This window comes from Pantoea sp. 18069 (assembly GCF_902706035.1).
Classification (GTDB): Bacteria; Pseudomonadota; Gammaproteobacteria; order Burkholderiales; family Burkholderiaceae_C; genus Comamonas.
This window is the reverse complement of record NZ_CACSJA010000016.1, coordinates 1-57671: the sequence shown is the minus strand read 5'-3', so window position 1 is coordinate 57671 and position 57671 is coordinate 1. Positions and strand designations below refer to the sequence as shown.

Below are 57671 nucleotides of genomic sequence, written 5' to 3'. Positions count from 1 at the left end.
GCGACCATCCTGCAGCCGTGCCAGCAGGTCCTGCTGGTCGGTTTCGCAGGTGTCGAAACGCATGCTCCTGTGCTGCGCCATGAAGCGGCTGATGAGCTGGGGCAGGAGCGATGGCGCCAGCGTGATCAGGCACCCCAGGTAGATCTGGCCGCGCATGCCTCCATCCAGGTCGCTGGCGGCGGTCTGCAGCTCATCCGCGCTTTTCAGCAGATTGCGCGCCAGCGCCAGCATGTCCTTGCCGGACTGCGTCAGTGAAAGGCCGCTGGCATGGTGCCGGATGAACAGCTGAACCCCGAACGAGTCCTCCAGATCCGCCAGGGTCGACGAAATGGCAGGCTGCGAGATGTGCAGCTGCTTGGATGCCGCGGTGAAGGACAGCGCCTCGGCGGTGACAACGAAGTACCGCAGCTGGCGAAGGGAATAGCGGGGCGGCGGCGTGGAAGAGTGCATACCTGCAATCCATAGGCAACTTACATGCCAAACGGCGTGCCAATTTGTTTTTCTGCGGCCCAGGGGAGCACGGGCCGCCTCGGGTTCAACGGGTGTGTCGATGGAGTCCTCGCGCCCGGGCCGCGCAGGCCCTTGCAGTCTCACGCTTCAAGGACTTTCTCCATGGCCTGAACAAGGCCCCGCGCCGCGTTAAGCTGTGCCCTTGGCGCAGCCGTCTGCTGACGCCCCCCTTCCAAGGAAAAAGACGTTGGCATCGACATTGCAGCCCGGGCTCATTGCCCTGCACGGCAACCGCACCGAAACCCTGGCCGAGACCGTGTTCTCGTGGCTGCGCGCGCACCCGCTGGCGCCCCTGGAGCAGGAAGTGGTGCTGGTGCAGAGCAACGGCATGGCCGAGTGGTTCAAGATGGGCATGGCGCAATCGCTGGGCGTGTGCGCCGCGGCGCGCGTCGAGCTGCCCGCGCGTTTCCTGTGGCGCAGCTACCGCCAGGTGCTGGGCGCGGCGGCCGTGCCGCGCCAGTCGCCGCTGGACAAGACCGCGCTGACCTGGCGGCTGATGCGCCAGCTGCCCGAATGCGCTGCGCAGGGCGGTTATGAGGCGATTGCTGGCTTTCTTGCGCCCGGAGATGCGGAAAGACTTTTGCAACTCTCCGAACGGTTGGCCGACCTTTTTGACCAATACCAGATCTACCGCGCCGACTGGCTCGACGACTGGGCCGCGGGCCGCGATGTGCTGGCCACGCCCGGGCGGCCCACGCTGGCCGTGCCCGAAGACCAGCTGTGGCAACCGAAGCTGTGGCGCTGCGTCTTGGCCGAACTCGATGAAGGCGAACGCGCGAGCACGCGGCCCCAGTTGCACCGCCAGGTGATTGCGACGCTGGAGAGCGGCGCGCCGCTGGCCCGGCCGCTCGCGCGGCGCGTGGTGCTGTTCGGCATGAGCCATCTGCCGCTGTCCATGCTGCAGACGCTGGCCGCGATGTCGCGCCACAGCCAGATCCTGCTGGCCGTGCCCAACCCCTGCCGTTTTCACTGGGCCGATGCGATCGACGGGCGCGAGCTGCTGCGCATGCAGCGCCGACGCCAGCCGCTCAAGAACGGGCGCGACCTGGCCCAGCTGCCGCTGGAAATGATGCATGCCCACGCACACCCGCTGCTGTCGTCCTGGGGCCGGCAGGCGCGCGACTATGTGCGCCAGCTCGATGCGTTCGAGACCGTCTTGCCAGAAGGCGCTGCGGCCGAGCTGCCGCGCATCGACATCTTCGACGAGGACGTGGACCCCGAGGCGCCGCTGCTGGCCCAGGTGCAGCAGGCCATTCGCGACATGGTGCCGCTGACCGAGCACGCGCATGGCGCCGTGGCGCGCGCCGACCGCTCCATCGTCTTTCACAGCGCGCACAGCATGGTGCGCGAGCTGGAAGTGCTGCACGACCAACTGCTGGCGCTGCTCGCCGAACCCGCTGCGCCCGGCGGCCAGGCACTGCAGCCGCGCGATGTGGTGGTGATGGTGCCGGCCATCGAAGGCGTGGCGGCGTCGATTCGCGCGGTGTTCGGCCAGTACGGCCGGCATGACGCGCGGCATATTCCGTTCGACATTGCCGACCTGAGCGCCAGCGACAACAACCCGCTGGTCGCGGCGCTGCAGTGGCTGCTGCGCCTGCCCCAGCAGCGCTGCCGCCTGAGCGAACTGCGCGACCTGCTCGACGTGCCCGCAGTCGCCGAGCGCTTCGGCCTCAAGGCCGAAGACCTGCCCCAGCTCAGCGCCTGGATGGCGGGCGCGGGCATTCGCTGGGGGCTCAATGCCGAGCAGCGCGGCGCGCTCGGGCTTGCGGCCTGCGGCGAGCAGAACAGCGCCTGGTTCGGCCTGCACCGCATGCTGCTGGGCTTTGCCAGCGGCAGCGGTGCGTTCGACGCCGATGACGCCACGGGCCTGGCGCAGATCGAGCCCTATGCAGAAGTCGGCGGCCTGGGCGCCGAGCTCGCGGGACAGCTCGCGACGCTGCTCGAACGCCTGCTGGCCTGGTGGTCGCTGGCCGGTGAAGCCGCCGACCCCGCGGGCTGGGCGCAGCGCTTTCGCCAGCTGCTTGCCGATTTCTTCGCGCCGCAGACCGACAGCGACCGCGCTTTGCTGTCCGCGCTCGACAACGCGCTCTCATGCTGGCTCGAGGCCTGCGAGCTCGGCGGCTTCGATGACCCGGTCGAGCTGGTCGTCGCCCAGCAGGCCTGGCTGGACATCGTGCAGCAGCCCTCGGTCGACAGCCGTTTTCGCGCCGGCGGCGTGACGTTCTGCACGCTGATGCCCATGCGCGCGATTCCGTTCGAAGTCGTGTGCCTGCTGGGAATGAACGACGGCGACTACCCGCGCCGCGCAATGCGCAGCGATTTCGATCTGATGGCCTTGCCGGGCCAGTTGCGCCCCGGCGACCGCGCGCGCCGCGACGATGACCGCCAACTGATGCTCGAAGCGCTGCTGTCGGCGCGGCGCATGCTCTACATCAGCTGGGCCGGGCGCAGCGTGCGCGACAACAGCGAGCAGCCGCCTTCGGTGCTGGTCTCGCAACTGCGCGACTACCTGGCCGCGGGCTGGGTGGGGGAGGGCGGCGATCTGCTCGCGCAGCGCACCTTCCACCACCCGCTGCAGCCGTTCAGCCGCCGCTATTTCTCGCCCGATTCCACGCTGCGCACCTATGCGCGCGAGTGGCGCGCCGCGCATCTGCTGCGCGAGGACGACCCGGCCGCGGCCGTGCCTGCGCTCGCGCCGTTTGTTCCCGATATCGAGGTGCCGCTGACGCTCGCCCAGCTGCATGGCTTTGTGCGCCACCCGGCGCAGGCGTTTTTCCGCCACCGGCTCAATGTGCGCTTTGAAAAGGACGCGGAGCTGAGCTTTGACGAAGAGGCCTTTGGCCTGCAGGGCCTGGCCGGCTACAGCGTGATCGAGCAGCTGCAGACCCAGGTTGTGGCCGATATCGAAGCTGCGCCGGCCACGGGCATCGCGCTCGAGCAGCGCGTCGCCGGCCATCTGGCGCGCATAGAGCGCGCGGGCACCTTGCCGCTGGCCGGCTTGGGCACGCGCAAGCGCGCCGAACTGCAGGCGGCCGTGCTGCCGTCGCTGCAGTCGTGGCTGGCCCACCGCAATCGGTTCGACCGGCCGGTACAGCGCCAGCGTTTGCATTTCGCCCAGGACGGCCTGGTGTTCGAGGACTGGCTCGACGACCTGCGCGTGCCCGACCGCGATGGCGAAGCCGTGCCCGCCTGGATCGTGCTGCAGGCGCGCGCGCTGCTGGGCACGCGCGGCGAAGTGCGGCCGGCTTCGGTGCTGCTGCCCTATCTGCGCAGCCTGGTGGCCGCGGCCTGCGGCGTGCAGGTCCAGGGCATTGTCGTGGGGCGCGATGCCACGCTGGCGCTGCGGCCCATGCCGACGGGTGAAGCGATGGCGCAGTTGCAGACGCTGCTGCAGGTCTGGCAGGCGGGCCAGGACAGCCCCTTGCCGCTGCCGCTCAAGACCGCGCTGGCCGCCGCGGCTACTGCCGCCGCTGCGGGCGACGACCTCGCGCGCGCCGAGACCGCCTACGAAGGCGATGGCTTTGCCCAGGCTGGTGAGGCCGACGACGCCTGCTGGGCGCGGCTGTTTCCCGATTTCGACGCACTGGTCGACGACGGCCGTTTCGCGCCGCTGGCCGAAGCCGTGCACGCACCGCTGCTCGCCTGGCTCGCCGATCAGGTGCAGGTGCTGGAGCCGGGGACCCTGGCGCCGGTAATCTATCTGTTGCCGCAGGAGCTGGCATGAGCCATGTATTGAATGCACATGACTTCCCGCTGTGGGGAAGTCGCCTGATCGAAGCCAGCGCGGGCACGGGCAAGACCTGGACCATTGCCGCGCTCTACCTGCGGCTGGTGCTGGGCCATGGCGGCGAGAACGCCCACCCGCGCGCGCTGGTGCCCTCCGAAATCCTGGTCATGACCTTCACGCGCGCCGCGACGCGCGAGCTGTCGGACCGCATACGCGCGCGCCTGACCGAAGCCGTGCAATGCTTTCGCGGCGAACGCCAGCCCGCAGAGCACGATACGCTGCTCCAAGGCCTGCTGGCCGACTACCCTGACGGGACGGAGCGCACTGCAGCCGCCTGGCGGCTGGCCATGGCCGCCGAAGCCATGGACGACGCGGCGGTGTTCACCATAGACGCCTGGTGCCAGCGCATGCTGCGCGAGCATGCGTTCGACAGCGGCAATCTGTTCGACGAGGAGCTCGCGGCCGACGAGGAACAACTGCGCCGCGAAGCCGTGCAGGACTACTGGCGCCAGCAGTGCTACCCGCTGGGCGGCGAGCTGCTGGAAACCGTGCTGGGTGTCTGGAGCGGGCTCGATGCGCTGGCGCAGGACATGCGCGGCCTGCTCGACCAGGCCGTGGACTCCGCCGCGGGCGTTGGCAGCCTGGCCGACGCCGTGCAGGCCGCGCAGGCCGAACGCGCCACTGCGCTGACTGCACTCGCCCAGGGCTGGGGCGCGCAGGCGCAGGCGCTGCGCGACTGGCTTGACGCGCAAGTGGTCCAGTCGGGCGCGCAGTGGGACGGACGCAAGCTTGCGCCGCGCCATTACACGGGCTGGCTGCAAAGCGTGATCGACTGGGCCGACAAGCCGCTCGAAGTCGAGTTGACCTTGACCGATTCCGCGCGCCATCGCCTCAGCCCCAACGGGCTACTCGAAGCGCGTAAAAAGGGCGCGCCCGCGCTGGCCGTGCCGCCAGGCTTTGCGGCATTGCAGCAGTTGCTTGCCGACCTGGCGCGGCTGCCCGCATTGGGCAGCCGGCTGCGCCTGCATGCCGCGGCGCGCGTGCTCCAGCGCCTCGCCCAGCTCAAGCGCCAGCAGGGCACGTTCGGCTTTGCCGATCTGCTGCAGCGGCTGGACCGCGCGCTGGCGGGCGACAACGGCGCGGCGCTGTGCGCGCGCATCCAGGCGCAGTACCCGGTCGCGCTGATTGACGAATTCCAGGATACCTCGCCGCTGCAATACCGGCTGTTCGAGCGCATCTACCGCACGCCGGCCAATGACCCGCAGACGGCGTTGCTGCTGATCGGCGACCCCAAGCAGTCGATCTACGGCTTTCGCGGCGCCGACATCTACAGCTACCTGCAGGCGCGCGACGCCACGGCCGGGCGCCACTATGTGCTGGGCACGAACTACCGCTCGACCCAGGCGCTGGTCGATGCCGTCAACCACTGGTTCGGCCAGGCCGAGCAGCGCGACGGCGCGGGCGCTTTCATGTTCCGCACGCCAGGTGACGAAAGCAATCCCTTGCCCTTCGTGCCGGTCCAGGCCCAGGGCCGCAAGGAAGTGTTTCTCAGCGCCCAGGGCCCGGTGCCGGCGCTGCAGCTGCAGGTCGAGCTCGATCCGCTGCAGACCGCCAAGCGCGCGCAGCGCGGCTTCGCGGCGCGCTGCGCCGAGCAGATCGTGCAGTGGCTCAACGACCCCGCAGCCGGCTTTGCCGCGCCCGGACAGCCGCTGGCCCGGTTGCGCCCGGCCGATATCGCGGTGCTGGTGCGCACCGGCAACGAAGCGCGCGCCGTGCGCCGCGAGCTCGGCGCGCGCGGCGTGGCCTCGGTCTATCTGTCCGACAACGAATCGGTGTTTGCCGGCAGCGAAGCCCAGGACCTCGTGGTCTGGCTGCACGCGGTGGCCGCGCCGCGCGATGCGCGCGCCGTGCGCGCGGGGCTGGCCACGCGGCTTCTTGACCTGTCGCTGGATGAATTGGGCTGGCTCGCGGCCGACGATGAAGCCTTTGACGCGCGCTGCGAGCAGCTGCGCGCGCTGCAGGGCGTCTGGCAGGGCCAGGGCGTGCTGGCCATGCTGCGCCAGACGCTGCACCAGTTCGATCTGCCCGCGCGCTGGCTGGCCGAAACCGGCGGCGAGCGCCGGCTGACGAACTACCTGCACCTGGCCGAACTGCTGCAGAGCGCGAGTGCCCAGCTCGAAGGCGAGCATGCGCTGATCCGCTGGCTGGCAACGCAGTGCGCGGGCGAAGGCAGCCACAGCGACGAACAGATCGTGCGGCTGGAGAGCGACGCCGACCTGGTCAAGGTGGTCACGGTGCACAAGAGCAAGGGGCTTGAATACCCGGTGGTGTTCCTGCCGTTTGCCTGCAGCTTCCGCGAGATCAACCGGCGCATGGACCGCTTCGTGAGCCTGCCGCTGCCCGAAGGCGGGCGTGCGCTGCGCCTGGACTACGACGATGCCGAACTCGCCCAGGCCGACGATGAGCGGCTGCGCGAAGACCTGCGCCTGCTCTACGTGGCGCTGACGCGCGCGCGCCATGCGCTGTGGCTGGGCCTGCCCATGCTGCAGGCCGCGCGCAGCAAGGCCGCGACCACCCTCAATCACAGGAGCGCGACCGGCTATGCGCTGGCCGGCCCGCAGGAACGCACGCCCGACGACTGGCGCGCGCTGCTGGCCGCGTTCAGCGCGGGCCAGGCCAGCGTGCAGTGGCAGGCGGTGCAGGACGCGCCCGCACGCAGCGCGCTGCAGGCGCGCGAAGCGCTGCCGCAATTGCTCGATGCGCCGCCTTACGCCGCGCAGTTCGACCGGCGCTGGGGCATAGGCAGCTTTTCCTCGCTGGTGCGCGCGCTGGCCGCGCCTGCGCTGCCGGTCTCGCCCGTGCCGCTGCTGCAGCCCGCGGACGACGAACGGCCCATGGACGCCGAAACCGTTGTCCCGCCTGCGGCGCCAGCCCATGGCGCGGTCTGGCACCGCTTCATGAAAGGCCCGGTGGTCGGCAACTGGGTGCATGACGAACTCGAATGGCTGGCCGGCGAGGACTTTGCGCTCGAGGCCGACGGCCAGGGGCCGCTGGCCCAGCGCCTGCTGCAGCGCAGCGCGCGCGCGGGCCGAGGGGCCCAGGCGGCAGACCTGCTGCAGTGGCTGCAGGCCGTGGTCCACCACCCGCTCGTGCCGCTGGGCGTGCCGCTGTCGGGGCTGGACCAGGTGCTGCCCGAAATGGAATTCTGGCTGCCCGCGGCGCGCCTGCCCGCGCCCGAAATCGACGCGCTGTGCCAGCAGCATCTGCTGCCCGGCCAGCCCCGGCCGTCGTTGCCCGCGCGCCAGCTGCACGGCATGCTGATGGGATTTGCCGATCTGGTGTTCGAGCACGATGGCCGCTACTGGGTGCTCGACTACAAGACCAATTTCCTGGGGCGTGACGGCACGGCCTATGGCGCCCCCGCGCTTGCCGAAGCCATGGCCGCCCACCGCTACGACGTGCAGGCCGCGCTCTATCTGCTGGCCTTGCACCGGCTGCTGCAAAGCCGGCTGGGCGAGGCCTACGACCCCGCGCGCCAGCTGGGCGGCGCGCTCTACTTCTTCGTGCGCGGCATCGACGGCACGGCGCAGGGCATGCACGTCGTTGCGCCTTCGCTGGCGCTGCTCGATGCACTCGGCACGCTGCTCGACACGCCCCAGACGGAAACCCTCCTGCCATGAAACCCGTCGACAACCTGACCCTTGACCTGTTTGCCGATCAGGAAACCGCAGCGCCGCCCCCGGCCACGCCGGCGGACGTGCTCTCCACCTTGCGCGACTGGAGCGAGCAAGGCCTGCTGCGCCACCTCGACACCGCGCTGGCGCGCTTCATTGCCGCGCAGGACCCCGAGGCCGCGCCCGCGCTGCTCGTGGCCACGGCCATGCTGGTGCAGATGGAAGGCCGCGGCCACAGCTGTCTGCCGCTGGCCACGCTGGTCGCCGAGCCGAACGCGGTGCTGGCCTGGCCCGCGGACGCGCAGGACGGCCTCCACGCGCTCTGGGCGCAGTTGCCCACGCGGCTCGCGCCCTGGCAGCAGGCGCTGGCGCGCAGCCCGCTGGTGCGCGTCGCCGACAGCGCGCCCGACCAGGGCCAGCCGCTGGTGCTGGGCGGGCCCGCCGACGCGCCCTTGCTTTATCTGCGCCGCTACTGGGACTATGAGCGCCAGGTCGCGGCGCAGATCACCGCGCGCAGCACGGCCGTGCTGCCGGTCGATGCGGCCGAAGTGAAGAACTGGCTGGCCAGGATGTTCGCGCCGTCGCCCGAGGCTTTCGACTGGCAGCGCCTGGCCTGCGCGGTCGCGCTGCGCGGCCGCTTCTCGGTGATCACCGGCGGGCCGGGCACGGGCAAGACCTATACGGTGGCGCGCCTGCTGGCGCTGCTGTTCGCGACCGCGCCCGAACCCGAGCGGCTGCGCGTGGCGCTGGCCGCGCCCACGGGCAAGGCCGCGGCGCGGCTCAAGCAATCCATCGACGCCTCGCTCAAGGATTTGCACGCCAGCCTGGGCGGCGCGCTCGATCTCGAAGCGCTGGTGCAGCGCGTGGGCGCGGCGCGCACGCTGCACTCGCTGCTGGGCGCACGCCCCGATACCCGGGCGTTTGCGTTCCACCACGGCAAGCCGCTGGACGTGGACGTGCTGATCGTCGACGAAGCGTCGATGATCCACCTCGAAATGATGGCCGCGCTGCTCGACGCGCTGCCGGCCACGGCGCGCGTGGTGTTCCTCGGCGACAAGGACCAGCTCGCGTCGGTTGAAGCCGGCGCCGTGCTCGGCGACCTGTGCCGCAGCGCCGAAGCCGGCCATTACACGCCCGGGACCGCGCGCTATGCGCTGGCCGCGGCCGGCCAGCAGTTGCCGCACGCCTATCTCGCGGATGCCGATCAGGCATTGCCGCTGGCCCAGCAGACCGTGATGCTTAGGACCAGCCGGCGCTTTGGCGGCCCCATAGGCCAGCTCGCCCAGGCCGTGAACTGCGGCGACAGCGCACGCGCGCTGGCGCTGCTGCAGGCCGGCGAGGGCGGGGTGCTGCGCATGCGCGAAGGCACGCCCGCGACCAGCGTCTGGCAGATGGCCGTAGAGGATGCGCCAGGCCGTGTGAACTACCAGGCGTTTGCGCAGGCACTGGCCGCGCGCCCGGCGCTGCCCATGGCGGCCGAAACCCATGCCGAATGGGTGCGCAGCGTGCTTATCGCGTTCGAACGCTTTCGCCTGCTGTGCGCGGTGCGCGAAGGCGATTGGGGCGTGGCAGGGCTCAACCGCGCCGTCGAGAAAGCGCTCGCGGCCCAGAGCGCAATCACGCCGCGCGGCGAGTGGTATGCGGGCCGGCCGGTCATGGTCACGCGCAACGATGCGGCGCTGGGCGTGTTCAACGGCGACATCGGCGTGGCGCTGCCGGGCGCGGCACCCGGCGCCGGGCTGCGCGTGTATTTCATGGACGGGCCCGAGTTGCGCGCCGTAGGCGTGAGCCGGCTGGCGCATGTCGAGACCGCGTTTGCGATGACGGTGCACAAGAGCCAGGGTTCGGAATTCGAGCACACGGCGCTGGTGCTGTCGGCCCATGCGGGCAGCGTGCTCGGCCGCGAGCTGGTCTATACCGGCATCACGCGCGCCCGCAAGGCCTTCACCTTGATGGCCCAGGCGCCGGGCCTGCTGGCCACGGCCATCCACAGCCCCACGCAACGCGCCAGCGGGCTGCTGCGGTTTCTGCAGCAGGAGGCGCTTGCGGCGCGGGAGGCGCCTTCTTCGGCACCGCCGGACGAGTTGGCGCCTTGGGTTGATTGAGCTTCCAAGGCACCGTGCAGGTTTGGCGGAGATACGGTACGCCCTGAAACGCCCTTCGACGGGCTCAGGGCGAACGGCTGCTGGGAGTTTGAGGCCGGTGTTTGCGCCCCCGCTCGTCCTGAGCGGGGTAAGCGAGACGGGTCTCGCAATGCGTTGACAAGAAACAGCGTGCTCAAGTTAAAGCACGGCCTCAAAATCCCGTTCGTCCTGAGCGGGGTAAGCGAGACGAAGTCTCGCAATGCGTTAACAAGAAACAGCGTGGCATGAGGGCAGGCCGTTCATGGTGCGACGGGCGCGCCGAGCGAGGCTCACCACGAACGGTTTTTCCCGTTCACCCTGAGCTTGTCGAAGGGTCAGTCTTTTGAGCGTAGGCCACTCATCGCCGCTGTTTGCCCAAATCGGTCACTTTCTAAGTCATTGATTTATTTGGGGGGAAAAGCTGTTTCTTGAGAGCCTGTCGAAGGATGAACTGGCGCACTGGCCTAGGGTGGAGACACCCTTCGACGGACCCGCCTAGGCAAGCTCAGGGCGAACGGCCATTAGCTATTCGTTTTGGAAAAAATCATGACTTTGCGACCGCTGTTTGCACAAAACCGACCATTGCTAAGTCATTGATTTATTTGATCAAAAAAGCTGTTTCTTGAGAGCCTGGCGCAGGGCATCTTGTCGAAGGATGAGCGCCCCGCCCTCAAGCCAAGTTCACTTCGGCACCATGCGCGCCAGCAACTGCGCGGTATTGGACTTGCGGTCAGCCTGCATTTGCTGCACTGCCGGGCGCTCGCCCATGCGTGCCAGATAGTCGCGCACCGGCAGGTCGGCGAGCACGTCGCGGCCGCCGACGACCTTGCTCGCGGCGCTGACCAGCGGCAGGTGGGCGATCGCGCAGCAGTCGGCCAGCGTGAACTGTTCGCCCGCGATGAACGGGCTCCAGCGTGCGAGCTGGCCCAGCGCCCGGGCGTTCTTGTCGAGCTGGACCATGGTGCGATCGCGCACGCCGTCGCTGACCTTGCCGCCGAAGAAGGCCTGGGGGTAGAGGTTGCGCGCCACGAGTTCGAGGTGCAGGTCGAGGTACAGGCACAGCTCGCGCACCTTGGCCGCGGCGAACGGGTCGGCAGGCAGCAGCGGCTGCGCGGGATGGGCGGCCTCGATATATTCGAGTATCACCGCCGACTCGCTGAGCGCACCCTGCTGCGTGCGCAGGTAGGGCACCTTGCCCAGCGGCGAAGCCGCGGGGTCGGTTTCACCGAGCCAGGCGAGCTCTTCCTCGAACGCCACGCCTTTCTCTAGCAGCGCGAGCTTGACTTTGTTGTAGTAGTTGCTGGCAGAAAAACCACAGAGCTGGAGCATGGGAATCCTTGATGGTCGGGGAAGGAAGCGACGAGGACGCCCGTCGCGCTGGCTGCACGCCATGCTAGGCGATCGCGCAAGGGTCTTGCGTCCCGCAGATGACGGCCCCTGCCTACAATGCGAGGATGTCCTGGCTGCGCTCCTCCTCCCCTGCGTTGCTGCCCTCGCGGCAGACGGGGCTGGTGCGCGCCCTCCTGGCCGCCTGGCTGCTGGTGCTGGTTGCCGGGCTGTTCACGCCCTGGGTCCAGGCACGCAGCCTCGATGCCGTGTGTTCGGGCGCGGGCCACCGCAGCTATGTGCTGGGGCCCGACGTGGACGGCCTGGCGCATGCGCTGCATGGGCTCGACTGCCCGCAGTGCCTGCCGCAGCTGGCCGCGCCGCCGCCGACGCCGGGCGCGCAGCTGGCCGCGGCGCCGTATGCCGCGCAGCCGCAGCGCCCGCAGGCCATGGCCTGGACGCCAGTGCCAACGGCTTGCCCGCCGCCGGCGCGGGGGCCGCCTGTGTGATGACTGAAAGGGCTGGCCGCGCCTGCGCGGCGCAGACCCTTGTTTTTCCCGGGCCTGGCCCCGGACGCTTTCATCACACAAACTCCCCGCAGGGGACTAGAGCATTCGCATGACAAAGAACCAATGGATTTCCCCTTTCATCGTCGCCGCCGCCCTTGTGGCCGGTTTTGCCGGCAACGCGTTGGCCCACCCCGAAGCCGCGCATGTCGAGGTCGAAGGCGCCTGGGTCCGGGCCACGGTCCCCGGCCAGCAGGGCACGGGCGGCTTCATGCGCCTGAAGGCGCGCGAATCGATGACGCTGGTCGGCGTGCGCTCGCCCGCGGCCGGCGTGGCCGAAGTGCACGAAATGAAGATGGATGGCGACGTGATGCGCATGCGCGCCATCAGCGCACTGCCGCTGCCCGCGGGCAAGACGGTCGAGCTCAAGTCGGGCGGCCACCATCTGATGCTGCAGCAACTCAAGGCGCCGCTGCTCAAGGGCAGTGAAGTGCCGGTCACGCTGGAGTTCAAGGACGCCAAGGGCGAGCTGTCGCGCCTGCACCTGCGCCTGCCCGTGGCGACTGCGGCGCCCGCAGGCGCGACCGCTGCTGCGGACCATGGCCACGGTCACGGTCACGCGCATTAACAAGGCACGGCCCTTGCTGCCCCCATGCCGGGGCATGCCAATTTTTGTGGACAGCATGGTGGTGCGAACGCTGGATCGCCGCTACAGTAGTTATCGTGGTGCGGCCCCGGCCCGGCTGGGGTTGTTGCATGATGTCTCCATTTCCCCAGCGAGGTAGGCGATGAGCAATCCCAACGGTTCCGATCCTTTCGGCTTTGCCAAATTCATTCCCGGCTTTGAATTCCTGCAAAGCCTGTCGCAGGGCGCGGCCGGTGCTGCGGGCGCCGGTGCCGAGGCGCCACTGGCGGGAATGGCGCAGTGGGTCGCACCCACGGTCAGCGTCGAGGAAATCGACAAGCGCATCCAGGAGCTGCGTGCCGTGCAGTTCTGGCTCGAACAGAATGGCCGCGCGCTCACGGCGACGATCCAGGCCCTCGAAGTGCAGAAGATGACCCTGGCCGCGCTGCAGAGCATGCAGGGCGGCATCAACGATTGGGCCAAGGCCTCGCCGTTCAAGATGCCTGAGGCCGGCACGGCGGCCGCCGCTGCGCCAGTCAGCGCTGCGCCCCCGCCAGCGCCAGCGCCAGCGCCTGCCACGCCGCCCGCGGAGGCCCCTGCGGGGGCCGACCCGGCTGCGGCCGCAGGCGGTCCTGCCACCGGCGCCGTCGACCCGCTGCAGTGGTGGGGCGCGTTGACCCAGCAGTTCCAGCAGATCGCGACCCAGGCGCTGCAGGAGCCCGCAGGCCAGAAAGTCATGGAAGCCGGCACGCAGATGGCCGGCGAGTTCGCGCGCAGCGCGATGCAGTCCGCAGCAGACCTGGCCAAGGCCGTGCCTGCGGCGGCGGCCATGCCCTCAACTACCAGGCCCGCAGCCAAGGCCCCCGCGCCTGCGGCAAAGAAGGCCGCGCCGCGCAAGCCAGCCCCGGCCCCGGCAGCTGCCGCGCCCAAGGCTGCGCCGCGCAAGCCTGCGGCAACCAAGACCACGGCGGCCCGCAAGACCCCGCGCCGCGCGTCCTGAGCGCGGCACAATGCCGGCTGCTTACACCTGAAGGATTGCCGGCATGCATGACGATGGCGCGGACCGCCCCAACCAGTACGCGCTGCTGCGCCAGCGCCGCTTCGGCCCTTTTTTCTGGACCCAGTTCGCGGGCGCGGCGAACGACAACCTGTTCAAGTTCGCGTTCACCGTCCTGGTGACCTACCAGCTGAGCGTGTCCTGGCTGCCGCCTTCGCACGCCGGGCTGGTGATAGGCGCGCTGTTCATCCTGCCCTATCTGCTGTTCTCGGCAACGTCGGGCCAGCTCGCCGACAAATGGGACAAGCGGCGCATTTTCGTGCTGACCAAGAACCTCGAGATCGCGATCATGGCGCTGGTCGCCTGGGGCATGCTGGTGCAGAACGTGCCGCTGCTGCTGGCCTGCATTTTCCTGATGGGCACGCATTCGACGCTGTTCGGCCCGGCGAAGTTCGCCTACCTGCCCCAGGTGCTGTCCGAGCGCGAGCTCACGGGCGGCAATGGCATGGTGGAGATGGGCACTTTTGTCGCCATCCTGCTGGGCAATGTGGCCGGTGGCCTGCTGGTGGCCGTGCCCGAGGTGGGCCATCTGCAGGTCGCGGTGGCCGGCTTGGTGCTCGCGCTGCTGGGGCGGCTGTCGGCGCAGTTCATTCCCGCAGGGCCGGCGACCGACCCGGGTCTGCGCGTCAACTGGAACCTGTTCAGCGAGACCTGGCGCAACCTGCGGCTCGCGCATGCGCAGCCCGTGGTGTTCCGCTCGCTGCTGGGCATCAGCTGGATGTGGTTCTTCGGCGCGGTGTTCCTGGCCCAGTTTCCGGCGTTCGCGAAAGAGGTGCTGCACGGCAGCGAGCAGGTCGCGGCGCTGCTGCTGGTGGTGTTTTCCGTGGGTGTGGGCGTGGGCGCGCTGCTGTGCGAGCGCCTGAGCCGCGCGCAAGTCGAGATCGGCCTGGTGCCGCTGGGCGCGCTGGGCATGAGCCTGTTCGCTGCCGACCTGTACCTGGCCGTGCGCAGCCTGCCGCCAGCCAGTCTGATGGATGTGTCGGCCTTCCTGGCCCGGCCCGCGCACTGGCGCGTGGTCGCCGACCTGCTGCTGCTGTCGATGGCGGTAGGGATCTACAGCGTGCCGATGTACGCGCTGGTCCAGCTGCGCAGCCAGCCCACGCACCGCGCGCGCATCATTGCCGCGAACAATATTCTCAATGCGCTGTTCATGGTTGCGAGCAGCGTGATCGCGGGCGCGCTGCTGTCCGCGGGCTGCAGCATTCCGCAGCTGTTCCTGATCATCGCGGGCGCCAATCTGCTGGTGTCGATGGCGGTGTTCCTGCTGGTGCCCGAATACCTGTCGCGCTGCCTGGCCCTGGTGCGCCAGCGCGCGCCTGTTGAATCCTGAGTCCAAGGAGCATCCATGAGCAAAGCCTTGCGTCTGCCCGAGAAATGGTTTCGCCGCGGCCTGTGGCTGGTGGCCTTCGTGTTTGCCTGGTTCCTCGTGGGGCTGGGCAGCCTGGTGGTCGGCGACCTGCCGCAGGTCGAGAGCGTGCAAAGCATCGAAGACTTCATGCCGCCCGAGCGCGCGGCGCAGGTCAGGCTGCAGCAGCAGACCGCCGAGCAGCTGCGCGACCAAGCCGCGAGCGCGCTGGAGCAGGCCGAGCTCAAGTACCGCGCGGCGCGCAAGGCCTATGCCGCGGCGCGCGAAGCCTTCGACAACTGGGTCGCGACGCGCAGCGCCACGCAGCGCGCGGACCAGGACGCTGAACTGCTGGCGCGCACGCGCGCGCTCGACCAGCTCAAGGAAGCCGAGCGCCGCGCGGGCGTGGCCGTCGAGGCCCAGCAGCAGCAGCAACTCGATGCCCAGCAGGCGCTGTCGCGTGCCGCAAGCGAATGGCGCGCGCTCAACGACGGCGCGCGCACGCAATGGCAGGCGGCGCAGCGCGCGCAGGAGCTGCGCGTGTTCCTCTACCGGCTGGCATTGACCCTGCCGCTGCTGCTGGTTGCGGGCTGGCTGTTCGCGAAAAAGCGCCGCAGCAACTGGTGGCCGTTCGTCTGGGGCTTCATCTTCTTCGCGCTGTTTGCCTTTTTCGTCGAACTCGTGCCGTATCTTCCGGATTACGGTGGCTATGTGCGCTATATCGTCGGCATTGTGCTCACGGTGGTGCTGGGCCGCGCGGCCATCCAGGCGTTCAACCGCTACCTCGAGCGGCAAAAACGCCAGGAGGCCATGCCCGATGCCCAGCGGCGCGTGGAGCTGAGCTACGACACGGCGCTGTCGCGCCTGGCCAAGGGCGTCTGCCCAGGCTGCGAGCGCGTCGTCGACCTCAAGGACCCGGGCATCGATTTCTGCCCGCATTGCGGCATCGGCCTGTTCGACCGCTGCGGCAGCTGCGCGACGCGCAAGAGCACGTTCTCGCGCTTTTGCCATGCCTGCGGCACGCCCGCCGCGGCCGCCCCTGCGCCGCAGCCCTTGTCAGATAGCCAGGTTCTCGACTAGCGCGGCGCTTTCAGCACCGGTGGGGCTGAGCTTCCAGCCGTCGCGGCCGGCGGCCTTGGCCTGGTAGAGCGCGACATCGGCGCGCTGCAGCAACTGCGCCAGCGTTTGCGGCCTGCCATCGGTCAAGGCCACGCCTATGCTTACCGTGACCTGCAGCACCGGGCCCTGCGGCAGCGCCAGCCGCTGCGCGCGCACCGCGGCGCAGATGCGTGCGGCAATCTGCTGGGCCGCAGCCGCGCGCACGCCCGGCAGCAGCACGGCGAATTCTTCGCCCCCCACGCGCCCGAGCAGGTCCTGGGTGCGCAGCACCTGGCCCACGGTCCGGGCGAAGGCGTGGAGCAGGGCGTCGCCTGCCGCATGGCCATGGCGGTCGTTGACCTGCTTGAAGTGGTCGAGGTCCAGCATCAGCACGGCCGCGGGCTGGGCCGGGTACTGCAGGCGTTCGAGCAGGCGCTGGCCCTGGCTCAGAAAAGCGCCACGCGCGAGCACGTCGGTCAGCGAGTCGTGGCTCACCGCCCGGTCGAGCTGGCGCAGCAACTCGGTGCGCGCAATCTGCGAGCAGGCCACGGCCAGCGGCCCCATGGACAGCAGCGTCAGGCCCAGCCGCAGCGACACTGCGAGATCGAGCCCCTCGGGCGTGAAGTTCATGACGCCCACGGACATGGTGGCGATCTTCCAGGTGCAGACCAGCAGGCTCAGCAAGGTGGTGGTGAACAGGCTGTAGGCCAGCGCGCACCACAGCAGCGAGGGCACGGTGAAGGCCAGTGCGCCCGGGCCGCCGAGCGCGATGGCCGCGTACTCGGTCGCGATCACGGACAGCAAGGGCAGTGCCAGCGGCAGCGAAGCGCGCGACCTGATCCGCGCAAACCAGCGGCTCGGGCTGCAGGTCGGGGTGCTGAGGATCAGCGGCAGGATCAGCATGAAGTTCATCAGCTCGGTGCTGAACCACATCATCGCGGTCTGGGGCCAGCTTGCCTGGAACAGCACAGGGCCGGTACCGGCGCCGACCAGGGCCGATCCCGCGGCCGCGAGGGTGCAGCCCACAAGCAGATACAGCACCGAAGTCTGGCGCCGCAGGTACAGCCGAGGTGCGTCGAGACGGCGCAGGAACCACCAGCCGCAGGCCACGCCGCAGAGGTTCGCCGCCGAGAGCCAGACGGCGGCCAGCAGGCTGCTGCCGGTGAGCAGGTCGGCCAGCACGAGAGCCACCAGGGCCACCAGCCAGGAAGTCTTGCGCGCGAGCGAGGGCCAGCGCAGCAGCATGCCCAGCAACATGGCATTCGCCGGCCAGAACGAGGCCAGAAAACCGGTCGGCCGGCTCAGGATGCCGGCCAGGCAGGCGAGGAACAGGCTCAGTCCCAGGCCCATGATGCCCGCCATCGGGGCGAGCGCGAGAAGCGAGGCGTTGCGCGAGGCAGGGACGAAAGGGGGCAAGGGCATGTATGGGGCGAGGAACCGTGGGCCCAGGCAATATAGCGGGCACTGCCCTGTGCCTTTGTCAATTCTTGTCAGATGGCGGGCCGCGCGCGCCGGGCGCGGCCCGCTTCAGGGACTCAGACGCCGCGCGCGCGGTCGCTCTTGAACTGCGCGCGGAACGCGGCGAACGTGCCGCTGTCGAGCGCATTGCGCACTTCCTGCATCAGATTCAGGTAGTAGTGCAGGTTGTGGATGGTGGTCAGCATGGGGCCGAGCATTTCGCCGCAGCGGTCGAGGTGGTGCAGGTAGGCGCGCGAGAAGCCGTCGCGCCCGCCCGCGTCCCAGCTCACGCCCGCGCTGCCCGCGCAGGCATGGCAGGTGCAGGTGGTGTCGATAGGCTGGTGGTCGGTCTTGTGGCGCGCATTGCGCAGCTTCAGGTCGCCGAAGCGCGTGAAGATGGTGCCGTTGCGCGCATTGCGCGTGGGCATCACGCAGTCGAACATGTCGACGCCGTCGGCCACGCCCTGCACCAGGTCCTCGGGCGTACCCACGCCCATCAGGTAGCGCGGCTTGTGCGCCGGCAGGCGGTGCGGCGTGTGGGCCATGATCTGCAGCATCAGGTCCTTGGGCTCGCCCACGCTCACGCCACCGACCGCGTAGCCGGGGAAGTCCATCTCGACCAGCGCGTCGAGCGACTCCTGGCGCAGGTTCTCGAACATGCCGCCCTGGACGATGCCGAACAGCGCGTTCGGGTTTTCCAGGCGCGCGAACTCGTCCTTGGAGCGCTGGGCCCAGCGGCGGCTCATTTCCATCGACTTGCGCGCTTCGGCCTGCGTCGTCAGGTGGCCCTTGGTCTCATAGGGCGTGCACTCGTCGAGCTGCATCACGATGTCGGAGTTGAGCGTGGTCTGGATCTGCATGCTCACTTCGGGCGACATGAACAGCTTGTCGCCGTTCACGGGCGAAGCGAAGTGCACGCCTTCCTCGGTGATCTTGCGCATCGCGCCCAGGCTCCAGACCTGGAAACCGCCCGAATCGGTCAGGATGGGCTTGTTCCACTTCTCGAAGCCGTGCAGGCCGCCAAAGCTTTGCATGATGTCGAGGCCGGGGCGCATCCAGAGGTGGAAGGTGTTGCCCAGAATGATCTGCGCGCCCATCTCTTCGAGGCTGCGCGGCATCACGCCCTTGACGGTGCCATAGGTGCCCACGGGCATGAAGATCGGGGTCTGGATCACGCCGTGATTGAGCGTGAGCTGGCCACGGCGCGCGTGGCTGGAGGGGTCGTTTTGGAGGAGTTCGAACTGCAGCATGGGCGCCATTGTCCCAGACTGCCTGTGGGCCGTGCTTCCTGGGGGGAAGCCCGGGGTCTGGCACACTGGGGCATCGATAACTTGCGGAGGCCTAGATGCTCAGAATCATGATCGCAGTGGATGGATCGGAACCCTCTCTGGATGCCGTACGCCATGGAATACAGCTGGTGCGCCAGGGACTGCATGCGAGCCTGGTGCTCGCCCATGTGCAACAGGAAGCCTCGTTGTTCGAACTCGCGACCCAGGACCCCGACCTGATCGCCGGAGCAAGCGTGGACGCGGGCCGTCACCTCATGGAGCCGGCGGTGGCGCTGGTCGAGGCCGCGGGCGCGAGCTATGAAACCGAAGTCGGCCTGGGCGAGCCCGCGGCGACGCTGGTCGACATGGCCGAGCGCAACGGTTGCGACATGATCATCATCGGCGCGCTCGGCCAGGGCAACGTGCGCCGCACGCTGATGGGGTCGGTGTCGCGGGAAGTGGTGCACCTGAGCCCGGTGCCCGTGACCATCGTCAAGCACCCCGATCCCGAGGATGTGGCGGATGCGCAGGATGTGGTGGACGAGGAATAGGGCATCCTCGCGAGGCGCTTGCGCCTCGCCCTCAGGCCCGGCGAGACTGGCTTGAAGCCGTCTTGTTGGCCTGCCACTTGCCATGCGGCAGGCTTGCCAGCCGCTGGAACATGCGCCGGCAATAGCCGCGTATGCGCAGGCAGTTGTTGATTTCATCGACGGGCAGCGGGCCGGAGACGACCACGATGTCGTCGGCCGAGTCCCAGGCCCCGGCGGCGCGCAGGCGCCGGCGTGCGGTCAGCGCCCAGGAATGGATGCGCGTGGGCGTGCCGTGCTGGTGGACTTCGCCGGTGTGCAGGTCGAAGGCGATGGCCACGGTTTCCGTTCTGAGCCGAAAGCGGCGCTCACCCGTGACTGCGCTGGGCGTATCGCGCATGTCGTACAGGTAGTAGTGGCCGGCCTTGAGCTGGTATTGCTGTTCCATCGATCCTCCTTCAAGCCCCATTTTGCGCGGTCTTGCGGTCCAGGCAAAGTCGGGTAAGCGGTGCGAAAGTCGGGCTGTTCTCTGCGGGGAGCACTCCATGGTACTTGAGTCGTCCGCGGCCTCTGGCACTGGCATGCCCCAGCATGGGGGAAGCCGCGTAAGCGGCTCAGGGGGTGCTTTAAAAGTCAAGCAGGCTGAAGCCTACGCTGAATACCGTGCGTTTGTGGTTGTAGTCGATCAGGCTGTCACCATACCCCGAGAACAGCTGCGTGTGCAGGCGCAGATTGCTGCGTCCGCCGCCTATGCCGTCGCCCAGCGTGCGCAGCCATTCGAGCCGCACGGCGCCGCGCGGCGTCGCGCCCAGCGAGCTGCGCACCGTGGCGCTCAGCGTGTGGATGCGGTTCGGGTTCCAGGTGGCGGTGAGTTCGGCGCGGCCCAGGTAGTTGCTGATGTCGGGGTTGTCGTCGTTGAGCGCGCCTTCTTTCACGCGCTTCCAGATGCGGCTCGTGAGCGCGAAATCATTGCCTTTTTCCAGGCCGGTCATCAGGTACCAGCGGTTCCAGCTGCGCGACAGGGGCAGGCTCTGGCCATTGGACTGGTGCACCAGGCCCGCACCCGCATAGGCCCAGTTCCAGCCGGCGGGCAGCGCCAGCGACAGCGGGTAGACGTAGATCAGTTCGGGCTCATGGTCGGTGGTGCGAAACGGCCGCGACAGGTCCGGGCTGAACACCTGCCAGTACGACTGCTGGGTATAGCCGAACCACAGCGAATCCTTGCGTTCGGGCGTGTGCGCGAGCAGGCCCTTGGCGAGCTTGGTGCGTACCGAGATATTGAGCCGGGTTTCGGTGTGGCGGTAGTCGGTTGCCGTCGTGCTCTGGTGGTCGGGCGAGGGCGACGAGGGCAGGCGGTTGACATTGCTGCCCGAGACCACCGAGACCGACATCGGCCGGTAGCCGCGCACGGCGAAGGTGCCGCAGTCCGTGCCTTCGGTCAGCTCCCAGAAGCGGGTCATGGCGCTGTACCTGGCGTCGTTGCAGCCGCGCACCACGGGGTCGGCCGGCATGGGGTCGGCCGTCAGCGGCGCGGCCGACGTTGCGACGATGGGCGCGGGCACAGGCAGGGGGGGCTGTGCGGCCTCGGCCTGGGCGCTGGCTGCCGGCGCCTGCCAGGGCTGATTGTTGGCCCATTCATCGAAGCAGGCCAGGCGCTCGGCGCCATTGGCGGCCGCGGTGCACAGCCGCCAGGCGTCGGCCGGCGTGCTGCCGATAGGGGCGCTGGTGCCCGCGGCCAGGGCCGGCAGCGACAGCAGGCCGCACGCGGCAAGGGTGGCAAGCGTGCGCGCGTTCAGCACGGTCAACGCATTCATTCGCCGGGCTGCTTGCGCAGCACGAATGAAAGGGCGAGTGGAGGGTTTTCCTGAGTCCATGTTCCGCGAATTTCCTTGCCGCAACTGTCCGAGACGACCTGGCCAATCCAGGTCGCGCTGATATTCGTGCCGTTGACCGATTCCTCGAGCGTGAAATCGCCCTGGTCGACATCGCCGGCGAGCAGCGCTTCGCTGCCCGCGCGCTGGAGCCGGCCGCGCACGCTGGCCGCGAGTTCGGGGTGGGGCGTGAGCTCGAGACGGGCCGAGGTGAACGGTATCGGCGGCGCGCCAGCCGCCGGCGTGAATTCTGCGTTCCAGTGGCCCAGCAGGGTCTGGTGGCTGGCGTCGGTGGCGGCCATGCAGGGCGTTGTCTGGGCGAAGGCGCTGCCGGCAAGCCACAGCAGGGCGGCCGCCGCGCTGCAGCGCAGGAAAGGGGAGAGGGGCAGAGGCATGACAGTCTGAATCAGGGAGCAGGCGCCTGCGTGGCGGCCTTGCGGGCAAATTCGGCGCGCAGCTGGCGCAGTTTCTCGCGCGGGTCTTCGCGCGCCGTGGATTGGTCCAGGCCCATCTCCTTGATGAAGCGGCTGGGCATGGCGGCGACCATTTCGCGGCCTTTCTTGCGGCGCTTGGTCCAGCTCACGGCCAGGCTGCGCTGGGCGCGCGTGATGCCCACATACATCAGCCGGCGCTCTTCCTGCAGGCGCTGGGCGGTTTCCTCGCTGACCTTTTCCTGGCGGCCGTTGTCGTCGTCGAGCTTGAACGGCAGCATGCCTTCGGTCACGCCGACCAGCATCACATGCGGCCATTCGAGGCCCTTGGAGGCGTGCAGCGTCGACAGGATCACCATGTCCTGCTCCTTCTCGCGCTCGCTGATGGTCGAGAGCAGGGCGATGGTCTGCGAGACTTCGAGCAGGCTTTTCTTCTCGCTGGTGATGGCGCTGCCGCTGCTGTCGTCGACCTGGCCGCCCGCGCGCTGGGCCATCCAGTCGCAGAACTCGAGCACATTGCTCCAGCGCGCGGCGGCGACGGTCTCGCTGTCCTCGCTGTCGTAGATGTGCTTCTCGTAGTCGATTTCCTTGAGCCAGTCGGCCAGGAAGGCGCGCGAATCCTCGGCGCCCAGCGTATGGCGGGCGCGGTATTCGAGGTCGTTCACGTAGCGGCCGAACTCCATCACGCTGTCGTGGGCCTTGGGTTGCAGCACGGCGGGCAGCATGTGGCTGAACAGCGCGCCGAACATGCTGAGCTTGTGCTGGGTCGAGAACTCGCCGAGCTTGCCCAATGTGGTGTGGCCTATGCCGCGCTTGGGCGAGGTGATCGCGCGCAGGAACGCCGGGTCGTCGTCGTTGTTGATCCACAGCCGGAACCAGGCGCACAGGTCCTTGACTTCGGCGCGGTCGAAAAAGCTGGTGCCGCCCGAGACCTTGTAGGGAATGGCGGCCTTGCGCAGCGCTTTCTCGAACGGCTTGGCCTGGTGGTTGGCGCGGTAGAGGATGGCGAAGTCCTTCCAGGCCGGCGGCGGGTTGCTGGCCGCGCGCAGGGTCTGGATGCGGGCCACGGCGCGCTCGGCTTCGTGCTCTTCGGAGTCGGCATCGACCACGCGCACCGGATCTCCTTCGCCCAGCTCCGAAAACAGCGTCTTGGGATACAGCTTGGGATTGGGCTGGATCACATTGTTGGCGGCGCGCAGGATGGCGCTGGTCGAGCGGTAGTTCTGCTCGAGCTTGATGACCTTGAGCGCGGGATAGTCGAGCGGCAGCTTCTTGAGGTTGTCGAGCGTCGCGCCGCGCCAGCCGTAGATCGACTGGTCGTCATCGCCCACGGCGGTGATATGGCCGCGTTCGCCGATCAAGAGCTTGAGCAGCTCGTACTGGGTGGCGTTGGTGTCCTGGTATTCGTCGACCAGCACATGGCCCAGCAGCTTTTGCCATTTCTCGCGCACGGCGGGGTGGTCGCGCAGCAGGCGCAGCGGCATGCCGATCAGGTCGTCGAAGTCCACGCTCTGGTAGGCCGTGAGGCGTTCCTCGTAGCGCGCCATCAGCAGCGCGATGCTGCGCTCGCTGTCGTCCTGGGCCATGGCCAGCGCTTCGCGGCTGTCATAGCCCATGTTCTTCCACTTGCTGATGGTCCACTGCCATTGGCGCGCCGTGGCCACATCGGTCGTGCCGCCGGCCGCGTCCTTGAGGATGCCGACCACGTCGTCGGAGTCGAGAATGCTGAACTGGGGCTTGAGGCCCAGCGCCTGGCCGTCCTCGCGCACCATCTTCACGCCCAGCGCGTGGAAGGTGCAGATCAGCACGTCCTTGGCGGCGCGGCCGATCAGGCCCTTGGCGCGCTCGCGCATTTCGGCCGCGGCCTTGTTGGTGAAGGTGATGGCGGCAATGCGTTTGGGGTGCAGGCCGGTATCGATCAGCCGGCCGATCTTGTGCGTGATCACGCGCGTCTTGCCCGAGCCCGCGCCCGCAAGCACCAGGCACGGGCCTTCGGTGTAGTGGACCGCTTGGAGTTGGGCAAGATTGAGACCGGCGGACATAGGTAGGCAGAGGGGCAGGTGAAAGGGGACAGTGGGAATGGATGCGGCAGGCCGGCGCGTGCGCTACGCGAGGCTAGACGCATGATACTGGCCCGACGCCTGGATGGGTGTTGCACTGCAGCATGCCCGGGAGACGGATGGGTATGTCACAGGCGTAACACTTCGTGCCAAACTCTGTGCCTGGGCGCGTGCGCCGCAGCTTCCAGACCGCTTTCTTCCTTCCCTGCCCGCCGCCATGCTGTCCGTTCTGCTGGTTACTGCCCCGTTCTTCGCGCTTGTGCTCTGTGGCTTTGTTGCCACCCGGCGTGGCATCCTGCCGCTGTCGGCGATCGGCGGCCTCAACAGCTTCGTGCTGTATTTCGCGCTGCCCTGCATGCTTTACCGCTTCGGCGCGCGCACGCCGATCGCGCAACTGCTGGACCCGGCCGTGGCCGGCGTCTATCTGGCCAGCGGTCTGGTCATGGTCGGCGCGGTGGTCGCGCTCACGCGCCGGCGCCTGGGCTGGAACGACGCGGCTTTCGGTGCGCTGGTCGCGGCCTTTCCCAATACCGGCTTCATGGGCGTGCCGCTGCTCGTGGCCTTGCTCGGCGCACACAGCGCGGGCCCGGTGATACTGACCATGGCGCTCGACATGCTGGTCACCACCTCGCTGTGCATTGCGCTGTCGCGCCTGGGCATGGCCGGCGGCGCGGGCGTGGCGCTGCGCAATGCGTTCAAGGGCATGGCCGCCAACCCCATGCCCTGGGCGATCGCGCTGGGCGCGCTGGCCTCGTGGGCCCAATGGACGCTGCCCGCGCCCGTCGAGCAGACGCTGGCCATGCTCGGCGACGCCGCCCCGCCCGTGGCGCTGTTCACCATAGGCGCGGTGCTCGCGCGCTCGCAGATGAATGCCAGCGAGCGCGTGCCGCTGCGCGACTATGTGCCCGTGGCGCTGGCCAAGCTGATTGCACACCCGTTGCTGGTCTGGCTTGCCGGCCGCGCGGCCATCGCGCTGGGCGTGTCGCTGTCCGAGCAGGCGCTGGTCGTGCTGGTGTTGCTGTCGGCCCTGCCCAGCGCCAGCAATGTCGCGCTGCTGACCGAACGCTTCGGCGCCCACGGCGGGCGCGTGGCACGCATCATCCTGGTCAGCACGGCGCTGGCGTTTCTGACGTTTTCGGGCGCCGTGGCGCTGATGACGGGGGGGTAAGAGCGAACAATCTGTTCGGGCCCTCAAGCAAATAAATGCCGTTCGCCCTGAGCCCGCCTCGGCGGCCCCGTCGAAGGGCGTTTCAGGGCGTGCAGCAAAAACCATAGCTGTAGCATCAGTGCCCTGCGTTCATCCTTCGACAGGCTCTCAAGAAACGGCTTTTTTTGTCAAATAAATCAACGACTTAGAAAGCACTCGATTAAAATACCGACCCTTCGACAAGCTCAGGGCGAGCGGGGAAAACCGTTCGTGGTGAGCCTCGCTCGGCGCGCCCGTCGCACCATGAACGGCCTGCCCTCAAGCCCCGCTGTTTCTTGTCAACGCATTGCGAGGCTTGGCCTCGCTTACCTTGCTCAGGACGAACGGGGTACCAACGGTGGTTGAGGGAGGTTAATACTCCCAAAATATGCGCTGCAGTTCGCGCGTGTCCTTGGTCTGCGTCAGCGCCACCGCCGCCAGCAGCCTGGCCTTCTGCGGGTTCAGGTCATGCGCCACGACCCAGTCGTACTTGTCGTCGGGCTGCTCGGCGTTGCGCAGCACGAAGCCGCCGGGAATGCGCGAGCTGCGGATCACGACCACGCCCTTGCCGCGCAGGTCATTGAGCCGCGGCACGATGCGGTCGGGGACCGAGCCATTGCCCGTACCCGCGTGAATGACGGCCTGCACGCCGGCCGCGCCCAGCGCGTCGAGCGCGGTGCTGGGCACATTGCCGTAGCTGTAGACGATGTCCACGGCCGGCAGCGTGGTGATGCGCTCGATGCTGAACTCGCTGCTGAGCGTATGGCGCTTGACGGGCGCGCGGAACCAGTAGGTCTTGCCTTCGACCACCATGCCCAGCGGCCCCCAGGCGCTGGCGAAGGCGCTGGTCTTGATGTTGACGAGCTTGGCGACGTCGCGCGCGGTATGGATTTCGTCGTGCATGCTGACCAGCACGCCCTTGCCCGCGGAGTCAGGGCTCGCGGCAACGCTCACGGCACCCAGCAGGTTGAGCGCGCCGTCGGCCGACAGCGCCGTGCCCGGGCGCATGGAGCCGACCAGCACGATGGGCTTGTCGGTCTGCACCACGAGGTTGAGGAAGAAGCCGGTTTCTTCCAGCGTGTCCGTGCCGTGGGTGATGACGATGCCTTGCACGTCGGGCTGGCGCACCAGTTCCTGCACGCGCCGGGCCAGCGTCAGCAACTGCTGGTTGGTGAAGCTTTCCGAAGCGATCTGGAACACCTGCTCGCCCGACACGCGCGCGACCTGGCCCAGCTCGGGCAGGCCGATCAGCAACTGCTCGACCGGGACCTTGGCCGCCTGGTAAGTGGCGCTGCTTGCCGCCGAGGCGCCCGCGCCGGCAATGGTGCCGCCCGTGGCCAGCACCACGACATGGGGCAGGGCTGGCGTGGTCACGGCGGCGGCGGGCGCGCTTGCGACAGGAGCCGGGGCCGGCACCGCGGCCATGCTGTCCCGTGGTGGGGCTGTGGTGCACGCGGCAAGGGCCAACGCGCTGGCGCATACCGCCAGGCGCCAAAGGGAAGGGGTGGAAGCAGTCATGGTTATTGGCTCCAGCACAGGGTGGTTCACGCCGAGGAGGCCCCGCGACGCGCCAGCCAGAAGCTGACAATGCACTGCCGCCCCGGCGTTGGCAAGATGCAGACCCCAGTAACAAAATGCCCTTGACAGTTCCCTGTCAGATCGCCAGAGGGTCTACATCGACCAGCCAGCGCACCAGCGGCCGGTGCTGGGGCTGGGCGCGCAGTTGATGCAGCAGTGGCTGCCAGGCGTGCAGAAAGCGTTGCAGCGCCGTGCGGTCCAGGCTTTCTATCAGCATCTGCGCGCGCTCGACGTTGGCCACGCGCTGGATGGTCATGGGAATCGGCGGGAACAGGAACACATCGTCGAGCCCTGGCAGCCGGGCGTCGCGCGCGGCCTGGCTCGCGGCGTGCAGGAAGGCCTGGGCGTCTTCCTGGGTGCGGGCGTCGGCGCGCACCAGCGCCTGGTAGGCAAACGGCGGCATGCCCGCGTCCGCGCGCTCGCGCAGTTGCTGCGCGGCGAAGGCCGGGTAGTCATGGCTGCGCAGCGCGGTGAACACCGCGTGCTGCGGGTCGCGCGTCTGGATCCACATTTCGGCGCGGCTGCCGTTGGCCTGCAGATAGTCGGCGTCGCGCCCGGCGCGGCCCGCGGCCTGCATCAGCAGGCAGAACAGCCGCTCCGAAGCGCGGTAGTCATTGGAGAACAGCGCGTTGTCGGGCTGCACCGCCGCGACCAGCGTGATGCGGCGGAAATCATGGCCCTTGGCGACCATCTGTGTGCCCACGAGCACGTCGATGTCGCCCGCATGCATCTGCGCGAGCTGGGCTTCGAGCGCGCCCTTGGCCTTGGTGGTGTCGGCGTCGATGCGCGCCACGCGCGCCGGTTCATGGTCGGGCCGCTGCACGTTGCGCAGCAGGCGCGCGAGTTCTTCCTCGAGCTGCTCGGTGCCCTTGCCCAGCGGCAGGATGTCGGGGTTGCCGCAGGACGGGCAGGCGGGCGGCACGCGCTGGGTGAAGCCGCAGTGGTGGCAGCGCAGCGTGCGGTCGCCCTTGTGGAACACCTGGTGGGCGCTGCAATGCGGGCAGTCGCTTTTCCACTCGCAGTCGGCGCAGTAGAGCACGGGCGCGAAGCCGCGGCGGTTGAGCAGCACCAGGCTTTGCTCGCCGCGCTGCACGCGCTCGGTGATGGCGGCGAGCAGCGGCGGCGAAAAGACCGCACGCTTGGGCTGCTGTGTCATGTCGACCAGCCGCACCCTGGGCAGGGCCGCGGCGCCTATGCGGCTGGGCATGTGCAGCCGCAGGTAGCGCCCGCCAGCGTCCTGCTCGGTGGCCGGGCGGCTCGCATGCCAGCTCTCGAACGAGGGTGTGGCGCTGCCCAGGATCACCTGCGCGCCCTGGGCGCGCGCGCGCCAGATCGCGAGGTCGCGGGCCGAGTAGCGCGCGCCTTCCTGCTGCTTGTAGCTCGCGTCATGTTCCTCGTCGACGACGATGACCTTGAGGCCCGGCAGGCTCGCGAACACCGCCATGCGCGTGCCCAGCACGATGCGCGCGGCGCCGGTATGCGCGGCCAGCCAGCTCTTGAGGCGCTGCGGGCCGGTCATGCCGCTGTGCATGCTGACCACGGCGGCCGCGCCATATTGCGGCGCGAAACGCTCGACGAAGCGCGCTTCGAGCTGGGGCGTGAGATTGATCTCGGGCACCATCACCAGCGCCTGGGCCGTGGGATCGGCGTCCAGCGCGGCCTGGACGCAGCGCAGATAGACCTCGGTCTTGCCGCTGCCCGTGCTGCCGTAGAGCAGGAAGGGACGCCCGGCGCCGGCGCTGGCGGCCATCTGCTGCACCACCTGCTCCTGCTCGGCGCTCAGCGCGACCAGCGCGGGTGCCGCACCCGGGTCGGCTGCGGCGGGCTTGGTCTTGGCCGGCTTGAGGCGCCGCGCGAGCTGCTCGGCCGTGAGTTCGCGCAGCTGCGGCGGCAGCGCGGCCATGGCGATTTCGCCAATGCTGCGCTGGTAATAGCGCGCGGCAAACGCCACGAGACGGCGCCAGGCGTCGGGCAGGGGTGCAATGCCTTCGAGCACGCCGGTCACGGGCCGCAGCTGCAGGGCCGATTCAGGCGCAGGCGGGTCGTCGGCCGCGCCAGGATCGTCCCAGACCACGCCCAGCATCTCGCGCTTGCCCAGCGGCACGCGCACCAGCGTTCCGGGCGCCAGGCGCGTGCTGGCCGCATAGGTCAGCAGGTGGCCGACCGCGCTGTGGGCAGGCATCTGCAGGGCAATCTGGACGGGAAACAGGGCGGTCATGGCGGCGGGTAAAAGGGATGCAGAAGGCGCTCGGGTAGGAAATCGGGGGATTCCCGGCTTTTTGCCGATTTTCTGTGGATAACTTTGTGGGAATTGTCAGGGCTTGTGCCGGCACGAAGGCTTTTGGCGCGTGGGGCGCCGGTTTATCCGATTCGCGGCCCGTGAGGCTTCTCTTTATAAAACAAGAGCTTGCATGGGGGCTGCAACACCTGTGACGGTGCCATGACAGCCTCTTGGACCGCATTTTCGACCCCCCGCCGATGTGCATAAGTCGGAACGCGGGTCGGTGTCAAGCGCCAGGAACCCCCTACTTTTTTCAAGAAAATCCGCGCGTTTTGCAGAAAAAACGGAGAAACCAGCCGCAAGTCCTTGATTTCAGAGTTTATTTGCTAATTTCCGAAGTTTCTGTGGATAACTTTGTGCACAAGCGCCAGGGAGAAAGCTGCCATATTCAGGCACTTCTTGCCAGGCTCTGTAGGAGAGTTCTGAGTGCATGGAAAAATTCCCTTTCAAATCAACAGCTTGTGTTGTTTTTTCTGGAGGCTGCTCGCATTTTCTGGACCGGCATCGCACTGTAAGCGTGCATGCCAACTTGCCCCATCGCTGTGCATAACTGACAGGGGCCAGGGTGGGCGCTTGCTCACCCTGGCCTGCGCTGCGTGGCTGGAATGATTCGCAGGCCGCAGCCGCTGCGAACCGGCAATCGGTCAGCGCTGGCGCAGCGCGCGCGAGTGGCTGTGCACCGTTTCGACGAGCGCGGCCACATGTTCGGGCGGCGTGAACTGGCTGATGCCGTGGCCCAGGTTGAAGATATGCGTGGGGCCGGTGGTGCTGCGGTCGGTATGCGGCGCGCCGAAGCTGTCGAGCACGGCGCGTGCCTGGGCGGCGACCTGCTCGGGCGGGGCGAACAGCACGTTCGGGTCGATATTGCCCTGCAGCGCCTTGCCCGGGCCGCCGACGTCGCCGCCGACGATGGCGCGCGCCTTGCCCAGATGCGCCGTCCAGTCCAGGCCCAGGACCTCGCAGTCCAGGTCCTTCATTTCAGGCAGCCAGATGCCGCCGCCCTTGGTGAAGACGATGCGCGGCACGTCGGTGCCGTCCACGCCGGTGCGCTTGAGCTGGGCCAGCACGCGGTGCGTATAGGCCAGGCTGAATTCCTGGAAGCAGCCATCGGCGAGCACGCCGCCCCAGCTGTCGAAAATCATCACCGCCTGCGCGCCGGCGTCGATCTGCGCATTGAGGTAGGCGGCGACGCTGTCGGCATTGACGCTCAGGATGCGGTGCATCAGGTCGGGGCGTGCATACATCAGGCTCTTGACCAGCCGGTAGTCGCTGCTCCCCTGGCCTTCGACCATATAGCAGGCCAGCGTCCAGGGGCTGCCCGAGAAGCCGATCAGCGGCACGCGGCCGTTGAGCGCACGGCGGATCGAGGTCACGGCGTTGAACACGTAGCTGAGCTTGTCCATGTCGGGCACGGCCAGTTCGGCCACGGCGGCCTCGTCGCGCACCACCTTGGCAAAGCGCGGGCCTTCACCGGCCTCGAAGCTCAGGCCCAGGCCCATGGCGTCGGGAATGGTCAGGATGTCGCTGAACAGGATCGCGGCATCGAGCGGGAAGCGCTCGAGCGGCTGCAGCGTGACTTCGGTCGCGTAGTCCACATTCGTCGCCAGGCCCATGAAGCTGCCGGCCTGCGTGCGCGTGGCCTTGTATTCGGGCAGGTAGCGGCCCGCCTGGCGCATCAGCCACAACGGGGTGTAATCGGTGGCCTGGCGGCGGCAGGCGCGCAGGAAAGTGTCGTTTTGGAGGGGGGCAAAAGACATGGGGACTCACTCACAAAGGGGGCTTGGCCGCAGCGGATGGCGCGCCGCAAAGGCGCATCCGGCGGCAATGGACGGCGCCTGCATCAGGCCAGGATACCTACCCGGTCAGGCGGTCGACAGGGAATCGGGCAATGGTCCAGTTTAACGGATCGGGAATTTCGCAGCTGGACCCGGGCCGGGAACTTCGCCAGTCGTACTTTTTGTTACGGCACAATGGCAGTATTTTTGCTGGATCGTCGCCTGGAGCGTGAGAAGGAAATGTTCGTAATGCTGCCTGAAACGCTCACAGTGCCTGCTTTCCAGAGCTTCACACTGGCCATCTTGCTGTTTTTCGTCGGGCAGAAAGTGAGCCAGCAATCGGCGCTGTTGCGTCGCTACAGCATTCCCGAACCGGTGGTCGGCGGCTTTCTGTGCGCCTGCGTGGTCGGTGCTGCCTATCTGGCGCTGGGGCTGCGCATCGAGTTCGATCTCGGCGTGCGCGACATGCTGCTGCTGTATTTCTTTGCCGGCATAGGGCTCAAGTCGGATCTGCGCACGCTGCGCGAAGGCGGCCGGCCCGTGATGTGGCTGCTGGGCCTGTCCTCGGCCTTCATCGTGCTGCAGAACCTGCTGGGCATGGGGGTGGCCGGCCTGTTCGGGATCGATCCGCGCGCCGGCCTGATGACCGGCTCGATCTCGCTGACCGGCGGCATAGGCACCACGCTGGCCTGGGGGCCGGAGTTCGTCGAGCGCCTGGGCATTGCCAATGCGGTCGAGCTGGGCATGGCCAGCAACATGGTGGGGCTGATCGTGGCCTGCACCATTGGCGGCCCGGTCGCCAGCTATCTGATGCGCCGCCACCGGCTGATCGGCGGCGTCGGCGCGCTCGATGTCGGCGTGACGGCCGAGCAAAAGAGCCCGCCGCTCGATTACATGGGCGTGCTGCGCGCGCTGCTGTGGCTCAACATGGCGCTGTTGCTGGGTGAAGTGATCACGCCGCTGTTCCACGAAATCGGGCTGCAGCTGCCGATGTTCGTCGGCTGCCTGATGTCCGGCATGCTGCTGCGCAACCTGCTGGGCCGCTGGCTGCTCGGCGGCCACGGCGATACCCTGCACTGGCAGGGCATACGCCAGGGGCTGGCGCTGATTTCGGATATCTGCCTGGGACTGTTCCTGACGATGGCGCTGATGGGCCTGCAGCTGTGGATGCTCGGCGGCGTGATGGGCTTCGTGCTCAGCGTGCTGGCGCTGCAGGTGCTGCTCACCGTGGCGTTCACTGTCTGGGTGGTGTTCCGCTGCATGGGCGGCGACTACGAGGCGGCCGTGATCTGCTCGGGCTTTGGCGGCATCGCGCTGGGCTCCACGGCCACGGCCATGGCCAACATGACCGCGGTGACCCACAGCCACGGCGCGGCCCACCGGGCGTTCATCGTCGTGCCGCTGGTCTGCGGGTTTTTTGTCGATATCGTCAATGCGTTGGTCATCCAATGGTTGGCTAGATAACTAGCCCCCACGCTTGCTCGCTTCGCGTACCGAAGTGCAGGCCACGACACACAACTGTCACCGCTCCATCACGCCCCTGTCATATCGCGGGCCAACAATGCGTAGCGTGAGCCGGGGCTGAAAAAAAGGGGAGTGACGCGGTTACCCGTCAGCCACCCGATCCCCCCCGGTATCACGCCAATTCAGCGCAGTTGCCTGGGAGAATGTATGGACGAGAACCTGCAAGCCATGCCGATCGGAGACTGGGCATCCACCATGCCCGTCTACCAACCCCGGGCGCTGCCCGCCCTGCTGCGGCCCGCCGTGGAGGCGCGGCCTCCCGCGCGTTTGCTGGTGCAGTGGGCGCGCCACCAGGACGAGGTGCGCGAAGCCCAGCGCCTGCGCCACCAGGTGTTCGTGCAGGAGATGGGCGCGCGCTTGCCCACGGAACTCGCGGGCCATGACATCGACCATTTCGACGCCTATTGCGAACACCTGCTGGTGCGCGACCCGGTGAGCCAGGCCGTGGTCGGCACCTACCGGCTGCTGACGCCGGCCGAGGCCCGGCGCGCGGGCGGCCTGTATTCGGACAATGAATTCGATCTCGCGCCTATCGAGGAATGGCGCCCGCGGCTGGTCGAGCTGGGCCGCAGCTGCGTGCATGCCGACTGGCGCAACGGCGCGACCATCATCGCGCTGTGGGGCGCGCTGGCCGAGTTCATGCAGCGCAACGGGCTCGAAGCCATGCTGGGCTGCGCGAGCATGCCCATGTACCACCCGGGCCTGGCCTATGGCGAAGGCGCGGCCAGCATCTGGCAGCAACTGCGCACCCGCTACCTGGCCGAGCCCGCGATGCAGGTTCAGCCCTATACCGCCTTGCCGCTGCCGGCCGAAGGCCGGACCACACCGGCTGCCGCCAGCGTGCAGCCACCGGCCTTGATCCAGGGCTATCTGCGCATGGGCGCGAAAGTGCTGGGCGCACCGGCCTGGGACCCGGATTTCCAGACCGCCGACCTGCCGCTGATGGCGCGCATCGCGGACCTGCCCGCGCGCTACAGACGCCAACCCGGCTGAAGTCGCGTCATTCCTGCGTGGCTTCGTCCGGCTGCGTGAACAGCAGCCCCAGGGCCGAGAGGCTCAGCAGGAAGATCACGAACATGTAGAGCGCGGTGGCCAGCGACAGGCTGATGGTGAACACCCATTGCCATGTATTGCAGATGTTGCCCGTGCCATACAACGCGAGGCACTGCTCCACATGGGGCATGTGCAGGTACCAGGCCACGGCCCAGAGCGTGAGCGCGCCGACCAGCAGCACGCCCTGCCAGCCCTGGCGCAGCGACAGCAGGGCCACGAGCGAGATGGAGACGGACGTGCCCCAGACCAGCATCAGCGACCAGCTCACGGCGGGTGAGCGCGCGAGCAGGTCCTGGAACCAGGCCATCTTGGGCAGTTGGTCGAAGACATCCAGCAGGTCCCAGACCATGGGCACGACCGCGCCTGCGACCGCCAGGCAGGCGACGAGCAGCGCCAGCAGGCCGTAGTGCCAGCGCCGGGGCAGGCGGGGTTTGTCCTGCAGCGAACGGCGCTTGTCGGTCGGGGGGGGATGGTGGCGCAGGGTAGCGGTCATGGCAACCTCCTGATGGGCTACGCCGGCACGCCTGGACTGCGACTCCGGCGCGCTGCAAGAAAATGCAGCGTGCGTTCAGTCTAGGCCGATCGTCCGGCCTGCGCGTGTAGTCTTACGCTGACACCGCGGCCCGGCGCAGCGGTCGCACCCATGCCGGAAAGGGTAAGTCCCTAGGTATCACTAGAGTATTTGCAGCGCGCTGCGCACTTCGGCCGGCGACAGCAGCTCGGTCATGACATGCGGGGGCTTGCCCGGCGCATAGAGCACATAGACCGGCACGCCGCTGCGTCCGAGCGCAGCCAGCGCCTGCGTGATCGCCGGGTCGCGCCGCGTCCAGTCGGCGCGCAGCAGGGCCACGCCGCGCGCCGCGAAGTCGGCGCGCACCTCGTCGCGGTTGAGCGTGGTGTGCTTGTTGACCTGGCAGGTCACGCACCAGGCGGCGGTGAAATCGACGAACACCGGCGTGCCCGCGGCCGTGAGGCTGCTCACGCGCTCGGCCGACCAGGGTTGCCAGCCGTCGGCGCTCGCCATGGACGCGCTGCCCGGCGCGGTCGCCGCGCGCGTGATGTGCGGGCCCACGGCGCTGCCCAGCCAGAGCGTGCCCAGCAGCATGCAGCTGACCAGCAGCCAGCGCGTCCTGCCGCCCAGCGTGAATGCCCAGACCAGCGCGCTGAGCGCGACCAGCAGCACCAGCAGCGCGCCCGCGCCGTCGATGCCGCTTTGCTGGCCCAGCACCCAGACCAGCCAGGCCACGGTGGCGAACATCGGAAAAGCCATGGCGCGGCGGAAGGTTTCCATCCAGGCGCCGGGCCGGGGCAGCCAGCGCACCAGCGCCGGCATCCAGCTGGCAAGCACATAGGGCAGGGCCATGCCGACGCCCAGGGCGGCGAACACCGTCAGCGCCTGGGCAGCGGGCATGTCGATCGCCAGGCCCAGCGAGGCGCCCATGAACGGCGCGGTGCAGGGCGAGGCGATCGCCACCGCCAGCACGCCCGAAAGAAACGCTTCGCCCGTGGGGTGGCGCAACTGGGCGCTGGCCCAGCGCTGGGGCAGCATGCGGCCGAATTCGAACATGCCTGCGAGGTTCAGCCCGAGCAGCGTGAACAGCACGGCCATGGCCGCGACCAGGCCCGGCGACTGCAACTGGAAGCCCCAGCCCAGTTGCTGGCCGGCCGCGCGCAGCGCGAGCAGCAGGCCGCCGAGCGCCAGAAACGACAGCAGCACGCCCGCACCATAGGCCAGGCCTCCCAGGCGCAGCATGCGCCGGTCCTGGCCGTGGCGCGTGAAGCCGACGATCTTGATCGCCAGCACCGGGAACACACAGGGCATGAGGTTGAGGATCAGCCCGCCGACCAGTCCGCCCAGCAGCGCCATCCAGAAGCCGGCATTGCCGCCCGCAGCGGGCGCGACAGGGGCCTGCTGCGCATTCGCCGCCAAGGCTGCAGCCAGCGCCGGCGAGACGCTGGCGACGGGCGCGCTGTCCCAGCGGCCTTGGACCGCGGCCACGGTACGCCAGGCGAGCGGGCCGTCGGTGGCGGCCGCCACGGGCGCGACGACAAAGGGCAGCTGCTCTGGCGTTTCGCCGCGCATGGCCGACAGCGGCCAGTCGGCGGTCCAGACCGCGCCATCCCAGGCCTGCGTCCAGCCGCTGCCGGGCAGGGCCGCGTGCTCGAGCACTTCGGGGGTTTCCGGGAACAGCGCGAGGTCCTGGCCCTGCAGCGTCGCGGGCAGGCCCGCGATGCGCAGCTGCAGTCGCTCGCCTTCGACCTTTGCCGTGCTCTGGCCGGACAGCGCCGCGGGTTGGCGCGCCTGGGCCGCGGCAAATGCCTCGGCGTGCAGCGCGGTCGCGCCGCGCACCGGCAGTTGCAGCGTGAAGTCGCCTTCCTCGGGAATGCACTCGACGCGGCACACCAGCCAGCTCGCATGCAGGCGGACCGTCAATGTGTCGCCGGCCGGGGCCGTGAAACCGGGCGCGACCTGGAACGGCACGGGCAGCAGCAACTGGCCTTCGTAGCCATAGTTGACCAGCGGGCCCACGCGGATGGCTTCGGGCACGGGCCAGTCGATTTCACCGGCTTCTAGGCCCGCGGGCAATTGCCATTGCAGTTGCGTGGGCAGGCCCGAGTCGCCGGCGTTCTTCCAGTAGGTATGCCACTCGGGCTGGTGCGTGATCGCCAGGCCCAGCCACAGCGGCTGGCCGGGCGTGACACCGTCGGGCGCATGGGCCACGAGTTCGGCGCGCACCCGCGGGGTCGTGACAACGGCGCCTCCCGAGGCCTGGCTGTTGCCGAGCAACTGGATCTGGGCGAAGCTGCTTTGCGCCGCTGCGAGCGTGAGCAGGGCCAGGGCAAGCAGCCAGGCGGTGAAGGCCCGGGGCCGGAAAGAGGAGAGGCGGTAGGTCATGGTCGCAAGGTGGGAGCCTGGCGGGGGCGGTTTGGTTCCGCAACAGGCTTCGGGATGGTAGCGCGCAGCGCGCGCGGCTGGCCGCGCGGGGCCATCACGCGTTATCGGGCCGGCGCCAGTTGTTCGGGCCTGTCCGACTGGGCGCAGACCGGGGACGGCGGCAGGCCGCCGACTTCGGCGGGTGTGGCGAGTTGCTCTTCGGTGGGGGAGAGCATGCGCGCCTGGCGCCATCCGCCCCAGCGGTAGTAGCCCAGCGACAGCAGCATCGCGCAGGCCGCGCTGATCGGGAAACTCCACCAGATCGCGTCCACGCCCCAGACCGGCTGCAGCCACTGTGCGACGGGCACGCGCACGCCCCACAGCGCGATCGCCAGGATCACCAGCGGCGCGACCACGGCGCCCGTGGAGCGCACCACGCCCGAGATCACGAAGGTCACGCCAAAGAACAGGAACGAGCCGATGGCGATATGGTTGAGGTGGCGCGCGGTCTCGAGCGCCGCGCTGCCGTCGGGCAGGAACAGCGCCAGCACCTGCCGGTCCGCGGCAACCGCGGCCGCGATCAGCGTGCCGGTCATCAGCACATTGCACAGCACGCCCGCGCGCGCCGTCGCGTCGACGCGCTTCCACAGGCCCGCGCCGACGTTCTGCGCGGCCATCGACGAGCACGCGGCGCCTATGGCCATGGCCGGCATCTGCACATAGGTCCACAGCTGCAGCGACGCGCCATAGGCCGAGGACAGCTGCACGCCATGGCTGTTGACCATGCCCATCAGCATCAGCATGGACATCGAGATCAGCACCATCTGCGCGCCCATGGGCAGACCCTTCCAGATCAACGCGCGCAGGATGCGGCCATCGGGCACGAACAGGCGCAGCTCGGCCGCGCCTATCCACAGCGGATGCGCGCGCCAGCGCAGCCAGGCCAGCAGCGCCGCAAAGCCAATGGTGTGGGCGACCAGCGTGGCCGTGGACGAGCCCGCAATGCCCATGCGCGGCACCGGCCCCCAGCCGAAGATGAACAGCGGGTTGAGCGCGGTGTCGAGCAGCACCACCAGCAGCAGGAAGCAGAACGGCGTGCGCGTATCGCCCGCGCCGCGCATCACGGCCGAAACGAAAGTAAACAGATAGAGCAGCGGAATCGCGAGAAAGATCACGCGCAGATAGGCCACGGCCAGCGGCAGCGCCTCGGGCGGTGTGCCCAGCAGGCCCAGGATATGGGCCGAGAACTGCCAGCCCAGCACCGAGATGGCGACAGACGCCGCGCCGAACAGCGTGGCGCTGGTGCCGATCACGCGCTTGGCCTGGGGCAGGTTGCGCGCGCCCATCGCCTGGGCGACCAGGATGGTGGCCGCCATGCCTATGCCGAACATCAGCCCGATCAGCGCGAACAGCAGGTTGTTGGCATTGGCCGTGGCGGTGATCGCGGCCTCGCCCAGGTAGTGGCCGACCCAGATCGCATTGATCGAGCCGTTGAGCGACTGCAGCACATTGCCGGCGAGGATGGGCAGCGAAAAGACCAGCAAAGTCTTGCCGATCGGGCCTTGGGTCAGGTCACGGGTCGAAGTGGATGCCATGGCGCATTGTGCTGTGCACGGTCGAAGTCTGCTGTCTCCGTCTGCACTACCATGGCGAACATGCCCACGTCTTCCTCAGCCCCCCCGCCCCGCTGGCCTTCGCGCTGGTGGGCCCAGGCGTCCGCGCGCGACTTCGCCATGGCGCAAACCAACGGGCTCGCGGCCGATACCGTGGCCCTGCTGCCGGTCGCGGCCGTCGAGCAGCATGGGCCGCACCTGCCGCTGTCGGTCGACGCGACGCTGGCCCAGGGCGTGCTCGACGCGGCGCTGGCGCTGCTGCCGCCCGAGCTGCCGCTGCTGTGCCTGCCGCCGCAGAACATCGGCCTGAGCATGGAGCACACGGCCTACGCCGGCACGCTGACGCTCGCGCCCGCGACGCTGATCGCGCTGTGGAGCGAAATCGGCGCCTGCGTGGCGCGCGCCGGCGTGCGCAAGCTGCTGCTGTTCAACGGCCATGGCGGTCAGGTCAGCGCAATGGACATCGTCGCGCGCGAGCTGCGCGTCAAGCACCGGCTGCTGGTCTACAGCACGAGCTGGTTCGGGCTCGCGGGCGATGCCGCCAACCAGCAGTTCTGCGCACACGAGCACCGTTTCGGCATCCACGGCGGCGAAGTCGAGACCTCGATGATGCTGCACCTCGCGCCCGAAACCGTCGACATGGCGCAGGCGCGCAATTTCGCCTCGACCTCGGAAGACCGCTCACGCCAGTACGCGCTGCTGGGCAATGGCCGCAGCGCCAAGATGGGCTGGGCAATACAGGACTACAACCCCGCGGGCGCGGTCGGCAATGCCGCAGCCGCCACCGCCGAACGCGGCCGGGCGATGGTCGATGCCTCGGCGCACGGGCTGGTGCAGCTGCTGCAGGAGATTCATGCGCTGCCGGCATCGACACTGGTCGACGAAGCGAAGCCTTATTGATCGCCCCTGAGGGGCTGCGCCGCCGGCGTGGCCCCGGCGCGTAACGATGCGAATATGCAGCGCCCGCTGCGGGACAGGGCGTACCCGCAGAAATTCACATGTTGAACAAATCGTGAAATTGAAGTGGCGGCTCCTGCCGGTTCCTTGAAGAATTGGCCCAACGCTAGCGACAAGGGATGCCAACCCTTGCAGGCGTTGAACCAAACAACGGGTCGTGACCCGGGCCAGCAAGGAGACAACATGATCACAAGACGCAAAGTCGGGATGTACGTAGCACTGGGAGCGATGGGCGGCAGCTTGCGCAGCGCTTTTGCCAACACCTGGCCACCCGCCAACCAGGTGATCCGGATGGTGGTTCCGTTCACCGCGGGGGGCACCACGGACATTCTGGGCCGGTTGATGGCCGAGGGCCTGCGCAAGGAGCTGGGCGTCAACGTGGTCGTCGAGAACATTGCCGGGGCCAACGGCAACCTGGGCGCCGCCAACGTGCTGCGCTCCAAGTCCGACGGGCTCACGCTCATGCTGGGCACGCCCGGGCCGATGATCGTCAACAAGTACGTCTACAGCAATCTGGCCTATGACCCGCTGACGGCCTTCTCGCATGTGGCACTGGTCGCCGCGCTGCCCAATGTGCTGATGGTGCGCAACCAGCTGGGCGTCAACAGCGTGGCGGAACTCGTGGCGCTGGCCAGGAAGCAGGATCTCAGCTTTGGCAGCCCGAGCGTAGGCTCGAGTGGTCATGTGTCCTCGGAGCTGTTCAACCTGCACTCCAAAATCAAGGCCACGCACATTCCCTACAAGGGCAGCGCGCCGATGCTGGGGGATCTGGCCGGGGGCAACATCGACTACAGCATCGACCAGATATCTTCCGCGCTGAAGCTGATCCAGGGCGGGCAGATCAAGGCGCTGGCGGTCACCTCGAAGGAGCGCTCCCCCGAGCTGCCCAACGTTCCCACGCTGCGCGAAGCCGGCCTTTCCGACTACGAGGTATCGGTCTGGTTCTGCATCGCCGCGCCGGCCAGGACGCCGCCCGAAATCGTGGCAATCCTCAACACCGCCATTAACAAGGTGCTCAGGGATCCGGCCGTGATCCAGCGCATCAGCGGCTTCGCCGCCCGTCCGCTGGGCGGCAGCGCCGCGGATCTCACCCGTCAGGTGCAGATGGAGCAGCAAAACATCGTTGCCGTGGCCAAGGTCGTCAACTTCTCCAACTAGCAGCAGCGCTGATTCAACGGCTTCTCTTTATGCCTTTCAACACCCACGTCCAGAGCCTCACTGCGTCCACACCGCAAGGGGTCGGCATCCACTACTACGACTCCGACCCCGCGAAAAAGGGGGGGCCGACCATCGTGCTGCTGCACGGCACCGGGGGCTCGGCCGAGAACAACTTCTGGGCCCTGTATCCCATGCTGGCCATGCGCCATCGCGTGGTGGCCCTCGACTTCGTCGACCCCGATGAAGCCATCCCTGAGGCCCAGGCGTATATCGAGCAGGTGCTGGCAGTCGTCAGGGAGGCGAACGCAGATGCGCCCGTCCATCTGGTGGGCTACTCGTTTGGCGCGGTGATCGCCGCGCTGTATGCGGCGCAGCATGGCGCCACGGTGGAGTCCCTCACGCTGGCGTGCGGCTGGGTGAAGACCGACAACCAGCAGCGCCTGCGCAACGCCGTCTGGCGCAGCCTGCATGAGAGCGGGCATGAAGCGATCGCGCAATTCTCCGCATTCGTGAACTACAGCCAGCCGTTCCTCAACGCGAAGAACGAAGGCGAGCTCGACGCGCTCATCCAGGGCATTCGCAACGGCGCGGACCGCTCCAGGAAGATGGCCTTCAACCTGAACGTCGATATCGGCCAGCAGTTGGGTGCGATCACCGCCCCCACGCTGGTGGTGGGCTGCACCCTGGATATCACCACGCCCATGCGCCATGCGCGCATGCTTTTCGGCGGCATCGCCAACAGCCGTTTCGCGGAGATCTACTGCGGCCATGGCGTCGTCCATGAACGCCCCGCCGAGCTGTTCACGATGATCGATGAATTCGTGAGGAACCCGGCTGCATTGCCCGCCGGACATGTCTTTGAGAACGCACACGCCTGAGGTGAACCGACCATGAATGCTTACAACACGAAGGCCGAGAGTCCGGTCACCCAAACTGCGGTGCTGATCATCGGCTCGGGCTTTTCCGGTCTGGGGATGGCCGTCAGCCTCAAGCGCGAAGGCAAGCACGACTTCATCGTGCTCGAACGCGCCACCGAGGTGGGCGGCACCTGGCGCGACAACACCTATCCCGGCGCGGCCTGCGACATCCAGTCCCATCTGTATTCCTACTCGTTCAAACCCAATCCCCGGTGGAGCCGCGTGTACGCGCCGCAGCCGGAGATCCTGGACTACCTGCGCCGCACCGCGCAGGAGGAGCAGATATTGGGGCATGTGCAATTCGGCGCTGCGGTGGAGCGCGCATCCTGGGATGCGACGCGCCAGATCTGGGTCGTGCAGACCTCGGTGGGTGTCTTCGAAGCGCCGGTGCTGATCTCGGCCGCCGGGCACCTGTCCGATCCGTCCTATCCCGACATTCCCGGCATCGCCAGGTTCAAGGGCCAGGTCTTTCACTCCGCGAAGTGGGACCATTCCTGCGACTGGGCCGGCAAGCGCGTGGGCGTGATCGGCACGGGCGCCTCGGCCATCCAGATCGTTCCTCAGCTGGCGCGCACCGCCAAGCACCTGACCGTGTTCCAGCGCTCTGCGCCCTATGTCATTCCACGCCGGGACCATGTGTACAGCGATGCCGAGCAGGGTATGTTCGAGCGCTTCCCCGAGACCATGCAGGAGCTGCGCGACGAGCTGTTCTGGGGCAATGAGTCGCGCTTCCCGCAGCGCCGCCAGGTACCCACGTTCATCGAGATGATTCGCGGCATGGCCGCCAGTCATCTGCAAGCCGAGGTGCCCGACGAGGCGCTGCGCAAGAAGCTCACGCCGCACTACGCCATCGGCTGCAAGCGCATCCTGATCTCGAACGACTACTATCCGGCGCTGATGCAGCCGAACGTGGACCTGGAAACTGCGGGCATAGAGTGCATAGACGAGACCGGAGTGCTGCTCAAGAGCGGCGAGAAGGTCGAGCTGGACCTGCTGGTGGTGGCGACCGGCTTCGAGGCGACCGAGCTGCCGATCGCGGAGCTGATCCACGGCGTGGGCGGCCAGAGCCTGGCGCACAAATGGAAGGATGGCGGCCATGCGTTTGCCTGCACCACGGTTTCGGGCTTTCCCAATTTCTTCTTCATGCTGGGCCCCAACACCGGCCTGGGGGCGGGGTCGATGATCTTCATGATAGAGACGCAGATCAACTACATCCGCGAAGGCGCAGGCTATGTGCTGGACCGAGGTGTCGTGGTCGAGCCCGATGCCCAGGCGGAAATCGATTACACGGACAGCATCCAGCAGCGCAGCCAGGGCACGGTCTGGGTGTCGGGCGGTTGCAGCAGCTGGTACCTTCATCCCGGCAGCGGCAAGCTGACGGCGCTGTGGCCGGATTTCATGTCCCAGTTCCGCAAGGAAAACGGCTCCTTCCGGACCGAAGGCTACAACGTGCGCCCCAGCGTGGCCGCCGCGCAGGCATGAGCGGCGCCACGCAGCACCCGGCGGTGCGCGTAGGCGTGCTCGGTGCCGGCCTGATGGGGCACGGCATCGCCCAGGTCTTCTCGCAGGCCGGATTCGAGGTGTCGATCTGGGACCCGGACCCACTGGCGCTGAGCGATGTGCCGCGCAGGATCGACGCGCATCTGCAGCTGCTGGGCGAGACGCGCCGCGCCAGCGTGTCGCTGTGCGCCACCCTGGCGGAATGCGTCAGCGGCTGTGATCTGGTGGTCGAGGCAGCGCCCGAGAAGCTCGCGCTCAAGCAGGACCTGATCCGCCAGATCGATGCGGCCAACCCCGACTGCATCGTCGCGAGCAATACCTCGGTGTTGCGCATCACCGAGATCGCGCTGCATGCCCAGGACCCGGGCCGTGTCGTGGGCACGCATTGGTGGAACCCGCCGTATCTGATTCCCGTGGTGGAGGTCGTGCGCGGAGAACAGACCGGCGCGGACGTTGCCGACCAGGTCACGCACTGGCTGCGCGCCGCGGGAAAGCTGCCGGTCGACGTGTTCAAGGATGCGCCAGGCTTCGTCGGCAACCGCATGCAGTTTGCCCTGGTGCGGGAGGCGGCGCATATCGTCGAGGAAGGCATCTGTTCGGCCGAGACCGTCGATCTGGTCGCGCGGCACACCTTTGGCCGGCGCATGGCGGCCGTGGGGCCGCTGCGCAATTCGGATTACATCGGCCTCGACCTGGTGGAAGCCATCCTCGACTATCTGGCGCCCCATCTGTGCGATGTGAAGCAGACGCCGGCGCTGATCAAGCAACTGGTTGCGGCCGGCGACAAGGGCGCCAAGACGGGCCAGGGAATCTTCCCATGGCGCGAGGGCGAACGGGACCAGGCCGAGCAAAGGCTTTTGCAGCACCTTCTTGCCATGCAGTCGCTCGATGCCAGTTGCTGAGGGCCGGGCATTTGCGGCGCCGCAGACGGCTGCGCTCCAGCTTGTTTCTTTACTGAGGAAAATATTGTGAACCTGGGAATCGAAGGACAAGTGGCCCTGGTCACGGGCGCAGCCAATGGCATTGGCAAGGCGATCACTCTGGGCCTGGCAAGCGAGGGCTGCAAGGTGGCGGTCCTTGACCGGGATGGCGCATTGGCAGACAAGGTGGCGCTGGAGATCCATGAAAGCGGCGGCCAGGCCTGTGCGATTGCCGTCGATGTCACCGATGCGGCGAGCGTGGCCAGCGCAGTGCAGACCGTGGTCGCGCAACTCGGCGGCTTGCATATCGTGGTCAATTGCGCGGGGTTCTCCATGGACGCGGCGGTCACCAGCATGACGGACGCGCAATGGCACAAGGTCGTGGACGTGACGCTCACCGGCGCCTTCCACATCGTTCGCGCCGCTGCGCCGCACCTGACGGCGCAGCAGTACGGCCGCATCATCAACATCACGTCCCGCGCCCACTTCGGTGATGTCAACAAGGCCAATTACTCGTCCGCCAAGGCCGGGCTCATCGGCCTCACCAAGGCGCTGTCCCTGGAGCTCGGGCCGCAAGGGGTGACGGTGAATGCGGTCGCGCCGGGAATCATCGAGACCGAGCGCCTGCGCGCCCTGCCTTACCTCCAAGGCATCGAGGAGCGGTCCAAGGCGGTGATGCCCATCAAGCGATTCGGTACCGTGGAGGAGGTGGCCAGCCTGGTGGCCTTTCTGGCGTCCGCCCGCACGGGATTCATTTCGGGCGAAGTGGTGCATATCAGTGGGGGGCGCTATGGCTGAGGCGTCGATGAAAGTTGGCGCCAGCGCATGGCGCTGAGATCCTGAAGATTCAAGCCGGCCAGCCCTGCAACTGCAGGTCGGCCCAAGAACAGCGAGTAGACAATGCCTCCACATCCATCGCTTGCCCACGCGCTTTCCCTCTGGGCCATGAACCTGCGCTTCGAGCAGGCGCCGCGCGACGTCCAGCAGGCCCTGCGCAACTGCCTGCTCTACAACCTCAGCATGGCGCTGGCCGTCGACGCGGCAACCGATCCGCTGGGCCGGGCACTGCACGGCATTGCCAGCGCCGACGGGCCCGCAAGGCTTTTCGGTGGACGCGGCAAGCGCAGCGCGGCCGACGCCGCCTTCATCAACGCCAGCCTCATCACCGCCCGCGGGCAGAACGACACCCATCCCCAGGTCGTCACCCACATCGGGTGCATCGTGATTCCTGCGGTGCTTGCCGTCGCAGACCTGGTCGAGGCGCCCCCGCACCGCGTGCTCGATGCGTTGCTGGTGGGCTATGAATCCATTCCCCGGATTGCGCAAAGCCTGTCGGCGCAGACCACGCGGCGGGGATTTCGCGCCTCGTCCCTCTACGGCTCGCTGGGGGCCGCGCTGGCGTGCGCGGTCATCCTCGGGCTGAGCGCGAAGCAGGCGCAGAGCGCGCTCTCGATCGCCACGAACATGGCGTCCGGGCTTTTGCAGACCTGGGCCGACGGGTCACAGGAGTGGCGCCTGCAGATTGCAAAGACCAGCAGGGACGGCGTGCAGGCCGCACTGCTGGCCAAAGCGGGCGTGAGCGGCGCGGAGTTCTGTCTGGAGGGTGATAACGGCTTTGGCGCAGCCTATGCCGGGACGGTGCCGACGCTCGATTTCTCGGGCTGGCGGACACCGCAGATGGTGTTCAAGCCGTACCCCGGCTGTGCCTTCAATCAGGCGCCGGTGCAGGCCCTGCGCGATCTCAAGGCCGCCGTGGCATTCGAGGCGGATGAGGTCGCACAGCTCGATATCTGCATGCACCCGTCGGATGCCGAGTACCCCGGTGTTGCCCTGCATGGCCCGTTTGAATCGCCTTCGGGCGCCATCATGAGTGCCCCCTTCATGCTGGCCGCAACCCTGGTCCATGGCGTGCCGCGGATTGCGCATTTCGAGCGCCAGCACCTGGAGCACGACCTGCACCAACTGGCGCGCAGGATGCGCGTGCGCTCCAGCGCATCGATCGCGCCCTGGACCTGCGAACTCGCGCTGACCACCACCGCGGGCCAGGTCCATCGCCAACGGTTTGATCCCGAGCGTCCATTTCGGCTGGATTGGGATCAGACGCTGGCGCTTGCGGCGCAAGTCGCCCAGGAATGGCGTTGGCAGCACGCGCTGGACAAATTCAATGGCCTGGTGGCAAGTGTTGCGCGCATCGAGACCCATGGCCTCGATCTGCCGCTGCTCAGCCGCGTGGTGTATACCGGGTAACGCTTGAATAACGGAACGGAAATGAAGGGATCGCAGACAGTCATTCGCGCCTTGACGCTGTTGAGACACATTGCGGCCATCCATCCACACGGCATCAACATCGGCACCCTGGCTCAGCTGACGGAGCTGGACCGCGCCACCGCCTACCGGCTGGTGACCAGCCTGGTGGAGTTCGGACTCGTGACCAGAGACCCCTCCAGGAACTATCGCCTGGGCGTCGAGGCAATGCAGCTGGGATTGGCGGCCATGCGCTCCGCCCCCATCATCGACCGGGTGCGGCCGGTGATGCAGCGCCTGGCGCGGCGCACGGACGACACCGTTTTCCTGGTGGTCAGAAACGGCGACTATGGCCACTGCGTGCATTGCGAGGAAGGCTCCTATCCGGTCAAGGCACTGGTGCTGCAAGTGGGGGGCATGCGCATTCTGGGAATCGGCAGCGCCGGCGTGACACTGCTCTCGGCATTGCCTGACGCCGAGGTCGACGCGCTCTACAAAAGGCACTTGGAAGAATTCAAGCCGCGCGGGCCTTCGGTATCGCAGTTGAAGAAACTGCTCAGAGATACCCGGCAACGCGGCTACGCGGATACCAACGACCTCGTGACGGACGGCGTCAGCGGCGTGGGAATGCGCTTTGAAATCGATACCGGCAGCCATGCTGCCATCAGCATCGCCGCTATCAACAGCCGCATGTCCCCGGAGCGCAAGGCCTGGATTGCCGGCTTGATTGCCGAAGAACTGCGCACCGGTGATTTCCTGCCGGCATTGCCCGATCGCCGCGCCGGCTAGCCCTGCTGCAATGATTCCTGCGCTCCGGTCCGTGAAGGCCTAGGCCTTCGCGCCTGCGAGGTGCAGCGCTTCGACCTGCCAATGGTGCAGGCATTCGCGCAGCACCAGCAGGGCCGCGGCCCAGACCGGGTCCTGCGGCAGCAGCGTGTCGGGCGGCCCGTAGCGCTGCGCCTGGCGCGCGAGGCGCTCGAACAGCTGCTCCACGGCCTCGCGCGTGAGCACGTTCTCGGCTGTGGCGACGCGGGCGATGTCGTGCAGCAGTGCGTCATGGGTCTGCAGCCGCACCGGCCGGGGCAGCCAGGGCCCGGCGGGCATGATGGCGTCCTCGACTTCCTCGATGGCCTGCTCCAGCCCCAGCGCATCGGGCATGCGGCCCTGGAAGCGGTGCTGGGCCAGCGTGTGCAGGCCCAGCGGAAGATCGTGGCGCTCGTCGTCGGAGAGCGCAAGCCAGCCCTCGACCGCGCCCAGATGCAGGGTCACGCGGGGTGGCTCGAACGGTGCGGCAGAAATGGCAGTCATGCCACTTTGTACCGCATGTCTTTCAGGCGTGGGTGGCCCAATCGCGATGGGTGTCGCTGTCGAGGTGGTTGAGGGTATTGAAAGTCTGCAGCATCAGCCGCCTCGGGCTGATGCTGAATTCGGTCACGGCGCTGTTGCGGATGCGCATGTTGAGCGCAATCGTCGCTTCGGGCGTCGTGCCCAGCACCTGGCCCACGGCTGCCGAGATCGGGCCGCCGCTGCTCACCAGCAGCACATTCTGTCCCGCATGCTGCTGGCGCACCTGCTCGAGCGCGCCGTGCACGCCTGCCGAGAACTCGTCCCAGCTGGGCATGCCCTTGGGGCTGATCACGCCGGCCATCCACTGCGCGAGCGCGTCGCACAGCAGGCGGAAATGCTGGCGGTAGAGCTCGGGCGTGTCGGGCCGGGGCAGCGGCTGCGGGTGGATGGCGGTGAGCAGCGCATGGCTGTCGTATTCGTTGAGGCCGGGCAGCGTGGTGACCGGCGCCTGGAGCCCTTCGAGGCCTTCGCCAATGCCGTCCAGCGTCTGGCGGTGGCGGCGCAGGCTGCCGACGAGCACTGCATCGAATACCAGCGAGCGCTCGCGCCAGTACTCCCCCAGGCGCCGTGCCTGATCGAGGCCACGCGCACTGAGCTGGTCGTAGTCGTCGGCACCAAACGAGGCCTGGCCATGGCGCACAAGATAAAGGGTTCCCATGGGCGCGATTGTGGGCAGCGCGCCCGGCGCCGCAAGTCACGCAAGCGACGGGTTGCGCGCCCGTTGTCACTTGCGGGACCGGAGGCTACAGCAGCACGGAGCCCTGGATGCAGCCCACGGCATGCCCGCCGACCCAAAGTTGGCCCTGGTCGTCGGCATGCACATGGACCCAGCCGTCGCGGCCCAGGCAGCTGCCCTGGTTGGCGACATAGGGCGCCTGCAGCCGGCCTTCGGCGATCAGCCATTGCGCAAGGCTGGCGTTGAGGCTGCCCGTGACCGGGTCCTCGTTGATGCCCGTGGCCGCCGCAAAGGCGCGCACTTCTAGCTGTACCGCCGGCCGCGCAGGCATTGCTGCAGCTGCAAACGCGCGCGCTTCGCGGCTAGAGCGCCGCACCAGCGCCGGGCCCGCGTCGTCGGCGGCCGGGTAGAGCGCGGCGACGCCGACTTTCTGCGCGAGCGCCTTGAGGCGCGCGTGGTCGGGGTCCAGGGCAAGCACGGTGTCGGGGCTGTCGAGCAGCAGGCCCAGCCATTGCGGGCCGTTGTCGAGCTGTTCGGCGGCGAGTACCTGGCCGGGCTGCAGGCCCAGGGCCTGGAGCACGCCCGCAAGCAAGTCGGGCGCGGGCGCGCTGCGCGTGAGCGCGGGCGCGGCAAACGCCAGCGCCTGGCCCTGGTGGACGATCGTCACCAGCCCCTTCCTGCATTCCTGCACGATTTGCGTGGCCGATTGCGGCTGGCCGCCGTGGGCCAGCCAGGCGTGGCAGCTGCCCAGCGTCGGGTGGCCTGCGAATGGCAGCTCGCCGCCGGGCGTGAAGATGCGCAACTGGTAGTCGGCGCCCTGCGCGCGCGCGCCGGCACTGGCCGGCAGCACGAAGGTGGTTTCCGACAGCTGGGTCCAGGATGCAAATGCCTGCATGGCCGCGTCATCCAGCCCTTCGCCGTCGAGCACCACGGCCACGGGGTTGCCGCGCAGCGCGACCTGCGTGAACACGTCGACCTGCGCGAAAGCGCGTGCGCGTGGCGCCGGCATTACACGCTGGCCACGGCTGCGACGGGCAGCGTTGCGCGAATGGCGTCGGCCAGCGCGGCAACCGCGGTGTTGATCTCGTCGCTCGACGCGGTCACATAGGACAGGCGCAGCGTGCGTGGATCGGCATGCTCGGCGTAGAACGGCGCGCCGGGCACGAAGGCCACATGGCGCTCGACGGCCGCGGCCAGCAGCGTCTGGGCGTTCATGCCTTCGGGCAGCGTGACCCAGAGGAACATGCCGCCGACGGGGCGCGTCCACTTCACATCGAGGCCGGCCATTTCACGCGTGAGCGCGGCCAGCATGGTGTCACGCTGGGCCTTGTAGAGCGTGCGTATGGTCGGCACATGGCGGTCGAGGAAGCCGTCCTTGATGACTTCGGCGACCACGCGCTGGTTGAAACCGGGCGTATGCAGGTCGGCGGCCTGCTTGGCCTGCAGGAACTTGGGGTAGATGTCCAGCGGAGCGACCAGGTAGCCCAGGCGCAGGCCGGGGGCCAGCACCTTGGAGAACGAGCCCATGTAGATCACGCCTTCGGGGTTGCGCGCGGCCAGCGGCAGCGGCGGCTCCTCTTCGAACCACAGGTCGCCGTAGGGGTTGTCCTCGATCAGCGGAATGTTCAGTTCGGCGGCCTTGGCGACGAGCGCGGCGCGGCGCGCTTCGCTCATGGTGCGGCCCGTGGGGTTCTGGAAGTTGGGCAGCACATAGGCCAGGCGCGCCTTGTCGGCGCCCGTGCCGGCCTGGGCTACGAAGTCGTCGATCAGAATGCCTTCGTCGTCGCTGGCCACGCTCACGGCGATAGGCTCCTGCGGCGCGAACGCCTGCAGCGCGCCGAGGTAGGTCGGCGTCTCGACCAGCATGCGGCTGTCCTTGTCGAGGAACACCTTGCCGATCAGATCGAGCGCCTGCTGCGAGCCCGTGGTGATCAGCACCTGGTCGGGGTTGACGTCCCAGGGCAGCAGGTCGGCCACGGCCTGGCGCAGCGGCGCGAAGCCTTCGCTGGTCGAGTACTGCAACGCGGTCGCGCCGTCCCGGGCCATGACGGTCGCGCAGGCTTCGGTGAAGGCACTCAGCGGAAACGCCTTGGGCGAAGGCAGGCCACCGGCCAGGCTGATGATGCCGGGCCTGTCGGTGAGCTTGAGGATTTCGCGGATTGCAGAAGGATTCATCTTGGCCGCACGCGCTGCCAGGGTCCAATTCGTCATAACTATCTCTCTGTCTTTGCTAAAATCGGCATTCGGAAATGCGATGGGGATAGGGGCATGCCGTTGTGGGGCATGTGCTGTCGAGGGGGCGAAGCGTCGGGTTCGGCGTAAATGTCCGCGCGGGCGTGCCAGCAATGCAGCCATTTTGTCGCCTGCGGGGCCCATCGCGTGCAAAGCCGCAAAAATGGCAACAGGCGCGGCTATGGCATTGGTGCATCTCGTTTCTGGAAGCTGCCGTCATTGCAAAACGCGATGGGGGGCATTGCCCCCCAGGCGAACCACACGCAGTGGGCGAGCGTGGGGGCGCTACTCATATCATCCAGGCGGCGGTCAGCGCTAAAAGCAAGGCCATCAGTCGGTTGAACCACAGCAGCCGCCGGCCATGGGCCAGCCAGCCGCGCAGCAGCGCGCCGACACAGGCATAGAGCAGATTGCTGCTCAGCGCAAAGAAGGCCATGACCGGCAGCACCACGGCCAGCCGCTGCCAGGCGTCGGCATGGCCGGCGACCCAGCCGGCGACGACGGTCAGCATCAGCAGCCAGGCCTTGATGTTCACGAACTGCAGGCCCACGCCCTGCCAGAACGGCACCGCGAGGGCGCCGCCCTGCGCCTGCGCGAGCTGGCCGGCGCGGCTCAGGCGCAGCGCCAGCCACAGCAGATAGCCTATGCCCAGTGCCTTGATCGCCCAGCGCAGCACCGGCATGGCCAGCACCAGCGCCCCGACGCCCGCGGCCGTGAGCAGCAGCAGCAGGCACCAGCCGAAAGGCACGGCACAGACAAAGCGCAGGCTGGGCACCAGGCCGTGGTTGGCGGCCAGCGTGGTCGCGAGCGTGGTGTTCGGCCCGGGGCTGAAGCTCATGGCGGCGGCCAGCACCAGCAGGGCAGTGAATTCGACGGCGGGCATGGGCGCGTGGCAGGGGGAGGAAGTGGGCGGTGGATGCCACTGTATGCGCAGTGCGGCATCCGCCCTAGAGTGTTTTCACGCAAGCCGGGGCGCATCTCTTGTGCTGGCGACTTGCGCTACTTATCTTGTTCAGGGCGAACGGGGTTGTGCTGCCATGCCTCACCGGACCCAGAGTGACCGGGCTTCCCAAAGAAGCCCCGTCCCTTCAACGCGGCGTGATCCGGTTTTCCAGGGCCGCATCGCGCAGCATGCGCAGCAGATTGCGGTTGACGCTTTCGAGTTCCATCTCGTGCGTCTGGCACAGTGCGCGGATGGCGCTGCCGTCGGGCGTCTCGAGCGCCTGGGCCAGCGCCAGGCTGGCCGCGTAGGGGCCGGTCTTGCCGATGATGGCCTGGTAGATGCGGTCGGACAGCGGCAGCCGGCGCAGGCAGCCGGCCAGCGGTTCGCCCAGCAGCGCATCGAGCTGCGAGAACAGGCCGCACAGATAGACTTCACGCTGCAGTTCGTGGCCTATGCCGGCCTCGACCAGGCGTTCCGTGAGCTGGCCGCGCATGACCATCGCGGCGCGCACCGGCTGCAGATCGGCTTCGGTGTCGGCATGCGGCAGCTGGTCGGCAAGCCAGCGCTGCAGCGTGCCGTAGCCCAGCATCACCAGACCGCGGCGCAGCGAGTCTACGCCGGTGCGCAGGCCCAGTGCGGCCGAATTGGTATAGAGCATGAAGCGGTAGGCCAGCACCGGATCGCTGCCCAGAATGGCTTCGAAGCTTTCGAGCGACTGCTCGGCGTCTATGGCCTGCATCAGTTCGAGCACGCGCTGGCGCGTGGGCTGGGCCGCGCGGGCGCGCAGCTGCAGCAGCACGTCTTCGGTGGGCCAGCCGGCGATGGCCGCCGCGCGGTGCTCATCGAGGCAGCGCGTGAGCAGGCTGCGGCTGTGCACGCCTTCGTACATCTGGCCGTCGAGCAGCGCGCCGGGCAGCACCGGGCGCTCGGGGTGCAGGCCATGCGTCTCGTCGGGCGAGAGGCTCAGCAGGCTGTTCGCAAACCATTGCGCGGTGCGCGCGTCGGGCAGCTCGCCCAGCGACCCGCGCCAGACCAGTTTCAGCCCGCGCGCCTGCGCGGCCTGGGCCTGGGCGTAGAGCGAGGAATCTTCTATCCAGTCGCCGCGCACTTCGACCCAGGGGCTGCCCGCGGGCGCATGCTGCAAAAAGGCGCTGAGCAACTGGTGCGTCTGCGGCGACAGCAGCAGCGGCGGCGCGGCCTGGCTCCACATCTCCTGCAGGATGCGCAGAAAGTGCGGCACATCGGGGTCGATCGCCGGCTCGCAGTCGAGGTAGAGCTGCACGCCGGCGAGCGTGCGTTCGTCATTCCAGAGCGGCCGATAACCAAGCGTCAGGGAACTGAGTGCGGACAGGGCCATGGAATAAGGTTAAAGGATTAGCCGATGTAGTCGAACAGGGACAGCTTCTGGATCTGGGCATAGGACTGCAGTGCAGCGGAATAGCTGGTCTGCAGGGTTTTCAGTTCCGACAGTGCTGTGATCATATCGACATCTTCGGCCGCGGAGCGATCGGCTTCGAGTTGCAGTGATCTGGCGCTGAAGTGGGTCGTCAGGGTTTCCGCGCGGTTGAGCAGATCGCCGGCGAAGCCGCGCACGGATTGCATGCGGTTCATGCCGGTATCGATCTCGGCGAGCGCCTTGGCCACGCCATGGGCGAGTGCGCCCGACGCCGTGGTGCCATCGGAATTTCCCGCACCGCGCACCACGTTAATGGCCTGGTCGAGCACGCTGAACAGATCGCTGCGCTCGCTGGCGCCAATCGTGAAGCTGTCGCCGTCGGCCGGCGTGCCGGTGATGGTCAGCCCCATGCCGGCGACGGAAATCGTCTCACCCGACTTGTAGGGCACGGCGGCGGCGCCTGCAATGCTGTAGCTCGTCACGCCATCCGCGTCCACGCTGAAGGTGATGCTGATCGGCGGATTCGCGCTGGCGGCGTCGGCTGCGGCTGTGGGGTCGATGATCTGGCCGATATCGCTCCAGGCCTTGCCGGTGTTGCCCGCACCCTGGTTCACGGCCAGCACGCCATTGCCCGTGGGCACGTTCATGAAGGCCGCGACGCCGTCGAGCGTGTTGGCGATGCCGTTCGCGCCGCTGCTGGTCTGGCCCGACTGGCCGAGGAAGGTGCTGCCCTGCAGCGGCTGCTCGGCGCTGCCCAGGCCGCGAAACAGCGGCAGGCCGTTGCTGTCGGTGCGATTCGCGTAGCCCGCGATCTGGTCGCGCAGCGACGCCATCTGGGCGACCAGCGCATCGCGCTCGGTCTGCGTGTAGGTGCCGTTGCCGGCATTCACCACCAGCGCGCGGAATTCCTGCAAGGCATTGTTGGCCGCGCCCAGCGTCGATTCGCCGTCCTTGATGATGGAGACCTGCGCGTCCAGCGCGCGCTGGTCGGCTGCGGTGCGGTCCATGCGCGTGCGTGCGCGTTCGGCCTGTGCGGCCGCGACCGGATCGTCGCTGGCGCGCAGCACGCGCTTGCCGGCGGAGGTGCTTTCCATCATGTTGGCCAGCTTGGCCTGGCGCTCGGAGAGGTTGCTCACCGTGCGGTCATACATGTTGGCTGTGCCAAGGCGGGTGATGGTGTTGGTCATCGGGAACTCCTGGGAATCCTGGGAAATCAGCGGCCGACCGTGGAGAGCATGCTGTCGAAAATGCTTTGCGCGATCTGCAGCATCTTGGCCGAGGCCTGGTAGGCCTGCTGGTACTGCAGCAGCTTGGCGGCTTCCTCGTCGAGGTTGACGCCCGACACCGACGTGCGTTCGGCTTCGAGGTTCCTGGCGATGGTGCCGGACAGGTCGGCGGCCAGCTTGGCGCTTTGCGTGCGTGTGCCGACCTGGGCGATCAGCGTCGAGAAGCCGTCGCTGAGCGTGGTGCCTCCGTCGAACAGCTTGGCATCGCGCAGCGCCAGAAAGGCTGTCGCATTGCCCGCGTCGCGCTTCCAGTTGTCGCCCATCTCAGGGCTCTTGGCGTTGACCACCGTGACGCTGTCGCCCGCATGCGGCGTGCCGGTCAGGGTGATTTCCCAGCCGTCGATCTGGATAGGCTGGCCGGCCACATAGTTGCCCGTGGCGCCGTTGCTCGCGGTGTAGGTGAGGGCCGAAGTCGTGGGGTCCACCGCAAAGCGGATTTCTATGCCCGCAGAGGCCGCATCCGGAATGCCCGCGCCCGTGACCTTGAGGCCCGACAGCTGCAGCGATCCGCCGTTGTCCGGGGAAATGCTCGCCGCGACGGCGCTGGACACGGCCAGATCCTGCGGCGACAGCACCAGCGCCTGCATGGTGGCGGCCGAGCTGCTGAACGGCTTGAACAGAATGCTCTCATGCAGGGCGCCCGCGCCCGATACATTGAACTGCAGGCCGTCCACGGTTTCGGCGGCCAGTGCCTCCACATCGTCGAAGCTGCGCGTCAGTCCGTCGGACATGCGCACCAGATTGACCTTGCCGGATTCGCCGAAGATGACCTGGTAGTCCGAGGCCACATAAGCCGTGGCGTCGAGTACCGGCCTGGGCGTGGCCGTGGATTGGGTATCGACAAAGCTGACCGACGCCGAGACGCCTTCGATCGCTGTATAGCCCGGCATCTGCTCGACCTGCGAGAACAGCGGCTTGCCGGTCGCGCCCGACAGCGTCAGGCCCTGGGCCTGCTGGGCATTGAGCGCGGTGCTGATCACCTGGGCCATGCGGCCCAGCAGGTTGCGGCCTTCGGTCAGGTCTTCGTTGTTGAATTTCATCAGGCCCGCGACTTCACCGCCGCCGACCATGCTGGCGCTGAGTTCCACGGGCGCGTTGCCGGGCTGGCTGAAGTACAGCGACAGCTGGCCGCTGCCCGGATACTGGGTGGACTCGCTGACCGACAGCTGCCCTGCGGTCGCGCCCAGCACCAGCGCCTGGCTGCCGCCGACGAACAGGTTGAGCGTGCCATCGGCGCCATCGACCTGGCTGGTCTGCACATACTGGTTCATCTCGCGCACCAGCTGGTCGCGCTTGTCGAGCAGGTCGTTGGGCACCACGCCCGAGGCCTGGGAGCGGCTGATCTGGCCGTTGAGCGCGGCGACCTGGCCGGCCAGGCTGTTGACCAGCGTCACATCGTTCTGGATCTGCAGCTTGTTGGTGTACTCGAGCTCGTCGAGGCTGCTCGAGGCCGACTTGAAGCGCGAGGCCAGCTCGGTCATGCGCGTCAGCACCACGTTGCGCGCCGTCAGGTCGGTCGGCGCGTTGACCACGCTGGAGAACCCGTTGAGCATTTCGTTCATCGCCGCGCCCAGGCCGCTTTCGCCGCCGGCGAACGCTTCCTGCATCTGGGACAGCGATGAGGCGCGCGCCAGGTCGGCGGCCTGGATGGATCCGGCGGTATTCGACTGGCGGCTCAGCAGCGCGCTGTAATTGCGCACGATGGACGCCACGCTCACGCCATTGCCGACGTAGCCGTAGCCTATGTCCTGGCCGAAGTTCGTGCCCATCGACACGGTCTGGCGCGAATAGCCTGCGGTCTTGACGTTGGCGATGTTGTTGCCGATGGTCTGCAGGGCGATCTGGTTGGCCATCAAGGCGCCAGAACCCACGTTCATAAGGCTCATGTTGTTATCTCTTTATGCTTGGCTGTCTTGGACGCGCTGGGTGCTCTGGATGGCGCGGTTGAGCTTGTTCGCGTATTGCGGATCGGTGGCGTAGCCGGCTTTTTGCAGCTCGCTCGCATAGGCCTGGGCCGAGCCGGTCTGGGCGCGGGCTTTCTCGTAGCGCGGGCTGTTGTTGATCAACTGGGCGTAGTCGCGGAACGACTCCTCGAACGAGCCATAGGCGCGGAACTTGGCCACGACCTTGCGCGGCACGCCATCGATGTATTCGGTGGTGGTGATTTCGGCGACCTTGCCGGTCCAGCCCTTGCCGGCCTTGATGCCGAACAGGTTGAAGGAGTTGCTGCCGTCGGCGTTGCGGATCTCGCTCTTGCCCCAGCCGGTTTCATGTCCGGCCTGGCCCAGCATGTAGGCCGCGGGAATGCCGCTGGCCTGCGCCACGCGCTCGGCGGCGCCGGCGTGCGAGCGCACGAAATCGTTGAGGCCCTGGGGCGAGGGCGCATTCGCGGCGTAGGTGTTGACGCCACTGGTCGCGGCAACGCCCTTGCCCGGCACGAAACCGCCGTAGCGCGCAAACCCGCCCTGGCGGCCCGCGAGGCTCAGCGTCGAGGGCAGCGCGTCATCGCCGTCGTCCTCGGCAGCGCCGCCCATGGCCTTGGCCAGCTGGCGCGCGATCGCGTCGGCCAGGCCGCCGGGCTGGCCCGACATCGTCACCGACAGCTGCTGGTCGAGCATGTCGGCGCCGAGATTGCCCTGGGCGCCCTCGAGCAGGCCGGACTTCATCGTCGCCTCGCGCATGCTCTTGATCATTTCGCGCATGAACAGCGACTCGAGCTGCTTGGCGGTCTCGCGCACGGCCTCGGGGTTGTTCTGCCCGGCTTCGTACTTGAGCGCATTGAGCGAACGCGCGTCGATCGCGAGCGCGTTCGAGGTGCCCATGGCCACGGTGGAATTGAGCGACATGCTCATATCACCTCCAGTTCGGCGTTGAGGGCGCCCGCGGCCTTGATGGCCTGCAGGATGGCCAGCAGGTCCTGGGGCGTGGCGCCGAGGGTGTTGAGGGCGCGCACCACGTCGGTGAGCTGTGGCGAGGCCGGCACCTGGATCACGTTGCCCGGCTCCTGCCGGATCTGGATGCTGGCTTTTTCGGCAACCACGGTCTGGCCCTGGGACAGCGGGTTGGGCTGGCTGATGATCGGTGTGGAGCTGATGGTGATCGACAGGTTGCCGTGGGCGATCGCGCAATTGCCCAGTGTCACCGCCTGGTTGAGCACGATGGAGCCGGTGCGCGCGTTGATCACCACCTTGGCGGCGGGCGTCGAGGCGACGATGGGCAGCTCTTCGAGCTGGGCGATGAAGCGCACGCGCGCGCCCGGGTTGCTTGGCGCGTTGACCTGGACGGTGCGGCCGTCGAGCGCCGTCGCCGTGCCCATGCCCAGGTTCTTGTTGATCGCCTGCACCACCTTGTCGGCGGTCTGGAAATCGGTGGCGTTGAGGCTCAGCTGGATGGTGTCGCCTTCGTGCAGCGGCGTCGGCACGGCGCGCTCGACCTGCGCGCCCTGGGGAATGCGCCCGGCGCTCAGGTGATTGATCTGGACCCTGGAGCCGCCCTGCGACGCGCCCGCGCCGCCGACGACCATATTGCCCTGGGCCAGCGCATAGATTTCACCGTCGGCGCCGCGCAGCGGCGTGGCCACCAGCGTGCCGCCCTTGAGCGACTTGGCATTGCCCATCGAGGAGACGTTGACGTCTATCATCTGGCCGGGCTGGGCAAAGGCCGGCAGCTCGGCGGTGATGATCACCGCGGCAACGTTCTTGAGTTGCAGCTGGGTCGCGTTGCCGGTGGCGGGCAGGGCGATGCCCATCTGCTGCAGGTAGTTCGCGAGTGCCTGCTTGGTGTAGGGCATCTGCGTGGTCTGGTCGCCCGTGCCGTCGAGCCCGACGATCAGGCCGTAGCCCGTGAGCTGGTTGCTGCGCACGCCCTGGACGGCGGCAACTTCCTTGATGCGCAGGGCATGGGCTGGCAGGGCCAGCACGGCCCCGCCTGCGGCGATCGCCCAGAACGCAAGGTGGGCAGGGCGCAATTTGAGGAGCGTGGACAGTGCTTTCATAGCTGTCCATTCTCGGGAAAATCAGAACGGCATAACGTTCAAAAAGAAGCGTGACAACCAGCCAATTGACTGGGCTTCGGCCTGCTGGCCGCGTCCGCGCGACTCCACGCGCACGTTCGCCACCTGGGTCGAGCTGACCAGGCTGCCGGGCTGCAGGTTGCGCGGGTCGACGCTGCCCGAGAAGCGCAGCACGTCGACGTTGTGGTTCACGCCGATCTGCTTTTCGCCCGTGACCACGAGGTGGCCGTTGGGCAGCACGTCGACCACGGTGGTGGTGATGGATCCGGTGAAGTTGTTGCTGTTGGCGGTCTCGCCCTTGCCCGAGAATGCATTGTCGCTGCCGACGCCGATCTTCGAGCGGCCGATGAGGTTGGCGGCGTTCGCGGCCTTGAAGATCGGCAGGTTGGTCAGGCCGGCGTTCATTTCGTTTTCGCGATCGATGCTGGACGTGGAGCGTTGCGAGGCCGTGACGCGTTCGACGATCATCACCGTCACCATGTCGCCGACCAGGCGCGCGCGCTGGTCCTCGAACATCGGTCGGTAGCGCGCGGCATGGAACAGCCCGCCCGTGGGCGTGGCCGGCAGGGCTGCGGCGGGGCTGGGGATGGGG

At 67.9% G+C, this 57671-nt stretch carries 45 protein-coding genes (1 of these 45 running past the window's edge); 20 read left to right on the top strand and 25 right to left on the bottom strand.

What is annotated here, in order from left to right:
- Nucleotides 1-450 carry the 5' portion of a LysR family transcriptional regulator gene (locus GVL12_RS14190; RefSeq protein WP_159915054.1) on the bottom strand. 507 nt of this gene lie to the left of the window's left edge, so 450 of the gene's 957 nt are visible here — the first part of the coding sequence; the start codon lies at nt 448-450; the stop codon falls past the left edge of the window.
- 247 nt (nt 451-697) lie between these two features.
- Between GVL12_RS14190 and recC the strand changes: the two genes are divergently transcribed.
- The 3 genes from recC to recD are packed head-to-tail and all read left to right on the top strand — an operon-like array spanning nt 698 to nt 10016.
- Nucleotides 698-4234: an exodeoxyribonuclease V subunit gamma gene (recC, locus tag GVL12_RS14185; RefSeq protein WP_159915052.1), complete on the top strand. Its 3537-nt coding sequence runs from the start codon at nt 698-700 to the stop codon at nt 4232-4234.
- The gene (gene recB, locus GVL12_RS14180; RefSeq protein ID WP_159915050.1) at nt 4231-7917 is read left to right on the top strand and encodes an exodeoxyribonuclease V subunit beta; all 3687 of its coding nucleotides are present in this window, start codon (nt 4231-4233) and stop codon (nt 7915-7917) included. The genes recC and recB overlap by 4 nt, the downstream gene beginning before the upstream one ends.
- Entirely contained in the window at nt 7914-10016 is a 2103-nt protein-coding gene (gene recD / locus GVL12_RS14175; protein ID WP_159915048.1) for an exodeoxyribonuclease V subunit alpha, read from the top strand. The genes recB and recD overlap by 4 nt, the downstream gene beginning before the upstream one ends.
- Before the next feature lie 699 nt (nt 10017-10715).
- On the opposite strand, the gene GVL12_RS14170 is transcribed toward recD, so the two are convergent.
- Nucleotides 10716-11363, bottom strand: coding sequence for a glutathione S-transferase family protein (locus tag GVL12_RS14170; protein WP_159915046.1), 648 nt, complete (start codon nt 11361-11363; stop codon nt 10716-10718).
- 125 nt (nt 11364-11488) lie between these two features.
- Between GVL12_RS14170 and GVL12_RS14165 the strand changes: the two genes are divergently transcribed.
- The 5 genes from GVL12_RS14165 (at nt 11489) to GVL12_RS14145 (ending at nt 15973) form a co-directional block, all read left to right on the top strand.
- Nucleotides 11489-11869 carry a hypothetical protein gene (locus GVL12_RS14165; protein ID WP_159915044.1) on the top strand — a complete coding sequence of 127 codons (381 nt, stop codon included), beginning with the start codon at nt 11489-11491 and terminating at the stop codon, nt 11867-11869.
- A 109-nt stretch (nt 11870-11978) separates the two neighbouring features.
- Entirely contained in the window at nt 11979-12494 is a 516-nt protein-coding gene (locus GVL12_RS14160) for a copper chaperone PCu(A)C (RefSeq protein WP_159915042.1), read from the top strand.
- Between the two features lie 160 nt (nt 12495-12654).
- Complete coding sequence (locus GVL12_RS14155) at nt 12655-13491, top strand: PhaM family polyhydroxyalkanoate granule multifunctional regulatory protein (RefSeq protein ID WP_159915040.1); 837 nt, start codon at nt 12655-12657, stop codon at nt 13489-13491.
- Between the two features lie 43 nt (nt 13492-13534).
- Nucleotides 13535-14878: an MFS transporter gene (locus GVL12_RS14150; protein ID WP_159915038.1), complete on the top strand. Its 1344-nt coding sequence runs from the start codon at nt 13535-13537 to the stop codon at nt 14876-14878.
- Nucleotides 14879-14893: 15 nt separating this feature from the next.
- The gene (locus GVL12_RS14145) at nt 14894-15973 is read left to right on the top strand and encodes a zinc ribbon domain-containing protein (protein WP_159915036.1); all 1080 of its coding nucleotides are present in this window, start codon (nt 14894-14896) and stop codon (nt 15971-15973) included.
- Here the strand turns inward: GVL12_RS14145 and GVL12_RS14140 are convergent.
- Both GVL12_RS14140 and tgt read right to left on the bottom strand, forming a co-directional pair.
- Nucleotides 15950-17413, bottom strand: coding sequence for a diguanylate cyclase (locus GVL12_RS14140; RefSeq protein WP_200843755.1), 1464 nt, complete (start codon nt 17411-17413; stop codon nt 15950-15952). The genes GVL12_RS14145 and GVL12_RS14140 overlap by 24 nt on opposite strands.
- Nucleotides 17414-17526: 113 nt before the next feature.
- Nucleotides 17527-18699: a tRNA guanosine(34) transglycosylase Tgt gene (gene tgt / locus GVL12_RS14135; protein ID WP_159915034.1), complete on the bottom strand. Its 1173-nt coding sequence runs from the start codon at nt 18697-18699 to the stop codon at nt 17527-17529.
- A 95-nt stretch (nt 18700-18794) separates the two neighbouring features.
- Here tgt and GVL12_RS14130 point away from each other — a divergent pair, with 95 nt between their 5' ends.
- On the top strand, nt 18795-19268 hold the full coding sequence (locus tag GVL12_RS14130; RefSeq protein ID WP_159915032.1) for a universal stress protein: 474 nt from the start codon (nt 18795-18797) through the stop codon (nt 19266-19268).
- 31 nt (nt 19269-19299) lie between these two features.
- On the opposite strand, the gene GVL12_RS14125 is transcribed toward GVL12_RS14130, so the two are convergent.
- The 4 genes from GVL12_RS14125 to GVL12_RS14110 all read right to left on the bottom strand — a co-directional run bounded on the left by GVL12_RS14125 (nt 19300) and on the right by GVL12_RS14110 (nt 23588).
- The gene (locus GVL12_RS14125; protein ID WP_159915030.1) at nt 19300-19692 is read right to left on the bottom strand and encodes a hypothetical protein; all 393 of its coding nucleotides are present in this window, start codon (nt 19690-19692) and stop codon (nt 19300-19302) included.
- Between the two features lie 178 nt (nt 19693-19870).
- Entirely contained in the window at nt 19871-21058 is a 1188-nt protein-coding gene (locus GVL12_RS14120) for a phospholipase A (RefSeq protein WP_159915028.1), read from the bottom strand.
- Nucleotides 21055-21510, bottom strand: a complete 456-nt coding sequence (locus GVL12_RS14115) for a hypothetical protein (protein WP_159915026.1) — start codon at nt 21508-21510, stop codon at nt 21055-21057. The genes GVL12_RS14120 and GVL12_RS14115 overlap by 4 nt, the downstream gene beginning before the upstream one ends.
- Before the next feature lie 11 nt (nt 21511-21521).
- Nucleotides 21522-23588 (bottom strand): ATP-dependent helicase, encoded by a 2067-nt coding sequence (locus tag GVL12_RS14110; protein ID WP_159915024.1) that lies wholly within the window; start codon nt 23586-23588, stop codon nt 21522-21524.
- Nucleotides 23589-23823: 235 nt separating this feature from the next.
- On the opposite strand from GVL12_RS14110, the gene GVL12_RS14105 reads away from it, so the two are divergent.
- Nucleotides 23824-24774 (top strand): AEC family transporter, encoded by a 951-nt coding sequence (locus tag GVL12_RS14105; RefSeq protein WP_159915022.1) that lies wholly within the window; start codon nt 23824-23826, stop codon nt 24772-24774.
- Nucleotides 24775-25164: 390 nt separating this feature from the next.
- Here GVL12_RS14105 and GVL12_RS14100 read toward each other — a convergent pair whose 3' ends face one another.
- The 3 genes from GVL12_RS14100 to hemE form a co-directional block, all read right to left on the bottom strand.
- Nucleotides 25165-26310, bottom strand: a complete 1146-nt coding sequence (locus GVL12_RS14100) for an asparaginase (protein ID WP_159915020.1) — start codon at nt 26308-26310, stop codon at nt 25165-25167.
- A gap of 136 nt (nt 26311-26446) precedes the next feature.
- On the bottom strand, nt 26447-28588 hold the full coding sequence (gene priA, locus GVL12_RS14095) for a primosomal protein N' (RefSeq protein WP_159915018.1): 2142 nt from the start codon (nt 28586-28588) through the stop codon (nt 26447-26449).
- A gap of 707 nt (nt 28589-29295) precedes the next feature.
- Nucleotides 29296-30408: a uroporphyrinogen decarboxylase gene (gene hemE, locus GVL12_RS14090; protein WP_159915016.1), complete on the bottom strand. Its 1113-nt coding sequence runs from the start codon at nt 30406-30408 to the stop codon at nt 29296-29298.
- Nucleotides 30409-30675: 267 nt separating this feature from the next.
- Here hemE and gltS point away from each other — a divergent pair, with 267 nt between their 5' ends.
- Nucleotides 30676-31890, top strand: a complete 1215-nt coding sequence (gltS, locus tag GVL12_RS14085) for a sodium/glutamate symporter (RefSeq protein ID WP_159915014.1) — start codon at nt 30676-30678, stop codon at nt 31888-31890.
- 207 nt (nt 31891-32097) lie between these two features.
- A complete protein-coding gene (locus GVL12_RS14080; RefSeq protein ID WP_200843753.1) occupies nt 32098-32943 on the top strand; it encodes a GNAT family N-acetyltransferase in 846 nt (281 codons plus the stop codon).
- A 7-nt stretch (nt 32944-32950) separates the two neighbouring features.
- On the opposite strand, the gene GVL12_RS14075 is transcribed toward GVL12_RS14080, so the two are convergent.
- The 3 genes from GVL12_RS14075 to GVL12_RS14065 form a co-directional block, all read right to left on the bottom strand.
- Nucleotides 32951-33496 (bottom strand): hypothetical protein, encoded by a 546-nt coding sequence (locus GVL12_RS14075; protein WP_159915012.1) that lies wholly within the window; start codon nt 33494-33496, stop codon nt 32951-32953.
- 180 nt (nt 33497-33676) lie between these two features.
- Entirely contained in the window at nt 33677-35899 is a 2223-nt protein-coding gene (locus GVL12_RS14070; RefSeq protein ID WP_159915010.1) for a protein-disulfide reductase DsbD, read from the bottom strand.
- Between the two features lie 101 nt (nt 35900-36000).
- Nucleotides 36001-37473 carry an MATE family efflux transporter gene (locus tag GVL12_RS14065; RefSeq protein WP_159915008.1) on the bottom strand — a complete coding sequence of 491 codons (1473 nt, stop codon included), beginning with the start codon at nt 37471-37473 and terminating at the stop codon, nt 36001-36003.
- Nucleotides 37474-37533: 60 nt separating this feature from the next.
- Here GVL12_RS14065 and GVL12_RS14060 point away from each other — a divergent pair, with 60 nt between their 5' ends.
- The 8 genes from GVL12_RS14060 (at nt 37534) to GVL12_RS14025 (ending at nt 45976) form a co-directional block, all read left to right on the top strand.
- Nucleotides 37534-38391, top strand: a complete 858-nt coding sequence (locus GVL12_RS14060) for a creatininase family protein (RefSeq protein ID WP_200843752.1) — start codon at nt 37534-37536, stop codon at nt 38389-38391.
- A 240-nt stretch (nt 38392-38631) separates the two neighbouring features.
- Nucleotides 38632-39606 (top strand): tripartite tricarboxylate transporter substrate binding protein, encoded by a 975-nt coding sequence (locus GVL12_RS14055; protein ID WP_200843751.1) that lies wholly within the window; start codon nt 38632-38634, stop codon nt 39604-39606.
- A gap of 29 nt (nt 39607-39635) precedes the next feature.
- Nucleotides 39636-40484: an alpha/beta fold hydrolase gene (locus GVL12_RS14050; protein WP_159915004.1), complete on the top strand. Its 849-nt coding sequence runs from the start codon at nt 39636-39638 to the stop codon at nt 40482-40484.
- Between the two features lie 12 nt (nt 40485-40496).
- Nucleotides 40497-42005 carry an NAD(P)/FAD-dependent oxidoreductase gene (locus tag GVL12_RS14045; protein WP_159915002.1) on the top strand — a complete coding sequence of 503 codons (1509 nt, stop codon included), beginning with the start codon at nt 40497-40499 and terminating at the stop codon, nt 42003-42005.
- On the top strand, nt 42002-42925 hold the full coding sequence (locus GVL12_RS14040) for a 3-hydroxyacyl-CoA dehydrogenase family protein (RefSeq protein ID WP_159915000.1): 924 nt from the start codon (nt 42002-42004) through the stop codon (nt 42923-42925). The genes GVL12_RS14045 and GVL12_RS14040 overlap by 4 nt, the downstream gene beginning before the upstream one ends.
- 66 nt (nt 42926-42991) lie before the next feature.
- Nucleotides 42992-43741, top strand: a complete 750-nt coding sequence (locus GVL12_RS14035; protein ID WP_159914998.1) for an SDR family NAD(P)-dependent oxidoreductase — start codon at nt 42992-42994, stop codon at nt 43739-43741.
- Nucleotides 43742-43843: 102 nt separating this feature from the next.
- On the top strand, nt 43844-45190 hold the full coding sequence (locus GVL12_RS14030) for an MmgE/PrpD family protein (protein WP_159914996.1): 1347 nt from the start codon (nt 43844-43846) through the stop codon (nt 45188-45190).
- A 21-nt stretch (nt 45191-45211) separates the two neighbouring features.
- Nucleotides 45212-45976 (top strand): IclR family transcriptional regulator, encoded by a 765-nt coding sequence (locus tag GVL12_RS14025; protein WP_159914994.1) that lies wholly within the window; start codon nt 45212-45214, stop codon nt 45974-45976.
- Between the two features lie 39 nt (nt 45977-46015).
- Here the strand turns inward: GVL12_RS14025 and GVL12_RS14020 are convergent, their stop codons facing one another.
- The 11 genes from GVL12_RS14020 to GVL12_RS13970 all read right to left on the bottom strand — a co-directional run.
- A complete protein-coding gene (locus GVL12_RS14020) occupies nt 46016-46495 on the bottom strand; it encodes a hypothetical protein (protein ID WP_200843750.1) in 480 nt (159 codons plus the stop codon).
- A gap of 22 nt (nt 46496-46517) precedes the next feature.
- Nucleotides 46518-47192, bottom strand: a complete 675-nt coding sequence (locus GVL12_RS14015) for a histidine phosphatase family protein (protein WP_159914992.1) — start codon at nt 47190-47192, stop codon at nt 46518-46520.
- An 85-nt stretch (nt 47193-47277) separates the two neighbouring features.
- The gene (locus GVL12_RS14010) at nt 47278-48219 is read right to left on the bottom strand and encodes a PhzF family phenazine biosynthesis protein (RefSeq protein WP_159914990.1); all 942 of its coding nucleotides are present in this window, start codon (nt 48217-48219) and stop codon (nt 47278-47280) included.
- The gene (locus GVL12_RS14005) at nt 48219-49421 is read right to left on the bottom strand and encodes a PLP-dependent aminotransferase family protein (protein WP_159914988.1); all 1203 of its coding nucleotides are present in this window, start codon (nt 49419-49421) and stop codon (nt 48219-48221) included. Before GVL12_RS14005 ends, GVL12_RS14010 begins: the two co-directional genes overlap by 1 nt.
- A 310-nt stretch (nt 49422-49731) precedes the next feature.
- Complete coding sequence (locus GVL12_RS14000; protein ID WP_159914986.1) at nt 49732-50325, bottom strand: LysE family translocator; 594 nt, start codon at nt 50323-50325, stop codon at nt 49732-49734.
- A gap of 205 nt (nt 50326-50530) precedes the next feature.
- Entirely contained in the window at nt 50531-51742 is a 1212-nt protein-coding gene (locus GVL12_RS13995; protein WP_159914984.1) for an HDOD domain-containing protein, read from the bottom strand.
- A gap of 17 nt (nt 51743-51759) precedes the next feature.
- Complete coding sequence (gene flgL, locus GVL12_RS13990; RefSeq protein WP_159914982.1) at nt 51760-52968, bottom strand: flagellar hook-associated protein FlgL; 1209 nt, start codon at nt 52966-52968, stop codon at nt 51760-51762.
- Between the two features lie 26 nt (nt 52969-52994).
- Nucleotides 52995-54953, bottom strand: coding sequence for a flagellar hook-associated protein FlgK (gene flgK / locus GVL12_RS13985; RefSeq protein WP_159914980.1), 1959 nt, complete (start codon nt 54951-54953; stop codon nt 52995-52997).
- Nucleotides 54954-54965: 12 nt separating this feature from the next.
- Nucleotides 54966-55913 (bottom strand): flagellar assembly peptidoglycan hydrolase FlgJ, encoded by a 948-nt coding sequence (gene flgJ, locus GVL12_RS13980; protein ID WP_200843749.1) that lies wholly within the window; start codon nt 55911-55913, stop codon nt 54966-54968.
- Nucleotides 55914-55915: 2 nt separating this feature from the next.
- Nucleotides 55916-57061 carry a flagellar basal body P-ring protein FlgI gene (locus tag GVL12_RS13975; RefSeq protein ID WP_159914976.1) on the bottom strand — a complete coding sequence of 382 codons (1146 nt, stop codon included), beginning with the start codon at nt 57059-57061 and terminating at the stop codon, nt 55916-55918.
- 21 nt (nt 57062-57082) lie between these two features.
- Nucleotides 57083-57671 (bottom strand): flagellar basal body L-ring protein FlgH (locus tag GVL12_RS13970; RefSeq protein WP_159914974.1); only part of this gene is annotated, 589 nt, incomplete at its 5' end.

Coding starts and splice junctions, on each gene's coding strand:
- GVL12_RS13995 (WP_159914984.1), bottom strand. CDS start 51,742: ATGGCCCTGTCCGCACTCAGTTCCCTGACGCTTGGTTATCGGCCGCTC.
- GVL12_RS14080 (WP_200843753.1), top strand. CDS start 32,098: ATGGACGAGAACCTGCAAGCCATGCCGATCGGAGACTGGGCATCCACC.
- GVL12_RS14070 (WP_159915010.1), bottom strand. CDS start 35,899: ATGACCTACCGCCTCTCCTCTTTCCGGCCCCGGGCCTTCACCGCCTGG.
- GVL12_RS14160 (WP_159915042.1), top strand. CDS start 11,979: ATGACAAAGAACCAATGGATTTCCCCTTTCATCGTCGCCGCCGCCCTT.
- GVL12_RS14110 (WP_159915024.1), bottom strand. CDS start 23,588: ATGTCCGCCGGTCTCAATCTTGCCCAACTCCAAGCGGTCCACTACACC.
- GVL12_RS14100 (WP_159915020.1), bottom strand. CDS start 26,310: ATGACTGCTTCCACCCCTTCCCTTTGGCGCCTGGCGGTATGCGCCAGC.
- GVL12_RS14130 (WP_159915032.1), top strand. CDS start 18,795: ATGCTCAGAATCATGATCGCAGTGGATGGATCGGAACCCTCTCTGGAT.
- GVL12_RS14045 (WP_159915002.1), top strand. CDS start 40,497: ATGAATGCTTACAACACGAAGGCCGAGAGTCCGGTCACCCAAACTGCG.
- GVL12_RS14000 (WP_159914986.1), bottom strand. CDS start 50,325: ATGCCCGCCGTCGAATTCACTGCCCTGCTGGTGCTGGCCGCCGCCATG.
- recD (WP_159915048.1), top strand. CDS start 7,914: ATGAAACCCGTCGACAACCTGACCCTTGACCTGTTTGCCGATCAGGAA.
- GVL12_RS14170 (WP_159915046.1), bottom strand. CDS start 11,363: ATGCTCCAGCTCTGTGGTTTTTCTGCCAGCAACTACTACAACAAAGTC.
- GVL12_RS14010 (WP_159914990.1), bottom strand. CDS start 48,219: ATGCCGGCGCCACGCGCACGCGCTTTCGCGCAGGTCGACGTGTTCACG.
- flgK (WP_159914980.1), bottom strand. CDS start 54,953: ATGAGCCTTATGAACGTGGGTTCTGGCGCCTTGATGGCCAACCAGATC.
- flgJ (WP_200843749.1), bottom strand. CDS start 55,913: ATGTCGCTCAATTCCACCGTGGCCATGGGCACCTCGAACGCGCTCGCG.
- GVL12_RS14155 (WP_159915040.1), top strand. CDS start 12,655: ATGAGCAATCCCAACGGTTCCGATCCTTTCGGCTTTGCCAAATTCATT.
- GVL12_RS14140 (WP_200843755.1), bottom strand. CDS start 17,413: ATGCCCTTGCCCCCTTTCGTCCCTGCCTCGCGCAACGCCTCGCTTCTC.
- GVL12_RS14055 (WP_200843751.1), top strand. CDS start 38,632: ATGATCACAAGACGCAAAGTCGGGATGTACGTAGCACTGGGAGCGATG.
- GVL12_RS14165 (WP_159915044.1), top strand. CDS start 11,489: ATGTCCTGGCTGCGCTCCTCCTCCCCTGCGTTGCTGCCCTCGCGGCAG.
- GVL12_RS14145 (WP_159915036.1), top strand. CDS start 14,894: ATGAGCAAAGCCTTGCGTCTGCCCGAGAAATGGTTTCGCCGCGGCCTG.
- hemE (WP_159915016.1), bottom strand. CDS start 30,408: ATGTCTTTTGCCCCCCTCCAAAACGACACTTTCCTGCGCGCCTGCCGC.
- GVL12_RS14025 (WP_159914994.1), top strand. CDS start 45,212: ATGAAGGGATCGCAGACAGTCATTCGCGCCTTGACGCTGTTGAGACAC.
- tgt (WP_159915034.1), bottom strand. CDS start 18,699: ATGCTGCAGTTCGAACTCCTCCAAAACGACCCCTCCAGCCACGCGCGC.
- GVL12_RS14050 (WP_159915004.1), top strand. CDS start 39,636: ATGCCTTTCAACACCCACGTCCAGAGCCTCACTGCGTCCACACCGCAA.
- priA (WP_159915018.1), bottom strand. CDS start 28,588: ATGACCGCCCTGTTTCCCGTCCAGATTGCCCTGCAGATGCCTGCCCAC.
- GVL12_RS14150 (WP_159915038.1), top strand. CDS start 13,535: ATGCATGACGATGGCGCGGACCGCCCCAACCAGTACGCGCTGCTGCGC.
- GVL12_RS14075 (WP_159915012.1), bottom strand. CDS start 33,496: ATGACCGCTACCCTGCGCCACCATCCCCCCCCGACCGACAAGCGCCGT.
- flgL (WP_159914982.1), bottom strand. CDS start 52,968: ATGACCAACACCATCACCCGCCTTGGCACAGCCAACATGTATGACCGC.
- GVL12_RS14015 (WP_159914992.1), bottom strand. CDS start 47,192: ATGGGAACCCTTTATCTTGTGCGCCATGGCCAGGCCTCGTTTGGTGCC.
- GVL12_RS14030 (WP_159914996.1), top strand. CDS start 43,844: ATGCCTCCACATCCATCGCTTGCCCACGCGCTTTCCCTCTGGGCCATG.
- GVL12_RS14065 (WP_159915008.1), bottom strand. CDS start 37,473: ATGGCATCCACTTCGACCCGTGACCTGACCCAAGGCCCGATCGGCAAG.
- GVL12_RS14060 (WP_200843752.1), top strand. CDS start 37,534: ATGCCCACGTCTTCCTCAGCCCCCCCGCCCCGCTGGCCTTCGCGCTGG.
- gltS (WP_159915014.1), top strand. CDS start 30,676: ATGCTGCCTGAAACGCTCACAGTGCCTGCTTTCCAGAGCTTCACACTG.
- GVL12_RS14005 (WP_159914988.1), bottom strand. CDS start 49,421: ATGACGAATTGGACCCTGGCAGCGCGTGCGGCCAAGATGAATCCTTCT.
- GVL12_RS13975 (WP_159914976.1), bottom strand. CDS start 57,061: ATGAAAGCACTGTCCACGCTCCTCAAATTGCGCCCTGCCCACCTTGCG.
- GVL12_RS14105 (WP_159915022.1), top strand. CDS start 23,824: ATGCTGTCCGTTCTGCTGGTTACTGCCCCGTTCTTCGCGCTTGTGCTC.
- GVL12_RS14125 (WP_159915030.1), bottom strand. CDS start 19,692: ATGGAACAGCAATACCAGCTCAAGGCCGGCCACTACTACCTGTACGAC.
- GVL12_RS14020 (WP_200843750.1), bottom strand. CDS start 46,495: ATGACTGCCATTTCTGCCGCACCGTTCGAGCCACCCCGCGTGACCCTG.
- GVL12_RS14120 (WP_159915028.1), bottom strand. CDS start 21,058: ATGAATGCGTTGACCGTGCTGAACGCGCGCACGCTTGCCACCCTTGCC.
- recB (WP_159915050.1), top strand. CDS start 4,231: ATGAGCCATGTATTGAATGCACATGACTTCCCGCTGTGGGGAAGTCGC.
- GVL12_RS14040 (WP_159915000.1), top strand. CDS start 42,002: ATGAGCGGCGCCACGCAGCACCCGGCGGTGCGCGTAGGCGTGCTCGGT.
- GVL12_RS14115 (WP_159915026.1), bottom strand. CDS start 21,510: ATGCCTCTGCCCCTCTCCCCTTTCCTGCGCTGCAGCGCGGCGGCCGCC.